We start from the raw sequence: 56,818 nt of genomic DNA, 5'->3' as shown, positions 1-56,818 counted from the left end.
CGCGAAGAGGGCGCTGGTCATCGGGGGCGGCGTCGCCGGCCCGGTGGCCGCGATGGCGCTGCGCAAGGCCGGCATCGAGGCAACGGTCTACGAGGCCTACCCCTCGGTGGCCGACGGCATCGGTGTCACGCTGACGCTCGCCCCCAACGGAGTGGAGGCGATGCGCCTGGTCGGCGCCGACGACGCCGTCCGGTCCATCGGCCTCCCGATGAACCGCACGGTGGTCAGCGACGGCTACGGGGTGCGCATCGGCGAGTTCCCGCACGTCTCGGTCCAGCCGACCACGCTCGGTCTGTGGCGGGACGAGCTCTCCCGGGTGCTGCACGACCGGGCGGAGGCCCAGGGCGTGCGCATCGAGTACGGCAAGCGCCTGGTCGACGCCCAGGAGACCGCGGACGGGGTCGTGGCCCACTTCGAGGACGGCACCACCGCCACCGGCGACGTGCTGGTCGGCTGCGACGGGGTGCGCTCCCGCGTGCGTACGCTGATCGACCCGAACGCGCCGCGCCCCGAGGTGATGCCGCTGCTCAACTTCGGCGCCGCCGCCGACTACGCGGTGCCGGACGCCGATCCGGACTCGATGTACTTCGTCTTCGGCAAGAAGGCGTTCTTCGGGTACTGGGTGCAGCCCGACGGCCGGACGGCCTGGTTCGCCAACGTGCCGGACAAGCGCCCGATGACGTACGCGAAGGCCAACGAGATCGCGGCGTCGCAGTGGCTGCGCGAGTTGCGTGCCACCTTCGCCGACGACGTGCCGGCCCGGCAGGTGGTCGAGCACACCAGCCCGGAGGCCCTGGTCTCGATCGGGTCGATCGAGAGCATGCCGTCGGTCCCGCACTGGTACCGGGGCCGCATGGTGCTGGTTGGTGACGCGGTGCACGCGCCGTCGCCGAGTTCCGGTCAGGGTGCCTCGATGGCCACCGAGAGCGCTGTCCAGGTGGCCCGCTGCCTGCGGGACTTCGACGACCTGCCGAGCGCCTTCGCCGCGTACGAGAAGCTGCGCCGCGAGCGGGTCGAGAAGATCATCCTGCGCGGCAAGCGCACCACGAACAGCAAGACGGTGGGCTCGTTCGCCAAGACCATGATGCGGATCATGATGCCGCTCGCGCTGAAGACCTTCCTCAACCCGGAGAAGACCCTCGGCCCCGAGCAGCGTTACCGCATCGACTGGGACGCCCCGGTGACGTCCGAGGTGCAGGTGCCCGTCCGGGCCTGAGCAGGGCGGGGCGGCGGGCGGTCGGTGGGCACCGGCCGCCCCGCTCATGTCCGGTCTGACGTCATCATGACGTCAGCAATCCTTGACTGACGTCGTCAATGACGTCATCATGGTGTCATGAACCTCGCACCGTACCTCGCCGACCTCGACGCCGCTCTCGCCCGCACGGGGGCCGCCGGGGACGACGAGACCCGCCGCACCGCCGCACTGCTGGCCGCCGCGCTCGAACCCGCGGCCCGGCTGGCGCTGCTCACCGCCCTGTCCGACCTCGCCGCCGAGGTCACCGACCGGCTGGCGGGGCCGGTCGTGGAGGTCCGGCTCGACGGCCGCGACGTCGCCGTCGTCGTCACCGACCGCCCGGAACCTGACGAGTCCGCCCCCGAGCCGGCGGCGCTGGAGGTATCGGGGGAGACCAGCCGGGTCACCCTGCGGCTGCCGGAGGAGCTGAAGATCCGGGCGGAGGAGGCCGCCGGCGCGCAGGGCGTCTCGCTCAACACCTGGCTCGTCCGGTCCGTGCAGGAGTCGCTGGAGCGGCGTGGCCGCCGCTCCGGCCTCGTCCGCAGCCGGATCAGCGGCTGGGTCGTCGGCTGACCCGCACGACCACCGTCCCACCGACCACGCGCCGCATCGCCGCCCAGACGAAGGAAAGGGTCCGCCATGGCCGACATCGACTCCACCGTCCGCATCGAATCGTTCAACTGCCCCGGGCCGGCCGACATCCAGGTCCACCTCGGCACCGGCGAGGTCCTGGTGGAGCTGATGGACACCGACGCCGTCACCGTCGCGGTGTCGCCGGCGTCCGGTGACACGCCGGCCGACGCGATCGCCGACGTGCTGCGTGGCACGACGGTCCACTTCACCCGCGGCCGGCTGGTCGTGCAGCCGCCCCGCCGGCGCCTGCGGCCGGTGCCGGTACGGGTCGTCGTCCGGGCCCGGCCGGGCTCGAAGATCCAGCTGACCGGCAGCGACGCCCAGTTCACCGTCAGCGGCCGGGCCGGTTCGCTCGAACTCCAGGCCAGCGGCGGCGGCCTCACCGCCGACCGGGTCGACGGCAAATGCAAGATCCGGAACGGGGACGGGTCGCTGCGGCTCGCCGAGAGCGGTGGCCAGCTCGACGCCCGCATCGGGCAGGGGCATGTCGAGATCGGCCACATCAGCGGCGGCGGCGCCCGGCTCACCACCGGCAGCGGCACCGTGAGCATCGGAACCGTCGAGGCCGACCTGTCCCTCACCACCGGGGCCAACCGCGTCGCCATCGCCGAGGCGGTCACCGGCCGGATCCAGGTCCGCACCGGGCCGGGCTCCATCCGGGTGGGTGTCCGCCCGGGCGTCACCGCCCGCGTCGACCTGTCCAGCCGCAGCGGTACGGCCCGCAGCGACCTGCCGGTCAGCCAGACCGCGAGCGGCAGCTCGGCCCTGCGGATCGAGGCGGCCAGCACCAGCGGCGATGTTCTCGTGACCACCGCATCCTGACCGCACCCGGGGACCCGGGCGCGCCGGCCACCGTCGCGGGTGGCCGGCGCGTCACGCGTGGCAGGGGGTCTGGCTCAGAGCGGCGGGGCGATGTCGCGGCGCTCCTCCACCCGCCGGTACTCGACCGGCTCCTCGCTGGTGCTGACGACCGTCCGCCGGCGGCGGCCCCACACTAGCGTCGTCATGATCAGGCCGAGCACGCCGGCGGCCATCAGGATCCAGCCGACCACGTCGAGGTCGATGCCGGCCAGCGTGGCGTCCAGGGCGAAGGTGAGGATCGCGCCGAGCGCGAGCAGGAAGATGCTGGTGCCGATACCCACGACAGCCTCCTTCTTCGGGATGTGGTGCGCTGTCGACCGTGCTCTGTACCCGGAGCGCGACCTGCGCAACCACGCCCGGAGCGGGGTGGCCGTCGGGCGATCTTGGCCATCGGGTAGAGTGAAGCCCGTTGCCGGGGTGATCCGGCGGCACGCGGACGTAGCGCAGCTGGTAGCGCATCACCTTGCCAAGGTGAGGGTCGCGGGTTCGAATCCCGTCGTCCGCTCGCGAACCGCCCGCCCGCTGAACCGGGTCGGGATGGGCGCCACGGGCGATTGGCGCAGTGGGAGCGCGCTTCCTTGACACGGAAGAGGTCACTGGTTCAAACCCAGTATCGCCCACCATAGGTAGCCTCGGGGTTATTGCACGGGGTGGACCCACCTCGAGCCGGGCATCTGCCCGGTTGTCATCGCGATCGATCCGCACCAGGCGTCCTGGACGCCGCAGCGGTCGACGCTCGGCTCCAGCCGCTGGCGTCACCGGTCCCGCACCGATATGGACCGTCAGTCGCGGTGCTCGGTCGATCCGGCGCTGTCCCCAGGATCCCGGGGGAGTCTGGTGCGTTCGCCCGCCGGCTCAATTCGCTGGCCTATACGATGGCGTCAATCATCCGTTTCCTCATGTTTGTCCATATGCGGGCCCTCTCGTGCCGTGTCCGGACCGAACCGAGCTTGTGCCCCCGGGTTCCACCAGGATCGGAAAAGCCTTAGGTGGTGTGGAGGTGAAACGACGACTGGCGCTGGCTCTGGCGGCGACGCTCGTCCCCGGAGCGGGTGGATGCGCCACCGTGCCACCCACGCCGCCGCCCGAGGTGGTCGAGGGTGACGTCGAGCGCGGTGCCCGACTGATCGAGTACTACGGCTGCGGAACCTGTCACGCCGTGCCGGGCGTGCCCGGTGCCGACGGCCGGGTGGGCCCGCCGCTGACGGGGATCGGCGCCCGCGCCTACGTCGGTGGGCGGCTGACCAACAACGCCATCAACATGCAGCGATGGATTCGGAACCCGCAGGAGGTGGACCCGGGCACGGCGATGCCGAACCTGGGCGTGACGGAGGCCGATGCCCTGGACCTCACGGCCTTCCTGTTCACGCTCGAATGACGTCTCTGTCCGTCCTGTACTCCGGAAGGAGGGTCCGGTGCCGGCCACCGCGTGGGGCAGGTCTCCGTTCCGGCGCGCAGCGCGGGTCGGCCGACTGGCCGCCGTCGCCGCCTGCCTGCTCCTCCTGCTCCCGGTGGTCCCGACCGCAGCGCCGACGGCTCCGTCACCGGGATCATCGATGGCGGCGGCCCACGCCGCGCCGTCGCCGCCGGACCTCGGCCGAGGCGCGTCCCTGTACTTCCGGGACTGCGCCGGCTGCCACGGGCAGCGGGGCGGCGGCACTCCGAAGGGGCCGGCGATCGCCGGGGCCGGTGCAGCATCGGTGGACTTCCAGGTCAGCACGGGCCGGATGCCGCCGGCGTCCCCACGGGACGTGGACCGCCGGGCAGACCCGGTCTACGGCCCGGAGGAGATCGACGCGCTCGTTCGCTACGTCGCCGGTTTCGGTGACGGACCACCGATCCCGGCGGTCGAGCCCGGCGACGTCTCCGTTGGCCAGGCGCTGTACCTGGCCAACTGCGCCACCTGCCACTCGGCTACCGGGGCGGGCGGGGCGCTCTCCGGCGGCCGCACGGCGCCGGCTCTGTTCGAGGCGACAGCCGTCCAGGTCGCGGAGGCGATCCGGGTGGGACCCGGTGCGATGCCGGCGTACCCCGAGTCCCTGCTCGACGATCGGGAACTGAACGCACTCGTCACCTACGTGGAGGTGCTGCAGAACAAGCGGCAGGACGTCGATCCCGGTGGGCTGGCTCTGGGCCGGATCGGCCCGCTGTACGAGGGTGCCGTCGGGCTCGTCGCCGCGGCGCTGCTCTTCGTGTTGCTGGCCCGCTGGCTGGCCCGGCGCGCGCCCCAGGGCAGCCGTCGATGAGCGCTGGTCGGGGTACCGGCCCGGTGGCCGTCATGTTCGGGCTCGCCGCCGTCGCGGCGGCCGGCTTCGCCGCGGCGTACGTTCTGGACGCCGGGACCCAGTGGCTGGGCGTCACACTGGGCCTGGCGATCGTCTCGCTGGCCCACGGGCTGGCGGTCTGGGCTCGCCGGCTCCTGCCCTCCGGCGGGTACGTCGAGACGAATCCCGAGCTGGCGACCCGGTCGCGCATCCTTCCGGTTCCGGTGATCCACGAGGAGTCCCCCGCGTCGCACCCCGGGCTGCGCCGCCTGCTTCTCCTCGCCGTCGGCACGCTGGGCCTCGCCGCGTTGTTTCCGCTCCGCTCGCTGGTGGGTCCACGCTTCAGCGGCCCCGTCGAGGAACTGCGGGCGACCCCGTGGCGAGCGGGGCGCCGGTTGGTAGACACCCGAAACGAGCCGGTACGGCCGGACGACGTGGGTCCCGACAGCATCGTCGTCACCTATCCGCAGGACCACCGGGAAGCGCCCGGAGCGCCGGTGTTCGTCGTCCGGCTCGACCCGGCGGCTCCCGCCACCGACCCGGCCGGCGTCGACGGGCTGGTGGCCTACTCCCTGTTGTGCACGCATGCCGGCTGCCCGGTGGGGCAGTACGAGCCGGACGTCGGCCGGGTGTTCTGCCCGTGCCATCAGTCGGCGTTCGACCTTCGGGCCGGGGCCCGTCCGGTCAGCGGGCCGGCCGCCCGTCCGTTGCCGTCGTTGCCGCTCAGGGTCGACGCCGACGGCTACCTGAGCGCCGCGGGCGAACTCAGCTCGCCGCCCGGCCCCGGGTACTGGAGCCGGCCGTGATCGCCCCCCGGCTGGTCCGCGCGGTGGATTCGCGCCTCGGCGCCCGGCCCCTGGCGCGCAAGGCACTGACCAAGGTGTTCCCGGACCACTGGTCGTTCATGCTCGGCGAGATCGCGCTGTACTCGTTCGCGGTGCTCGTGCTCACCGGTGTGTTCCTCACCCTCTTCTTCGTCCCCAGCAGCGCCGAGACGACGTACCGGGGCAACTACGCCCCGCTGGACGGCGAGCGGGTGCCCGCGGCCTTCGCGTCCACCGTGGCGCTCAGTTTTGACATACCGGCTGGGCTGCTCATGCGGCAGACCCATCACTGGGCCGCGCTGATCTTCGTGGCCGCGGTCGTCGCGCACCTGCTGCGCATCTTCTTCACCGGGGCGTTCCGCCGTCCCCGGGACGTGAACTGGCTCGTGGGGGTGACCCTGCTCGCGCTGGTTCTGCTCACCGCCTTCATCGGCTACTCGATGTCCGAGGACCTCCTCTCCGGCACCGGTGTGCGGATCGCCTACTCGGTCGTCCTGTCGATCCCGGTGGTCGGCGGGTGGCTGGCCTTCCTGCTGTTCGGCGGCGAGTACCCCAGTGATCTCCTGGTGCCGCGCTTCTTCATCGCGCACGTGCTGCTGATACCGGCGGCGCTGGTCGGCCTCATCTCCCTGCACATGGCGATCCTGGTGCGGCAGCGCCACACCCAGTTCCCGGGCCCCGGCCACACCGAGCGCAACACGGTCGGCTCCCGGCTGTGGCCCGGCTACGCCGCCCGGACGGTCGCCCTGTTCGGCTACGTGGCCGGCACCGCCGTCATCCTGGGTGGGCTGGTGCAGATCAACCCGATCTGGATCTACGGCCCGTACGACCCGGCCCAGGCCACCACCCCGGCCGCGGCCGACTGGTACCTCGCGTGGGCCGACGGGTTCCTCCGCCTGTCACCGCCGATGGAGTTCCGGATCTTCGGGCACCTGGTGCCGTCGCAGTTCCCGCCGGGCCTCGCCCTCGCGGTGGCGCTTGTCGGGCTGTACGCGTGGCCGCTGCTGGACGCACGGCTGACCCGTGACCGTGCGCCGCACCACCTGCTCGACCGGCCGCGCGACCACCCGGTGCGCGTCGGCGTCGGTGTGGCCGCGCTGACCGCCGTCGGCGTGTTGACGGCGGCCGGGAACAACGACGTCATCGCGTACATGCTGGACGCGTCCGTCACGACAGTCACGTCGGTCCTGCGGATTCTGCTGCTGACCCTGCCGTGGGTGATCGGCGCGGCGGCGTACTGGATCGCCAGGGGGTTGCGGGACCGGCCGGGCGAGAAACTCGGCTCGCTGAGCTGGGCCGAGGTGCGGTCGTCGGCGCACGTGGCGTCCCGGTCCGGCCGTCGCATGCCACCCGGTGCAGGTCCCGTTGTGCCCGATGACGCCCACGTGGAGCTGTGGCAGCGGGCCGAGGAAGGGTGGCGGTGGCGGTACGTCGAGCAGCGGGGCGCCGTCAGCCTGATCAGTACCGACTCCTTCCCCGACCGACAGTCCGCCGTCACCGCCGCCACCACCGCGTACCCGGGGGTGAGCGTCGAAGAGGTGTCCGCGCCCCCGGCTGTCGGGGCGGCTTCGCAGCGCCGAGGCCTGCTGGACGGTCTGGTGGGGACCGTCGGGCTGGTCGCTCTGTTCGTGATCGGGCGCCGGCGGCGCCACCGGGACGAACGGGAGGAGGTCCGGATTGACTGAGATCCCGACGGGCAGCCGACCGCTGTTCCGGCTCGGCGCGGTGCTCGCGGTGACGGCCCTCGCGCTCACGGCGTGCGGCCCCGACCAGTCGATGCTGTCCCCGGTTGGCGCCGACGCCGGTCGCGCCGCCGGGCTGTGGTGGTTGATGTTCTGGCTCGGCGCTGGCATCTGGGTCGTCGTGACCGCCGCGACGCTGTACGCGCTCTACCGCCGCCAGCCGGGCCGGCACGACCCGCTGGCCGGACGGCGCTGGGAGAACACGCCCCTGATCTGGGGCGGGATCGTGCTGCCCAGCATCGTGCTCGTCGTTCTCACCGGAGCGACCGTCGACGCGATGCGGCACGCCGATCCCCCTGCGGCGGCCGAGGCCACGGTCGTGCAGGTGATCGGACACCAGTGGTGGTGGGAGGTGCGGTACCCGGAGCGCAACGTGGTCACGGCCAACGAGGTGCACGTGCCGGCCGGCCGGCCGGTACGACTGGAACTCCGCACCGCCGACGTCATCCACAGCTTCTGGGTACCGGCGCTCGCCGGAAAGATCGACCTGATCCCGGGCCGGTCGAACACACTGTGGATCAACACGGACCGGCCGGGCGTCTACGAGGGCCAGTGCGCCGAGTTCTGCGGCCTGCAGCACGCCAAGATGCGGTTCCGGGTCGTGGTGGACGACGAGCCGAGATTCCAGGAGTGGCTCGCCGCGCAGGGCGAGTCGGCCGCAGAGCCGGCCGACGCGCTGGCCGCTCGGGGCCGGCAGGTGTTCCTGTCCGCGTCCTGCGTCTACTGCCACACCATCCGGGGGACCGCCACGGTCAGCGCGATCGGACCCGACCTGACCCACCTGGCCAGCCGGGACACCTTGGCCGCCGGCATCATCCCGAACACGAAGGGGCACCTGGGCGGCTGGATCATCGACCCGCAACAGGTCAAGCCGGGAGCGCGGATGCCGAACAACTACCTGCCGCCCGACGACCTCCAGGCGCTGCTCGCCTACCTCGGGTCTCTCGAGTAGGAGCCGACGTGTCCCTCACCCACGGCGTCCCGGGCGCCGCCACCGGCGGCCGGCCCGACTTCGTCGACAGGTGGCGTAACCCACGCGGCATCTGGGGCGGCCTGGCGGTGGTCAGCCACAAACCGGTGGGCAGCCGGTTCATGGTCACGGCGGGGGTGTTCTTCCTCGTCGGTGGCGTCGAGGCGCTGCTGATGCGCGTCCAGCTCGCCCGGCCCGAGAACGACTTCCTCGACGCCGAGACCTACAACGACCTGTTCACCATGCACGGCACCACGATGATGTTCCTGTTCGTGGTGCCGTTCATCGAGGGCCTGGCCAACTACCTGCTACCGGTCCAGCTCGGTGCCCGCGACCAGCCGTTTCCCCGGTTCAACGCGTTCAACTACTGGTGCTACCTGTTCGGCGGCGTGCTGCTGTACAGCAGCTTCGCCGCCGCGGCCGTACCGGATGCGGGATGGTTCGCCTACGTGCCGCTGAGCAGCGACCCCTACTCGCCGGGTCCGGCGATGGACTTCTGGTTGTGGGGGCTGGCGCTCGTCGAGGTGTCCGGCATCGGCGCCGCGGTGGAGATCCTGGTGCTGACGCTGCGGATGCGGGCACCCGGCATGTCGCTGGCCCGGATGCCGGTGTTCGCCTGGGCGATGCTGACGGCGTCCGCGCTGATCGTCCTCGCGTTCACGCCGCTGCTGGTCGCGACGGGGATGCTGGAGATGGACCGGCTGCTCGGTGCCACGATCTTCGTGGCCGAGAAGGACGGCAGCCCGCTGCTGTGGCAGCACCTGTTCTGGATCTTCGGTCATCCGGAGGTCTACATCATGTTCCTGCCCGCGGCCGGACTGGTGTCACAGGTGGTGCAGGTGCACGCCCGCCAGCGGCTGGTCGGCTACCCGTTCGTGGTGCTCGCCTTCGTGCTGACGGCGGTCATCAGTCTCGGCCTGTGGGTCCACCACATGTTCACCACCGGGCTGCCACCGCTGACCATGAGCTTCTTCACCGCCGCGAGCATGACGATCGCGATCGCCAGCGGAATCCAGGTCCTGGCCTGGGTGGCGACGATCTGGCTGGGCCGGCCGCGGTTCACGGTGGCGATGATGTTCGTCGTCGGGTTCATCGTGACCTTCGTCGCCGGCGGCATCACCGGTGTGATGGTCGCGTCGGTGCCGTTCGACCAGCAGGTGCACGACACCTACTTCGTCGTGGCCCACTTCCACTACGTACTCATCGGTGGTGTGCTGTTTCCGCTCTTCGCGGCCCTGTACCACTGGCTGCCGAAGATGACCGGCCGGCAACTGCACCACCGGCCGGGCGTGGTCGTGTTCGCGCTGGTGTTCGTCGGCTTCCATCTGACGTTCTTCCCGATGCACCTGTCCGGCATGTGGGGCATGGTCAGGCGGGTCTACACCTACGAGCCGGACCTGGGCATCGGAGGTCTCAACCTGCTGTCCACCGTGGGCGCGTTCCTGCTGGCGGCCGGCGTGCTGGTGTTCGTCGTCGACCTCGCCGTCGCCTGGCGTCGCGGCGACCCCGCGGGCAGCGACACCTGGGCGGGCGACGGCCTGGAGTGGTCCGTCCCGTCGCCGCCGCCGTCGGAGAACTTCCCCCGGATCCCGGTGGTCGGCAGCCGCTACCCGCTCTGGCAGCCGGAGCGCGACCGACCCGACCGGGACGACCGGATCCGCGCCTTCGACCGGGCGCCGGCGGAGTTCCGGGCCAGCCCGACGACCAGCGTTCTGCTGGCCGAGCCGGAGGCCGTCGTACACCTGCCGAGCCCCACCCGCTGGCCCCTCGTCCCGGCGCTGGGGCTGGCGGCGACCGCCGCCGCCCTGATCGCCCAGGCGTACCCGCTCGCGGTGGCAGCCCTGGTGGTCGTCGCCATCGGCGTCGCCGGCTGGTTGCGCCGCAACGAGGCCGAACGGTGGCCGGAACGGGCGGGGGTACGCGTCGGCGGCCTGGCCGTGGACGTGCACGGCGTTCAGGCGATCGGCTGGTGGGGGGCGATGGCCACGATCGCCGTGCTGGCCACCGCCGGTGGCACCATCCTGGCCTCGTACCACTTCCTCCAGGTCAACGCCGCCACCTGGCCGCCGGCGCCGACCCAGCGGCCGGCCGCGGTGCTGCCGGTCGGCCTGCTCGCGGCCCTCGTCCTGGCCGCCGGTGGTGCTCTCTGGCTGAGCACGCGCGCCCGGATACACCGCCGGGCGACGCTGGCCGGGCTCGCGGGCGTGACGGTGGTCGGTGTGGTGGCCGGGGCGTTGACTGTCGCGGTGTACGCCGCCGCGCCACCCGAGCCCTCCCGGCACGCCTACGACTCGATGGTGCTCCTCGTGCTGGTGTTCCAGGCGGCGCTGGTGGTCGTCGCGCTGGTGGCGACCGGGCTCGCGTACCTGCGGGCGGTGGCGGGTGGGCCTCCCGGGCGCCTCCGGTTGCTCCTGCAGGTGGCGGCCGGCTACTGGTCGCTCACCGCGGCATGGTGGGCGCTGGCTGCCGGATCCCTGTCCATCGCACTGGTCGGTTAGGAGGTGCCGTGCGGCAGGACCGGCGCGACGCGTGGGCCATCGCCTTCGTCCTGCTCGGACCGGCTGTGGCCTGGCTGGTCGCGCTGGCGGCGAGCTACGCCGTGGCGGATGTCAGCTGCTACCTGCGCAACGGCGGGCGGGGGGTGAGCGCGGCCGTTCCCGTCACGATCCTCGCTCTCAACGCCGTGCTGGCCGTGGTGCCCCTGGTCGCGGGGTGGGTGGCGGTGCGGCTCCGGCGAGGCGGCCGGCGCGGCGTCGCCGGCGCGGAGCTGGCCCGGTTCGCCGGGGCCGTGGGCCTGGGCCTCGCGGCGATCTTCCTGTTGGGTCTGGTCCTGCTCGCGGTCAACCCGCTGGTCTTCTGGAACTGCGGCTGAGCCCGGCGTGCTGGTGCGGGGTGTCGGCGGCGGCGACACCCCGTGGTGCCCACGGGTGAGGTTTGACGAAATGCCTCCTTTGTGGCTTCTGTTAAGCCATCCTGGACCGGATGCGTCCACTGGGGGAGAGGGAAGCCATGGTTGACCTGCACCGCGCTCTCGGCCTTGGCGCGGTCGGCGCGGCGGTGACCGCCGCCGTGCTGGTGGCCGTCGCCCCGGCGGACGCGGTGCAGGGCGAGTCGCAGAGGTTGATGTACGTCCACGTCCCGGCGGCCTGGACGGCGTACCTTGCCTTCACCGGCCTGCTGGTGACGAGCGTGGCGTACCTGTGGACCGGGCGGCGGCGGTGGGACCACTGGGCCGCCTCCTGCGCCGAACTCGGCGTCGGCATGATGGCGCTGGCTGTTGCGCTGGGCAGCATCTGGGGCCGGGTCACCTGGGGCGTCTGGTGGACCTGGGACGCCCGGCTCGTGTCAGCGGCGGCGCTCCTGCTCGTCTACATCGGCTACCTCGCCGTCCGCGAGCTGGGCGTCGACCGGGATCGCCGCGCCCGTCGCGCCGCCGTGCTCGGCGTACTCGCCTTCGTCATGCTGCCGCTGGTGCACTTCTCCGTGATCTGGTGGCGCACCCTGCACCAACCACCGACGCTGCTCGGGCCCGATCCGACGCCCCCGATCGCCGCGTCGATGGCGTTCGCCCTGGCCGGTGCGACGCTCGCCTTCACCCTCGCCGGTGCCTGGGTCGTCACCCGCCGCGTCTCCCGCCTCACCACGACCGCCGCCGGCACGACGCCACCGGCTCCCCGGCCGGCGCCGGTCGCCGCGACGCCGGCGGCCACGAGCGGGCCCGACGCTCCGAGCGCCGACCAGCGTACGCAGGTGCCGGCATGACCGCCGGGCTGGCCATCGGCCTGGGGTACGGCCTGACGGCCGCGGTGTGGGCCGGTCTCGTCTGGTGGTCGGGTCGCGGCCGGGAGCGGACATGAACCGGGTCAGCGTGCCGGCCCTGCTGGTGGCCGGCGCCGTGGCCGCCGGTCTGGCCGTGCTCGCCGGCAAGGGCCTCGACGAGAGTCTGGTGTACTACCGGACGCCGTCCGAGGTCGTCGCCGGCCAGGTCGCGGTCAACCAGGATCTGCGGATCGGGGGCACCGTGGTGCCCGGGTCCGTCCACCGCGCCGGGACGGCGACGCGACTGCGGCTGACCGACGGCTCCGCCGACGTCGAGGTCGTCCACGAGGGCGCGCTGCCCGACATGTTCGGCGAGGGACGCGACGCGGTCGTCGAGGGGCTCCTGGACGCCGACCGCGTCCTGCACGCCCAGCGGGTCATCGCCAGCCACGACAACGAGTACCGGCCCGCCACCGACCCGGCATGACCGTGTCGCTGCTCGGCACCGCCTGTCTCGGCCTCGGGACGGTCGCCGCGCTGGTGGCCACCGCCGGTTGGGTGGCCCGCTCCCGCGACGGGCGACGGAAGCCGCCACGCTCCGCCACGTACGCGCTCGCCGGCGCGGCCCTGGCTGCCTTCCTGCTCCTGGAGTGGGCCCTGCTGAGCAGGGACTTCAGCGTGCGGTACGTCGCCGAACACGGCGGCCGGGACGTGCCGCCGTACTACACGGTCACGAGCCTGTGGAGCGCGTTGGAGGGCTCCCTGCTGCTCTGGCTGCTGGCCCTGGGCGCCGTGGTGGTGCTGGCGTTGCGCCGTCCGCCGGCGGCCGAACCGCGTCTGCACCCGCCCGCCATGGCGGTACTCACCGCGACGGCCGCGTTCTTCTTCGGCCTCGCGCTGCTGGCCGGCAACCCCTTCGAAGCGGTGCCGGCGGCACCAGCGGACGGGCCCGGGCCGAACCCGCTGCTGCGCAGCCACCCCGCGATGGGCGTGCACCCGCCGCTGCTCTACGCCGGCTACGTCGGTCTGGCGGTGCCGTTCGCGTACGCGATCGCGGCCCTGGTGACCGGCCGGGCCGGCGCGGGGTGGGCGCGCGCCGTGCGCGGGTGGACGCTGCTCGGCTGGGCGGCCCTCACCGCCGGCATCGCGGTCGGTGCCTGGTGGTCGTACGCCGTCCTCGGCTGGGGCGGCTACTGGGCGTGGGACCCGGTGGAGAACGCCTCGCTGCTGCCCTGGCTGACCGCCACGGCCCTGCTGCACGCACTGCTGGCCGAACGGCGCGGCGGGGGCCGCACCGGGTGGGTGGTCTGCCTGGCCGCCCTGACGTTCACCCTGGTGATCCTCGGTACGTTCCTCACCCGGTCCGGCGTGGTCGGCAGCGTGCACACCTTCACGCAGTCCGGCATCGGACCCCCGTTGCTGGTCTTCCTCGCCGCCACGACGGTCGCCTGGCTGGCGCTGCTCGCCCTGCGGGGCGACCGGTTGGCCAGGTCGGAGCCGAACCGGACCCGTGATGCGGGCGCCGGGCGCGTGCGCCTGCTGTCCCTGCGGAGCGCCCTGGTCGGCAACAACCTGCTCCTCGCCGCGGTCGCGGCCACCGTCCTGGTCGGCACGCTGTTCCCCACCGTGCAGGAGATGCTCTCCGGTACCCGGCTCACCGTCGGTCCCGGGTACTACAACCAGGCACTGGCCCCGCTGGCGCTGGCCGTGCTGGCCCTGATGGCGATCGGCCCGTTGCTGGCCTGGCGCGGGGACCCGCCGGCGCGGTTGGCCCGTCGTGCCGCGACACCCGCGATCACCGCCGGCGTGGTCGCCGGCCTCGTCGGACTGAGCGGGAGCCAGCGGCCGAGCGTGGTGGTGGTGTGCGGGCTGGCCGCGTTCGTCGCCTCGACCCTGGTCAGCGCGATGGCCGCCCGGCTGGCCGGCGGTGGCCCGGCGGGCGCCCGGCGGGCCTTGCGCCGCCACCGGCGCGCCCTCGGCGCGCAGCTCGCACACCTGGCCCTCGCGATCGCGGCGTTGGCGGTCGTGGTGTCCGGCGCCGACCCGCCCGCCGAGCAGCGGGCGGTCGCCCTCGACGGCACGGTCACGTCGCGCGGGGTGACGATCCGGCTGATCGGGCTCGACTCGACGGTGACGGACGGGCAGGAGCGGGCCACCGCGCGGCTGGTGGTCCGCCCGGGGAACGGCGACGAACGCCGCATGTCGCCCACACTGGCGCTCTTTCCCGACCACGGCATGGTCGTCGCCACCCCGGCCATCGACCCGGGGCTGACGCGGGACCTGTACGTCACCCTCCTGTCCGCCGATGCCGAGACGAAGACCGCGCTGCTCCGGGTCTCCGTGAACAGCTTCATGGGGGTGCTGTGGGGTGCGGCCGGGCTGCTGCTGATCGGCATCGCCCTGGCCGCCTGGCCCCAGCGAGCCGCGTTGGCGTCCCGACGACGCGCCCCTGCACGGGCACCGCGCACGGCCGAGGAGGTGGGCCGGTGACTGGACGCCGTTCCCCGATCACCCGTCGAGCCGTACTCGTCGCGGCGGCCGCCGGCGCCGGGCTGGCCGTCACCGTCCCGCTCGCCCACGGTCTGCGGGTGGCTCCCGGTGTGCCGGCCGCGTCCCCCGGCGGACTGGCCGCCCCCCTGGCCGGCAACGGGCCGGACGGGACCTTCTTCGACCTCGCCACGCTGCGCGGCCACATCGTGGTCGTCACCGTCTGGGCGTCCTGGTGCGAGCCCTGCCGCCGGGAATTCCCGGTGCTGCTGGCCGCCCGGTCGCGGTGGTACCCGGCGGGGCTGCGCGTGGTCGGCCTCAACACCGCCGACCGGCCGGAGAGCGCGCGTCGGTTCCTGCGCGAGGCGGCTGCCGAGGCGTTGCCCGTGGTGTCCGACCCCGACGGCCGGCAGGCGGTCGCCTGGGCCGTACGGGGCATCCCCGAAACCGTCGTCGTCGACCGCGGCGGCCGGCTCGCCGCCCGGCATCAGGGAGAGGTGACGTGGGCATGGCTGGAAGCCTCCGTCGGACCCCTCCTGGGCTGAGGCGGTTCGGCCTGGGACTGCTGGCGGTCGCCGCGTTGCTGCTGTTCGCCGCCGGACTGTACCGGGCGTCCCGGGCCGCCTCGGCCCCCTCCGGCGAGGACGCGCGCGTGCGGGCGATCGCCGCCACCGTCCGGTGCCCCGAGTGCGTCGGGGAGTCGGCGGCCGACTCGCAGGCGCCGATGGCCCGGGGGATCCGCGAGACGATCCGCGAGCAGGTACGGGCCGGGCGGGAGCCGGACGAGATCCAGCGGTGGTTCGTCGACCGGTACGGGCCGGGCATCCTCCTCGAACCACCGGCCCGAGGGCTGGGGCTGCTGTTGTGGTGGCTGCCGGTGGCGTTCGTGCCGTCCGCGCTCGCCGGACTGGCCGTGGTCCGTTGGGCCCGACGGCGGGGAGCCGGTTCGGCGGTGCGGCCAACCGGCCGCACCGCGGAGGCGGAGGTGGTCCCCCCGGGCCGGTCCGGCCTGAGTGCGCTGGTGCTGGCCGCGGCCGTCGCCGTCGCCCTCGCCGTCGGGCTCGCCGCGGCCGGGCAGGGCACCGGTGACCAGCCGGCCGGTCCTCGCGCGGCGCCGGCCGGCGACGGGGAACTCGAGGTGCTGACCGCGGCCGCCCGGTCCACCCCCGACGACGGGAGCACCTGGTTCTCCCTGGGCCGGGCGTTGGAGCACCGTGGAAGGCTGGCGGAGGCCGCCGAGGCGTACGAACGGACGGTCCGGCTCGACCCGGAGGACACGGCCGCGCTGTTCCGCCTCGCCTTCGCCTACGCCCGTTCCGGTCAGGCGGAACGAGCCCGCCCGCTGCTGCAGGAGGTCCTCACGCGCGACGGGCAGCACGCCGAGGCGCTGCTGCTGCTCGGCATGCTGCAACGCGAGGCGGGCCAGCCCGAGGCCGGCGAGACCCTGCGTCGGTTCCTGGACGTGGCCGCCGACCATCCCGCCGCGCCGGGGGTCCGCCGGCTGCTGGACGGCGCCGGATGACTCAGGCCACCGCCACCGCCTCCTGGTGGCAGGGTGATCCCGCGACGGCGCTCGCCCTGGTGGCCACCATGCTGCTGTATCTCCAGGGGCGGCGCGAACTGGCGGCCTACCGGTCCGGGCCGGCCGTGCTGCCGCGCTGGCGGGTCCGGTGCTTCCACGCCGGGCTCCTGGTGATGGCGGTAGCCCTGGTCGGGCCCGTCGACGTGGTGGCCGAGGACCTGTTCTGGGTGCACATGGTGCAGCATCAGCTGCTCGCGCTGGCCGCGCCGCCGCTGCTGGTCCTGGGCCGGGCCGGCCTGGTGATCGGCAGGGCGCTGCCGCGGTCGGTCCGCCGGGTCGTCCATCCCCGGCGCTGGACGCCCCGCGCGCTGCGATCAGGTGCGGCGGTCGGTGTCGCGGCGGCCGGAGTACACGCCGGCACGTGGTGGCTGTGGCACCTTCCGGGCCCGTACGACCTGGCCCTGCGGTGGGACGCGGCCCACGTCGCCGAGCACGTGCTGTTCCTCGGCAGCGGCGTGGTGCTGTGGTCGGTGATCCTCCGCCGCCGTTCCCGGATCAGTCTTCCGGCCGCGCTGCTGTCGGTGCTGGCCGCGATGCTGCCAACCTCGGTGCTCGCCGGCCTGCTGACGTTCAGTGCGAGGTCGTGGTACGGCGGCCACCGCGCCGGCGCCTGGGGGCTGACGCCGTTGGAGGACCAGCAACTGGGCGCGGCGTTGATGTGGTTTCCCGGATCGTTGAGCTACCTGGCCGTCGCCGCTGTGGTCGTGTTCCGTGGTCTGACCCCACCGACGGCACCGCCCCCGACCGGACTCGGCGGCGCCGGCCCGGCCGGTGCGCTCGCGGCCGGCCGCAGCCCGGCGGTCCTCGGTGCCCGCCGGCACGACGTGGGGGAGCACCAGGACTCGTCAGCGGATCGGTCGGGAACCGATGAACGGTGATCAGTGCGGGCTGTGCCACCTGCCCCGCGACGAGTGGCTGCTGGCCTACGAGGGCTTCGACCCGGCGCGGGAGACCACGCGGGAGGCGTTGCTGGCGCTGGGCAACGGCTACCAGATGACGCGGGGCGCGGCGACCTACGCCACCGCCGACGGCGTGCACTACCCGGCCACCTACGTCGCCGGCCTCTACAACCGGTTGGTCTCCGACGTCGACGGCCGCCGCCGGGTCGACGAGAGCATCGTCAACCTGCCCAACTGGTTGCCGTTGACGTTCCGCCACCCGGGTGGGCCCTGGTTCTCCCGGGTCTCGTTCCACGTCGCGCACCGCCATGTCGCGCTCAACCTGCGACACGGCCTGGAGCGGCGGGAGTTTCTGGTCCGTGACCCGCACGGTCGCCGTACCCGGATCGTGCAGGAACGGATCGTCTCGATGGACCGTCCGCACCTGGCCAGCCTCCGTACGACGATCACGCCCGTGGACTGGTCGGGACCGCTGCACGTGCGAAGCCTCCTGGACGCCCGGGTCACCAACGACAACGTCGCCGAGTACGGCGCGTTCGCCCGGCACCACCTGGTCGACTGCGCCACGGGACAGCAGGGGGACGTCTGCTGGCTGACCGTACGCACCACACAGTCGTGGATCCGGATCGCCCAGGCCGCTCGGATCACCCTGCACCAGCACGAGGGGTCCGCCTCCCACCACCACATCGGTGGGCCCGGCTACGTCGGGCACGAGATCCACCTCACCATGGCCCCGGGCACGCCGGTCACCATCGACAAGACCGTCGCCACCTACACGTCGCGGGACCGGGCGATCTCCGAACCGCTGGACGCCGCCCGCGGCGAGATCAGCGACGCTCCTCACCACCCCGCCGTCCGGGATGCGCACCTGCTGGCGTGGGAACACCTCTGGCGACGTTTCCACCTCCGTCTCGGCGGGCACGACCTGGTTCGGGAGCAATTGGCACTCAACGTGCACCTGTTCCACGTCGCGCAGACCCTGTCCGGTTACACCGCCGACGCCGACGCGGGCGTCCCCGCTCGCGGTCTGCACGGTGAGGGTTACCGGGGACACGTCTTCTGGGACGAACTGTTCGTCTTCCCCCTGCTCAACCTGCGTACCCCCGAGCTGACCCGGGCCCTGCTGCTCTACCGGTACCGGCGCCTCGCCGAGGCTCGGCGGCTCGCCCGTGCACTGGGTCTGCCCGGTGCGCTGTTCCCGTGGCAGAGTGGCAGCGACGGCCGCGAGGAGACCCCGGAGTTCTTCCACAATCCGCTCTCGCAGCGCTGGGTGCCGGACAACTCCCGCCGGCAGTACCACGTCAACCTCGCCGTGGCCTACAACGTCTGGCAGTACTACGAGGTCACCGACGACATCGACTTCCTCGCCATGTACGGCGCCGAACTCCTCGTCGAGATCGCGAGGTTCTGGGCCGGGACCGCCGAGCACGACCCGCAGTCGGACCGGTACCACATCCGTGGCGTGATGGGTCCGGACGAGTTCCACGACGGCTATCCCGACCGCCCGGGGTCCGGGATCGACGACAACGCCTACGTCAACGTCATGACCGCGTGGGCCCTCGCCCGGACGATCGACGCCTTCCGGATCCTCGGCGGGTACCACAGCGACGACCTGTGGCGGCGTCTCGCGGTCGACGAGCAGGAGTTCGCCCGCTGGGACCGGATCAGCCGCCGACTGCATGTCCCTTTCCTGCCGAACGGGCTGCTCAGCCAGTTCGAGGGTTTCGCCGACCTCGCTGAACTCGACCTTCGGCCGTACCGCGAACGGTACGGCGACATCGGCCGGCTCGACCTCATCCTCGAGGCGGAGGGGGACCACCCGAGCCGCTACCAGACCTCGAAACAGGCTGACGTCCTGATGCTGTTCTACCTGTTCAGTGCCGAGGAGGTGACCGCGCTGCTGAACCGGCTCGGCTACGACTTCGACCCCGCGACCATCCCGGCCACGGTCCACCACTACCTGATCCGGACCACCCACGGATCGACCCTGAGCCGCGTCGTGCACTCCTGGGTGCTCGCCCGCACCCGCCGCTCCCAGTCCTGGTACCTGCTGCGCGACGCGCTCGCCGCCGACCTCGCCGACACCCAGGCCGGCACCACCCGTCAGGGAATCCATCTCGGCGCGATGGCGAGTACCGCGGACATCCTGCAACGGTGCTACACCGGGCTGGAAGTCCGCGGGGACGCGCTCCGCCTCCATCCGCAACTCCCGCACACCCTCACCCACCTCGACTTCGACGTGCGCTATCGCGGGCACTGGCTCCGCATCCACTGCAGCCACGACCTCATCTCGGTGCGTGCGCTGCCCACCGCCGCCCCGCCGGTCCTCGTGATCATCGAGGAGCGGGCACACCTCCTCAGCGGAGAGAGCGAGGTCCAGGAATCGCTCACCCGCAAGTTGCCGTCCCCCACCGGGACTGACGACCCATCTGGATCATGACGGGGCAGGGCGCGGCTCCGCGTCTTCGCCATCGGCGTCGCGAGGCTGTGGTTGTCATGATCGACGAGCGGTGCCCTCCGGACGTACCCACCGGCGGCCGGGTTACCGGTCGACAGTTCGGGTAACAACCGGCATGTTTCCGTCGCCGCGAACCGTCACCCGGAGCCGACGGTGACATCCGGGTGGTGGGTGCTCCTCGTGGCCGTGGTCTGGCTGACCATCGGTCTGCTCACCGCGGCCTGGTTCGTGATCCGGGCCGGCCATCGTCACCTGTCCTGGTACCTCGTGGGCGCACTACTCGGTCCGCTGTTCATTCCGATCGCTGTGGAACGGGGGCGCGCCGACCCGACGGTGACGGACGTGGCGCACCGGCCGCCGGCCAGGCAGGGGACGGGCCTCCGAGTGGCGATCGGTGTCGACGGATCACCCGAGTCCGACCTGGCCCTGCGGTCGACCGCCCGGATCCTCAGCCGTACCGCGAGCGTGCTGGTGCTGGTCACGGTGACGAACCCGGACCTGGTGGGTGAAGACGTCTCGATCGCGCAGCGGGCCGCCCGCCGCATGCTTGACGAACGCGCCAGAACCATTCCCGACGGGTTGCCGCCGCCGACCACCGAAATCGTTCGCGGTCACCCGGTGGACGCGCTGCTGGCTGCCGCCGAGGCGCATGATGTCGATCTGCTGGTGGTCGGCCGGCACGGCCATGGCATGCGGGACCGGCTGCTCGGCAGCGTGGCGGAGGAGCTGACCCGCCGTACCTCCCGCGCGCTACTGCTCGGCAGCCTGCCCGACCGGTGAGGTGCGGTCAGCGCACCGCCGACCGCAGGTGCTCGGCCCAGCCGGCCTCGAAGTCCGCGTACGACATGCCGAGCACGCTCCGCGTCACGTCACCGATCGGGGTGCCCCGGTAGTGCTCGGTGACGAGCTGGAAGACCTTCTGCTCGCCGTGGCGCTCCGCGATGTAGCTCATCGCCGAGTGACCCAGCCAGTAGTGGTAGCTCAACCGTCCCTCCATCTCCCAGGCCGCGTTGCCGGGCAGGTCCTGGCGGTAGCCGTACGAGCGGAGGATCCTCGTCGAATCGGCGGTGCGGTCGCTGGTGGTGAACGCCTTCCCGCCATGGGCCAGGTACTCGGCGAACCCCTCGACGACCCAGTTCTCCGGCCCGTCGAGCGCGGTCGCCCCCCGGCCACGCTTCAGCAGCACGTTGACGATGGCGTGGGCCAGCTCGTGTCGGAAGATCTCCAGCTCCCGGTCGCCCTTGGTGAAGTGGTACTCGTCCGTCACGTCGATCACCACGCGGCTGGTGCCCACCTCGGGCGCGGACGCGTCCGCGCCGTCGATCGCCCCGGCCGGCGGCACCGGGATCGCCACGCCGGACTCGGTGGGCGTCTCCTTCGTCGTGCGGTAGAGCGAACCCAACTCCTTCTTGCCCTTGACCAGGGAGATGACGAAGCCCTGCGGCACCGTGGCCGGGACGCCGCCGGCCTTCCACGCGGCCGCGTTCTCGGTCGCCGCGCGCTCGGCGACCGGCGCGTACCGCTGCGCCTCGGCCTTGAGTGACTCGTCGACGACGAGCACCGTGTGCGGGGTCCTCTCGACGTGGATGGGGCGGCCGGTGTCCCACGGTGCCGGGTAGTAGGTGGTCATGTCCCGGGCCGGGCCGTCGACCAGGGCGCCACCGACGGCGGTGACCTTCAGCGGGGCGTCCCCGTCAGTGCGGGTGACCGTCCATTTGTACAGTTCCTCGACCGGGGTCGGGTCCATGCCGTCGAACCGGTGCACGAACGACACCCGGACGTCGAAGGTGCCCTCGGTGGCCGTGCTCGCGCCGAACTCCTCGTACCGTGCCTCGGCCAGCGGCAGCTTGGTGAGGTTGTGGAACAGCGCGGTCTGCCGGGCGACCAGGTCCTTGTCGCCCGCGTCGAACGGCGCCAGGTACGCCGCGAGGTCCCGCTCCTTGAGCGCCCGGGTGTGCTCCGCCAGCAGCGTGTCGATCTCGTCCGAGCCCTCCGCCGTGGTGGAGGAGGAACGGTCCAGGTAGACCGAGACGGCGACCACCGAACCGACCAGCAGCACCAGCAGGGCCACCGCGATCGCGCCCAACGCGACCCACAGGCCGCGCCCCGACTTCCTCGGCGGCGGCGGGGCGGGTGGCTGGGCCCAGGGCGGGGCGGGCGGGCTCGGGACGGAGGGGTGGCCCTCGGTCATGGCAGATCCTCGCTCGGGTCAGTCGGGCCGGGGGAGGCTCCATGAGCGACCGTTCCCCCGGGACGGGCTCGCGTCATTATTCCTGCCGACGCCGTCACCGTCCGTCCCGACCCGGCGACGGAGGCCGCGGCGTGGTGTTCTGCCGTCGGCAGATCCGCTGACGGTGAACGCGGTGCCGGACCGGGCCCGCCGGCCGGCAGAGTGGAACGCATGAGACTGCTGGTGCTGGGTGGTACGGGATTCGTGGGCGGAGCGACGGTCACCGAGGCGGTACGCGGTGGCTGGTCGGTGACGGTGTTCAACCGCGGCCGGCACGGGACCGTTCCGTCCGGCGTGGAACGGTTGACCGGCGACCGGACCGCGCCCGGCGGCCTGGCCGCCCTCGCCGCCGGCGAGTGGGACGTGGCGGTCGACACCTGGGACGGGGCGCCACGGGCCGCCGGGGCGTCGGCGCGCGCCCTGGCCGGGCGCGTCGGGCGCTACGTCTACGTCTCCAGCGGCTCCGTCTACGCCGAGCCGGTGGCGCCCGGATCGGCCGAGGACGCCCCCGTCGTGGACGCCGCGCCGGACGCGGACGACGCCGACTACCCGTCCAACAAGGCCGGTGCGGAACGTGCCGTGCGGGCGGTGTACGGGCAGAGCGCGCTGATCGCCCGTGCCGGCCTGATCCTCGGCCCCGGCGAGGACATCGGGCGGCTGCCGTGGTGGCTCGATCGCGTCGCCCGGGGCGGGGACGTGCTGGCGCCCGGCCCGGCCGACCTGCCCCTGCAGTACGTCGACGCCCGCGACCTCGCCGCCTTCCTGCTCGACCCGGTCGTGCCCGGCGGGACGTACAACGTGATCAGCCGCACCGGGCACGCCACGATGGGTGCCCTGCTGGACGCCGCCGTCGCGGTGACCGGGGCCGGTGCGCGGCTGCGCTGGACCGATCCGGAGGCGATCCTGGCCGCCGGCGTGGAACCGTGGAACGACCTGCCGATCTGGATCCCGCCGGGGCACCCGTACCGCTGGTTGCAGGAGCGTGACGTCAGCCGCGCGTACGCGGCCGGGCTGACCTGCCGCCCGATCGCCGAGACCGTCGCCGACACGTGGGCCTGGCTGCGGTCGGTCGGCACCGTGCCGCCCCGGGCCGGCCGCCCGCAGCGCGCCCCGGTCGGCCTCGACCCGGCCCGGGAGGAGGCCGTCCTCGCCGCCGCACACTGACCGGGCCGCGGCGCTCCGCCCGGGCGGCCGGGTGCTGCGCGGCCTCGGCTGGATCCGGTAGCGCGCCCCGGTGGTGGATCAGGCCCGCGGCACCGGCAGGTCGAGCACCTCGTCGACCGGCCGGCGGGAAGTCGGCCAGCCGGGCTGGCCGTAGCCGATGCGCAGCACCATCTGCGGGGTGCCGAACCGCCCCAGCGACAGCCGCAGCTGCTCGCGGGCGGTCGGCACCTCGATCGGCTGGGACAGCAGCGACGCCGCCAGCCCCGCGTCGGTGGCGGTGAGCAGCACCCGCTGCAACGCCTGCCCGGCCACCACCTGGTCGACGGCGGTGTTGCCGGTCGAGCCGAGCACCGCGACGAGGGGCTCCGGCTCGAAGTCGCGCCCGGGGGCGCGGTTCCGGCCGCCGAAGCCGCGCGACGGCAGCAGGTCCTGCGGCTCGGCCTGCGGGCCGCCGGCCGACCTCGGCACGCCGTCGGGGGCGGGCTCGGCACGGACCCACTCCGCCCGCTCGGCCCGGTAGGCCGGATCCCGCTCCAGCACCCGGTGCGCGCCGCGGGCGATCTCGGCGAACGCGTTCACCGCGCTCACCCCGACCAGCAGCTCCAGCCAGCACCCTTCGGCCCGGGCCGCCTCGGTGAGGCGCCACCGCGCGTCCGCCGGGACCGGGTCGGGCCAGAACGGGGCGCGGTTGCTGAACCGGCGGGGGAGGGCCGCGTACAGCGCCTGCTCGGCGGGGGTGGGGCGGCGCGGCACGTCCGGCACCAGCCGGGCGACCACGTCGGGCTCGGCCGGGTACGGGCGCAGCCGCACCGTCGCCGGCGTACCGGCCACCGTCAGGGCGAGCCGCAGGTTGAACAGCGCCGCCCCGCAGGCGACGCGGACACCCCACCCGCTCGGGTCGGTGGCCGGCAGGCGCCGGGACGGGTCGACCAGGATCTCGATCCCGCCGTCGCGCAGGCGGAACCGCCACGGCTGGGTGTTGTGCAGGGAGGGCGCCCGCACGGCGTCGGTCGCGGCGGCGCGTAGCTGCTCGACGGTGTAGCCGGCGTCCATGGTGTCGCTCCTTCCGTGACGGCTGGTGCCGCCCTCGGTGGGTTCCTCCCCACGGTGCGTCACGCCGGGGCCGCCCGAGCAGGGCCGGACGTCCCGTCCCGCCAGGACCCACCGCCCCGCCGCACCGCAGGCCACGCCCCGGAGCGTGCCGTTCGGGCCGGTCACGGTCGGGACCTTCGGCCCGTGCGGGTGACGGCTGCGGCGGGTAGAAACGAGAGATGATCCGCGTGTTCCTGCTCGACGACCACGAGGTCGTCCGTCGTGGCCTGGCCGACCTGCTCACCAGCAGTGGTGACATCGAGGTGGTCGGCGAGTCCGGCCTGGCCCAGGAGGCGGCGCGACGGATTCCGGCGCTGCGCCCCGACGTGGCGATCCTCGACGCACGGCTCCCGGACGGCAGCGGCATCGACGTGTGCCGTGACATCCGGGCCGTGGACTCGTCGATCAAGGGCCTGATCCTCACCTCGTACGAGGACGACGAGGCCTTGTTCGCGGCGATCATGGCCGGCGCCGCCGGGTACGTGCTCAAGCAGATCCGCGGCACCGACCTGGTCGACGCGGTCCGGCGGGTGGCGGCGGGGCAGTCGCTGCTCGACCCGGCGATCACCACCCGCGTGCTGGAGCGTATCCGCAGCGGCGTCGAGCAGCCCCGCGAGCTGAAGTCGCTGACCGAGCAGGAGCGGCGGATCCTGGAGTACGTGGCCGAGGGCCTCACCAACCGGGAGATCGCCGGCAAGATGTTCCTCGCCGAGAAGACGGTGAAGAACTACGTCTCCAGCGTGCTGGCCAAGCTGGGCCTGGAGCGGCGGACCCAGGCCGCCGTGCTGGCCACCCGCCTCCTCGGCAAGACCCCCTGACCACCCGGCGGCACCGCTGACCGGCGGGGCGTCAGCCGTGCAACGGCACGCACCAGTGCAGGCGGGTGCCGTGCGGGGCGACCGGTTGCACCTCGAAGGTGCCGCCGTGCCGCTCGGCGCGTTCACGCAGGTTGACGAGGCCGCTCCGCGCGGCGGCCGGGTCGCAGCCGACCCCGTCGTCGGTGACGGTCACCGTGACCTGGCCGGCGTCCACGCGGACGGCGACGGTGACGTGGTGGGCCTGCGCGTGGCGTACCGCGTTGGACAACGCCTCCCGCAGCACGGCCGTGAGGTCGGGGCGGACGTCGTCGGGGACGGCGCTGTCGATCGGGCCGGCCAGGTCCAGGGCAGGCCGGAAGCCGAGCGACTCCGCCGCCACGTCGACCGCCTCCCGGATCTCGGTGCGCAGCGCCGCGCTCATCGGCGTACGCAGCTCGAAGATGGTGCGGCGGATGTCCTTGATGGTGGCGTCCAGGTCGTCGACCGCCGCGTTGATCCGCTTGGCGACCTCCGGGCGTGCGCTCATCGGTACCGCGCTCTGCAACTGGAGGCCGGTCGCGAACAACCGCTGGATCACCACGTCGTGCAGGTCGCGGGCGATGCGCTCGCGGTCCTCCAGGACGACCAGCAGCTCGCGCTCCTCCTGCCCCCGCGCCCGTTCCATGGCCAGCGCCGCCTGCCCGGCGAAGCTGCCGAGCAGGGCCAGGTCGTCGTCGCTGGTGCCGCCGTGATCCGGGTGGTGCGCCACCACCAGTACGCCGTGCAGGGTGTCGGCGGTGGCCAGCGGGGACACCACGGCCGGCCCGGTGTGCAGCAGCGCCGGCCACGGCGCGGCGTGCGCCAGGTCGCCCACCTGGTCGTGCCGGCCCTCGGCGACGGCGGCGGCGAAGCTGGTCTCGGCGGCGGGCACGACCGTGCCGACCAGCGCGCCGGCCTGCTCGCCGGCACCGTCGACCACCTCGACGGTGAACCGGTCGGCGTCGGGGTCGTACAGCAGCACCAGCGCCAGCTCCGCCTCGGCGACCTCCCGGGCGCGCCGCGCCACCAGGCTCAGCGCGTCGGTGCGGCGGACCTCGCCGAGCAGCAGCGAGGTGATCTCGGCGGTGGCCGCGAGCCAGCGCTCCCGCCGGTGGGCCAGCGCGTACAGGCGGGCGTTCTCGATCGCGACGCCGGCCGCGGCGGCCAACGCCACCACGATCTCCTCGTCGTCCTCGGTGAACTCGGCGGCACCCTGCTTCTCGGCCAGGTAGAGGTTGCCGAAGACGTGGTCGCGGATGCGTACCGGCACGCCGAGGAAGCTGTGCATCGGCGGGTGGTTCGGCGGGAAGCCGTACGACTTCGGGTGCCGGGTGATGTCGGGCATCCGGACCGGACGCGGGTCGTCGATGAGCAGGCCGAGCACCCCCCGGCCGTGCGGCAGATCCCCGATCTTCGCGTGCAGCTCGGCGTCGATGCCGTGGGTGATGAAGTCGTGCAGCATCCGGTCGCGGCCGACGATGCCGAGCGCGCCGTAACGGGCGCCGGCCAGCCCGCAGGCCGACTCCACGATGCGCTGGAGGGTGCTGCGCAGGTCGAGGTCGGTGCCGATGCCGACCACCGCGTCGAGCAGCGCGCGCAGCCGCTCCCGGCTGGTGACCACCTCGCCGACCCGGTCCAGCATCTCCTGGAGCAGCTCGTCGAGGCGTACCCGCGACAGCGGGGTCAGCCCGAGCGAGGGGGTCGCGGGGGGTTCGCTCCGGGGCGTCGGTGCGCTGGCCACCGCCCGATGCTATCGCCGGCCGGTCGTGCCGGGATACCCCGTCAGGCGCTCCGGACGGCGGAGGTGTCGACCACCTGCTCGACGGCGAGCCGCGGGGTGTGCGGCGGGCCGGCGTGCGCCGGGTCCGCGATCCCCAGGCGCAGCACCAGGTACGGGTGACCCATGCCGGCCAGCAGTCCGCGCAGCGTCTGACGGGTGCCGGGCACCTCCACCACACCGCTCAGCGGCACGACCGAGACACCGAGCCGGGTCGCGGTCAGCCAACCGGCCGAGAGCGCCTCGCCGGCGCGCAGCCAGTCGATCGGCTCGTCCTCGTCGCCGTAGAGCAGCCCGTACCCGGCCGCGCGGTCGTGGCCGGGGCCGACCGGCAGGGTGCCGGGGCGGCCGAAGTCGCGGGCCGGCACCGTCGTCTCCGGGGCCGCCTCCGGCAGCACCTCGGGCGGCAGGCCGGCGCCGCCGGCGCGGCTCGTCCAGTACGCGAGCTCCTCGTGCAGCTGCGGGTCCTCCGCCTCGACGGTGGCGGCGTGCGAGGCCGCGGCCGCCAGTTCCAGGACCTGGTCGCGGTCGAGCAGGTGGAGCTGGACGCCCTCGGCCACGACGGCCTTGGTGATGTCGCCGACCGCGGCGCTCGGCACGGGCTCCTCGCTGACCGGCCGCCGGTCGGTGTGGCGGACCTGCATGCACTGCACGAGGCGCATCGCTTCCGGGTCGGCCCCGACCCGGGTCAGCCCGGTCAGGCGGGCCAGCAGGTCCGGTTCGGCGGGGTCGGGCATCCGCTCCACGGCGGCCCGCCAGCCCTCGGCGGTCAGCGCGACCCGCGCGTGGTGCAGCGCCGCGCCGCAGCTCAGCGTCGACAGCCGGCCCTCCGGGTCGGTGGCCGCGAGCTGGCGGTCCCGGACGGTGTGCAGCTCCAGCGCGTCCGGCAGCACCCGCCAACGCCACGGCTGCGTGTTGTGCACCGAGGGGGCGTGACCGGCGGTCGCGGCGGCCTCCGCGAGCGCGGTGGTCAGCGGGCCGTCCGTCGCCGGCGTGTCCTGGCTCATCCTCACGACCTTTCCGTCTCGAGCACATCGTCCCCCACCCCGACGGCGTCCCGGGCGGGGTTGCGGCTCCATCCTGCGACACCCCGCGGACCGGCGCAGGGTGCGCAGGTCCCCACCGGCCGGGCCCTTTGGCCCGCCCCATCGCCGTCGGCCGCGGGCCGGACGGGCACCGACCGGCCGTCGGCCGGTCGGGTGGTCAGCGTTCCCGGACGACCGCGACCGGGCAGTGCGCGTGGTGCAGGAGCTGCTGGCTGACCGAGCCGAGGAGCATCCCCGCCAGACCACCCCGGCCCCGGGTGCCGACCACGACGAGCTGCGCGTCCCGGCTCGCCGCCACCAGCAGGGCGGCGGCGCTGCCCTCCGCCATGCGCACCGTCACGTCGACGTCCGGGAACGCCCGCTCGCAGCGGCCCAGCGGCTCGTCCAGCTCGGCGCGGTCGGCCCGGACCGCCGCCTGGTTCTCCGGATCCGACGGCGGGCGCTGACCCGGTGGCACGTGCCAGGCGCGGAGCACGCGCAGCGCCACGTTCCGGGCGGCGGCCTGCTCGAACGCGAAGCCCAACGCCAGCAGCGAGTGCTCCGACCCGTCCACGCCGACGGTGACGTGCCGGGTGCGCCCGCCGGTGTTGCCGCGCACCACGACGACCGGGCAGTGCGCGTGCGCGGTGACCGACACCGCCGTGGAGCCGGCGAGAAGACCGCCGAACCCGCCGTGCCCCCGGGTGCCGAGCACCAGCAGACCGGCCCGCGCCGACCGCTCCTGGAGCACCAGGGCGGGCGGGCCGTCGAACACCTCGCCGGTGACCGTGAGCCCCGGGCGGGCGGTGTCGGCCGCAGCCCGCTGGACCAACTCCTCCACCTGCCGCCGGGCCGCCTCGTCGGGCCAGACGCCCGGTGCCACGCCGGGGCCGATCCACCCGGCGACGGTGAGCCATTCGAAGACGTACGCGAGCCGCACCGGCCGCCCGCTCCGTCCGGCCTCGTCCAGGGCCCACTCCAGGGCCAGCGCGGCGTCCGGCGAGCCGTCGTAGCCGACCAGGATCTCGTCGCCGCTCACCGCGCCAACCTTCCGTTCGCGACTGCGGGGCTCGCCGGCGCACTCCTCGCGCTCACTGGTCACCCCTGACCTTGGGGTCGCTCTCCCGGATCCACCGCCACTCGGACACCCGCGGGTCGTCCTCGCCGTGCCGGCGGGTGTAGTCGCGGCACGACTGGCGGGCGTCGACCATCTCCTGCCGCAGGTGGGCCGCCCGGGCGGCCAGCCCGGGCACCCGGTCGATCACGTCGATGACCAGGTGGAAGCGGTCCAGGTCGTTGAGCATCACCATGTCGAACGGCGTGGTGGTGGTGCCCTCCTCCTTGTAGCCGCGTACGTGCAGGTTCTCGTGGTTGGTCCGACGGTACGTCAGCCGGTGGATCAGCCACGGGTAGCCGTGGTACGCGAAGATGACCGGCTTGTCCGCCGTGAAGATCGTGTCGAACTCCTTGTCCGACAGCCCGTGCGGGTGTTCCGTGGGCGGCTGGAGGCGCATCAGGTCGACCACGTTGACCACCCGCACCTTCAGCTCGGGCAGGTGCCGGCGCAGCAGGTCGGCCGCGGCGAGGGTCTCCAGGGTCGGCACGTCGCCGGCGCAGGCGAGCACCACGTCCGGCTCCTCACCGCCGTCGCTGCTGGCCCAGTCCCAGATGCCGAGGCCACGGCGGCAGTGCATGATCGCGTCGTCCATCGACAGCCAGTTCGGCGCCGGCTGCTTCCCGGCGACCACCACGTTGATGTAGTGCCGGCTGCGCAGGCAGTGGTCCATGGTGGAGAGCAGGGTGTTGGCGTCCGGCGGCAGGTAGACCCGGACCACCTCCGCCTTCTTGTTCATGACGTGGTCGATGAAGCCCGGGTCCTGGTGCGAGAAGCCGTTGTGGTCCTGCCGCCACACGTGACTGGAGAGCAGGTAGTTCAGCGAGGCCAGCGGCTGCCGCCAGGGGATGGCCCGGGTCACCTTCAGCCACTTCGCGTGCTGGTTGACCATCGAGTCGACGATGTGGATGAACGCCTCGTAGCTGGTGAAGATCCCGTGCCGGCCGGTCAGCAGGTACCCCTCCAGCCAGCCCTGACACAGGGTCTCCGACAGCACCTCCATGACCCGGCCGTCGGGGGACAGGTGGTCGTCGTCGGGCACCGTCGCCGCCACCCAGGCCCGGCCGGTGACCTCGAGCGCGGCACCGAGCCGGTTGGACTCGACCTCGTCCGGGCCGAACAGCCGGAACGTCTGCGGATTCGCCGCGATCACGTCCCGGACCCACCGCCCCAACGCCCCGGTGGCACCGCCGATCGTCGCGCCGGGACTCGCCACCTCCACCGCGTAGTCGCGGAAGTCCGGCAGGTTCAGGTCCCGCAACACCAGCCCGCCGTTCGTGACCGGGTTGGCGCTCATCCGGCGGTCCCCCCGCGGGGGCAGCGCCGCCAGGTCGGCCACCGGGGCGCCGGTCGCGTCGAACAGCTCCTCCGGCCGGTAGCTGCGCAGCCACCGCTCCAGCTCGGCCAGGTGCGCCGGGTTGGTGCGCACCTCCGACAGCGGCACCTGGTGCGACCGGTACGTGCCCTCCACGTGCTTGCCGTCGACGTCTCGGGGGCCGGTCCAGCCCTTCGGCGTCCGGAGGATGACCATCGGCCAGCGCGGACGCTCGACCGCGCCACCCGACCGGGCCTTCCGCTGGATCGCGGCGATCTCGTCCAGCGCCCGGTCCAGGGCCGCGGCGAGCGCCTGGTGCACGGTCGCCGGGTCGTCGCCGGCGACCACGTACGGCTGGTAGCCGTTCCCGCGCATCAGGTCCAGCAGGTCGGACTCGGGGATGCGGTCGAGCACCGTCGGGCTGGCGATCTTGTACCCGTTGAGGTGCAGGATGGGCAGCACCGCGCCGTCCCGGGCCGGGTTGAGGAACACGTTCGACAGCCAACTGCCGGCGAGCGGCCCGGTCTCCGCCTCGCCGTCACCGATGACGCAGGCGACCAGCAGGTCCGGGTTGTCGAACGCCGCGCCGTAGGCGTGGCTGAGCGCGTACCCCAGCTCGCCGCCCTCGTGGATCGAACCCGGCACCTCGGACGCGACGTGACTCGGGACGCCGCCCGGGAAGGAGAACTGGCGGAACAGCCGGGCCATGCCGGCCTCGTCGCGGCCGGTGCCGTGGTAGCGCTCGCTCCACGTGCCCTCCAGCCAGGTGTTCGCGACCAGGGCCGGGCCGCCGTGGCCCGGGCCGGTGATGAAGATGGCGGAGAGGTCACGGGCGACGACGACGCGGTTGAGGTGGGCGTAGATCAGGTTCAGGCCGGGGCTCGTGCCCCAGTGACCGAGCAGCCGCGGCTTCACGTGCTCGGCTGTGAGCGGTTCCCGGAGCAGCGGATTGTCGAGCAGGTAGATCTGCCCGACGGTGAGGTAGTTCGCCGCCCGCCAGTACGCGTCCAGCCGGCGCAGCTCGTCTTCGGTCAGGGGGCCGTGCAGGTCGGTTGCGGTGTCCATACTGCCTGAGCCTCTCGCGGGTCGGGGAGTGGCGCATCCGGAAGGAAGGGTTCCGTCATCAGCCTCGCCGGATCGGCTGCGGTGGATCAGGGTCGTTGGTCCTGTGCGTCCGGGCCGTCCGTCGCGGCGAATCCGCGTACCACGATCACCGGCGCCGGGGAGTGGTAGAGCAGCGTCTGGCTCACGGACCCGAGCATGCCCCGGCCGGGCTGGTCCGCCCGCGCAGCCACCACCGCGAGCTGGGCCGACCGCGTCTGCTCGACGAGGACGGAACGCGGGTCGCCGCGGATGGTGTGACACTCGACGGATACGGCGGGCCACCGTTCGCCGACCCGGGCGACGGTGCCGGTGAGCACCTCCGGGTCGTCGTCGGCGCACCCCGGCTCCGCCACCCGGACGGCCACCAGCCGGGCCTCGCGACGCGCGGCGCAGTCGAACGCCCACGCCAGCGCCTTCCGGGAGTCGGGTGAGCCGTCCACGCCGACCAGCACCGGGCCCTCCGGCGGAGGATCCCGGCGTCCGACCAGCACCGGACACCCGGCCCGGGCGGCGACCTGTACGGCGGGCGCCTCGGCGGGCACGCAGCAGCCGGGGTGTGCGCTCATGCCACTGTCGCCGACCGCGACCAGGAACGCCGTCTCCGACCGGCGGACCAGCGTGTCCACCGCTGGTTCCTCGGAGATCTCGCCGCTGACCGGCAGGTCCTCGTCGACCTCCTTGGCGACCTCGGTGGCGCGGGCGAGAAGTTCCTCCGCCGCGTCGTGCGGCCCCGCGATCGACGGTGCCGCCAGCGCCGCTCCCCAGTCGAACGCGTGCACCAGGTGCAGCGGCCGCCCGTGCCCGACGGCCTCGCGCGCGGCCAGCCGGACCAGCGGCAGGTTCCGCTCCGAGCCGACACCGGCCAGCACCGGCGCCTCGGTGACTGCGGTCATCCGGCATCACCTCCGCAGGCGTCGCACCCGGCCCCCGTCCCGAGGCTAGTCCGGGTGGTACGGCGGCGGGGCGGGATCGGCGTACCGCCGTGCTGTCCGCCGCACCCCCGGCGGCCTTCGCGCCTGGGGCCCGGCGGCGGACGCCGTCACCGGGTGGCGCGGCTCAGCGGAACTGGAGGCGGTTGATCGCGTCGAAGACGCGGGCGCCGAAGAGCCGCCGCGTGTGCACCATCGCCCACGCCGCCGCCGTGACCAGGTAGCGGGTGCGCGGGCGACGGGCGGTCACCGCCCGTTCGATCACCCGGGCGACCGCGTCGGGCGCGGCCGCGAGCAGGCGATTCTCGTACGACCGCGCCATCGTCTCGTCCACCGCCGCCACCATCCTCCGGTACGGCCCGGCCGGGTCCGCCCCCGCGCCGAGCGACCCGGCCGCGACGGCGCCGAAGCCGGTACGGATCAGGCCCGGCTCGACGATCGCCACGTCGATGCCGAACGGCCGCACCTCCTGGCGCAGCGCGTCGGAGATGGCCTCCACCGCGTACTTGCTCGCGTGGTAGTAGCCCCCACCGGGGAACACGATCCGGCCGCCCATCGAGCTGACGTTGACGATCCGGCCCCGGCCGGCCCGACGCATGCCGGGCAGCACCAGCTGGGTGAGCCGGCTCAGCCCGAACACGTTCGTCTCGAACTGCGCCCGCACCCGATCCATCGGGGTCTCCTCGATCGGGCCGTACTCTCCGTAGCCGGCGTTGTTCACCAGGACGTCGACCTGGCCGTGCTCGGCCTCGATCGCGGCGACGGCGGCGGTCATCGACGCCTCGTCGGTGACGTCGAGGGGAAGCAGCCGGGCGCCGGCCTCCGCCAGGTCGGCGATCGCCTCGACCTTGCGGGCGGTGGCGTAGACGGTCAACCCGGGGTGCCGGGCCAGCCGCGCGACGGTGGCCCGGCCGATGCCGGACGAGGTGCCGGTGACGAGGACGGTGGTCATGCGAGGTCTCCAGGGGTGTCCAGGCCGGCGACGATCAACGCGACCCCGTCGCGCAGCCGCCGCCGGGGCAGGTCGGGGTCGGTGAGGTCGGCCTCCAGGCCGCGGGTGAGCGCGACCAGCACGTCGGCCACCGCGCGGGCGCGGGGCCCGGCACGGTCGGCGAGCGCGGCGGCCACCAGATCGGTCAGCTCCCGGGTGTACGCCTCGACGAGGTCCCCGGTCAGCTTGGTGCTCTCGTCGAGCAACTCGGCGGCGTGCCGGCTCTCCCGGTGCAGGGTCAGGGTGAGGTCCAGCTTCGCCCCGAGCACGGTGAGCAACCGCTCGGCCGTGGACGCCGCGGGGTCGGCGGCCGCCCGGCGCGCCTCGGCGAGCGAGTCGGCGAACAGCCGCTCGGCAAGCCGTCGGTACGCGTCGTCCTTGTTGCGGACGTACTGGTAGACGGCCGGACGCGACATCCCGGCGGCGGCCGCGATGTCGTCCATCGTCGTCCGACGCACCCCGTGTCGGGTGAAGCACTCGTACGCCGCCGCGAGGATCGTCTCCAGCCGGTCGCTCGACATGCTGACAATCCTTGCACATTTTGTCAGCACGTCAAGGGCGGACTGGTGGCGATGGCGCCTCCCTGGGCTGAATGTCGGGTTTCGGGGGTGTGATGGGCGGCATCGTGGGGGTGGAATGGGGGCGGGGGCCGGGTCGTTACATCACCTGGACGATCGAGCAGGGCCGCCCACCCGAGCGGGTGGGGCATGGGTCCTCGGGCCCGGCCGGAATGATGGCGGGCCGGCGGTCGTTACATCTGGATCCGGCACCACGAGGGCCCCGGCCCCGGTTCGCCGGTCTTTCGGTCACCATCTGCCCGCCCCCCTTGGGCCTGGTGGTCATCCCTCGAATGTCTGTGAGCGCCGGACGGTGCTTGCGTCACCACACCCCTTGTCCCCCCTTTGCGGGTGGGTGGCGTCTTCCCCCGAATGGAGCTTGTCATGAACTCGAAGCTGCTGCGTAAGAGCGTTCTGGGTGTTGCTGGTCTGGCCTTCGCCGGTGGCGTGGTCGCCGGCCCCGCCACCGCCGCCCCGTCGGTGGAGTCCAAGCCGGTCGCCGCCACGGTGCTGGCCGACAAGCCCGACACCGGCAAGCTGATTCCGCACGGTGTGCAGGGCAAGCAGTCCCGCATCGACCTGGACGACGAGCAGACCGCGAATGTGAAGGCGATCATCGCGGCGACGAAGAAGGCCGACATGGACGAGCGGGCCGCCGTGGTGGCCATCGCCACCGCGTTGCAGGAGTCGAAGCTGGTCAACCTGGGTCACCTGGGTGAGCGCAACGACCACGACTCGCAGGGCCTGTTCCAGCAGCGCCCGTCCAGCGGGTGGGGCACGGTCGAGCAGATCACCGACCCCGAATACTCCACGCTGGCGTTCCTCAAGGGTCTCAAGCAGGTCGACGGCTGGCAGGACATGCCGCTGACCAAGGCCGCCCAGACCGTACAGGTGTCGGCCTACCCGTTCCACTACGCCCAGTGGGAGACCCAGGCCGCCGACCTCGTCGCCAAGTACTGGAACAGCTGACAACCACAGTCTTTCCTCGACAGGGGGAACCAAGCCGCTGGCCGGCACCCGAACCCGGGTGCCGGCCAGCGGCGTTTCGCACGCCTGGCCGACCGATTCTCAGCGCACGTGGACGATGATGGCTGTGGCGTTGTCGGCGCCGCCGGCGGTGAGAGTGGCGTCGAGGAGGGCGCTGACGGCCTGATCCGGATCGGGGTCGGCCAGAAGTTCCCGCAGGCGGTGGTAGTCGACCTGGTCGCTCACCCCGTCGGTGCAGAGCAGCCAGGTGTCACCGGGTCGCAGCGTCACCGCGTGCAGGTCCGCCTCCGGTTCGCCGGGGTGCCCGGCGTACCGGGTGAGCTGGTAGCGGGCCCGGGCGGCGGCGGGGGAGTCGGCCGCGTACCAGCCGTGGACGACGCCCAGCCAGGCCGCGGTGTGGTCGACGGTCAGCAGTTCCAGGAGGCCGTCGCGCAGCCGGTACGCCCGGGAGTCACCGAGCTGCACCAGCCAGCCCTGTCCGCCGTCCGGTTCGACGAGCAGGGCGGTGAGGGTGCACCCGGTCAGGTCGGCGAGGTCGGCGCCGGCGGCGCGTACCGCCGACTGGACCTCGTTCACGGCGGTGCGCAACCGCCGGGCGTCGATGTGGGGCCAGGCGGCTCGGAGCTGCGTGACGAGCGTCCGCACGGCGGTGCTGCCGGCCCGCCGGCTTCCCTCGCCGGCTCCCATCCCGTCGGCGACCACGGCGAGGGGACGGTCGGGGTCGACGTGGAGGACGTCGAAGTTGGCCGGGTACCGGTGGCCGACGACGGTGTCGCCCGCGAGGTTCAGGTCCAGGTCGCCGGCGCGCAGGCGGACGGACGCTGGGTCGGGCCGGGGCGATCGGGCGGGAGCGGGCACGGCCGGACCCTAGCAGGACGTCAACCGGGGTTGACGTTTCCGCGTCGTCAACGTAAGTTGACGCCATGAGTCAGGCGACGGAACTCGCGGCGGCCGCCAGCAGCACCGACCCCCGGGTCGGGCTGCGCGCCGTCCGCGCGCTGCGCCGGCTTCTCGAGCGGCTCGAGGTGGTCCAGGTCGACAACGCCCGGCGGCAGGGCTGGTCCTGGCAGGAGATCGCCGACGCGCTCGAGGTCAGCCGGCAGGCGGTCCACAAGAAGCACGCCGGGCGGCCGGCGGTCGATCGATCCTGGGAGGCGTGATGTTCGAGCGGTTCACCGACCGGGCGCGCAGCGTGGTCAAGGGGGCGCGCGCCGAGGCCCGCGCCGAGGGGCAACGCCCGGTCGGCACCGAGCACCTGCTGCTCGCGATGCTCGACGACGGCGACAGCCTCGCGGTGCGGGTGCTGCGCGAGGCGGGCGTCAGCGCCGACGACCTGCGGGCTCGGATCCGGCGGCACACCGCGTACACCAGCACCGGGCTCGCCGACGCCGACGCCGCCGCGCTGCGCGAGATCGGCATCGACCTGGCGGCCATCGTCGCGCGCATCGAGAAGACGTTCGGCCCGGACGCGCTCCGCGAGGCGGAGCCGGCGCCGCGCCGCCGCTGGGGCCGGCGACGGTACGCGGGCGGCCCGTTCTCGACGCGGGCGAAGAAGGCGCTGGAACTGTCGCTGCGGGAGGCGCTGCGGCTGCGCCACTCACACATCGGCACCGAGCACATCCTGCTCGGCCTGCTCCGCGAGGGCGACGGCCTCGCCGCGCTGGTGCTCACCGAGGCGGGCGTGAACCTGGACGACCTCCGCCGCCGCGTCGAGGCCGCCCTCCGCACGGCCGCCTGACCCGGGCGCGTGGCGTGGGGCGGCGGGCTGCACCGGTGGCGGCGGCGCCGAAACCTCCTTGTGGCGCTGCCGACCCCGCTCGCGCCGCAACTCGCTGAACCCGCGGCTGTGCTGCACACTGACGCCGTGGATGCTGGAGAGGACAAGGGCGGGCTGCGGTCGGCCGTGGTGGTGAACCCGGTCAAGGTGGCCGATCCGGACGAGTTGCGCCGTACCGTCGACGACGTCCTCGCCGCCGCCGGCTGGCCCGAACCGCTCTGGTACGAGACCACCGTCGACGACCCGGGGCGGGGCCAGGCCGCAGAGGCCGTACGGGCCGGCGTGGACGTGGTCTTCGTCTGCGGCGGCGACGGCACCGTCATGTCCTGCGTCAGCGCCCTCGTCGGCACCGAGGTGGCGCTGGCCGTCCTGCCGCAGGGCACCGGCAACCTGCTCGCGGCCAACCTGGGCCTCTCCAACGACCTCGTCGCCGGCCTCGAGGTGGCCCTCGAGCGCGGCCGGCGCCTGCTCGACGTCGGGCAGGTCGAGGAGCACTACTTCACCGTGATGGCCGGCATGGGCTTCGACGCCCAGATGCTGGCCGCCACCTCGGAGACCACCAAGAAGCGGATCGGCTGGCCGGCGTACGTGGTGGGGGCCGCGCGGCACCTGCGGGACCGGCCGATGCGGGTCTCCATCCGCATCGACGACCAGCAGCCGTTCCGGCGCCGGGTCCGGTCCGTCCTGGTCGCCAACGTCGGCCGGCTCCAGGGCGGCCTGCGCCTGCTCACCGGCGCCGAGCCGGACGACGGCTACCTCGACGTCGCGGTGCTCACCCCGCGCACGTTGCGGCACTGGGTGGCGCTCGGCTGGGCGGTCGTCCGCCGGCAGGAACGGGTGCCCCGGATGGAGGTGTTCCGCGGGCGGCGGGTGGAGATCACCAGCAACCGCCCGCAGCCGCGGGAGCTCGACGGTGACCTGATCGAGCCGGGCCGGACGCTGCGGGCGGAGATCCGGCGGCGGGCGCTGTGGCTGTGCGTACCGCAGCCGGAGGAGGCGCCGGACCTGGCGGTGGACGTCGACGCGGCCGCGGAGCGGGGCGAGCAGCGGGTCGAGGAGGCGCGCCGTGAGTAGCACCCGCATCGTGCCGGAGACCCGGCTGATGGCCGACGAGGAGCTGTCCGCCGACGACGCCTGGCACACCCTGCGCCGCGAGGGCGGCTGGCACCTGCTGCGGGACGCGTTCATCCGGTTCCGCTACGGCGACGGGTTCAGTCACTCCCGGGCGTTCGCGTTGCAGCTCTGCCTGGCCGTGGTGCCGTTCCTGATCGCGCTGACCGGTCTGATCTCCGAGCTGGGCGTCGAGGAGGGCGGTGAGGTCGTCGCCGACACCGTGCTGGCGCTCTCTCCGGGCGCCAGCGACGAGGTGGTGGGCGAGCTGCTCGGCGAGGGCGAACGCACCGAGGAGGTGGGCGAGCTGGCCCTGACCCTCGGTCTGCTCACCGGCCTCGTCGCGCTGACCATGACGATGGCGCAGATCGAGCGGGGCGCCAACCGGATCTACGGCGTCGAGCGGGACCGCCCGGCGCTGTGGAAGTACGTACGCGCCGCCGTCCTGGCACTCACCGCCGGCCTGCCCGCGCTGACCGGGTTCCTCATCCTGGTCGCCGGCGGTGCGATCGGCGACTCGGTGCAGCGGCACTACGCGTGGGGGGAGGGCGCCCACGCCGTGTGGGACGTGGCGCGGTGGCCGCTCAGCCTGGGGCTGACCGTGCTGGCCGTCGCGGTGCTCTTCCGGCACGCGCCCCGGCGCAACCAGCCCAGCCTCTCCTGGCTCTACTTCGGGGCGGGGCTCGCCACCGCGCTGTGGTGGCTGACCAGTCTCCTGCTGGCGGGGTACGTCGCCTGGAGCGACGGCTTCAACCAGACCTACGGTGCGCTGACCGGCATGATGGCGCTGCTGCTGTGGGCGAACTTCACCGGCATGGCGCTCTTCGGCGGGCTGGCCTTCGCCGCGCAGTTGGAGGCGGTGCGGATCGGCGCCCACGAGCCGGCCCAGCCGGACCTGTGGGAGCCCGAGGCCGACCGGATGGAGCCGCACGACACCGGTGAGATGACCTCGCTGTAGGTCCGGCCCGGTGTACGCGAAGCACCGATCGGGTAAAGCGCCACGCCAGGAGCTGAGAGGGAGGCTGCCGTGGGCGTGGTCACCGACGTGTTGCGTCGACCACTGGGTCACTTCACCGAGCGGACGCTCGCCGGGCTGGCGCTCGTGCTCGGCACCGGGGTCGGCTTCGGCCTGCTGCTGGTCCTGGTCCGGGTGAAGTGGACCCCGCTGTACGACGTCGACCACGGTGTCGCCGCCTGGCTCAACGACCTCGTGTCGCCGTACGGGCCGCTGGTCACCGTGCTCAACGCGCTCACGGACCTGGGCGGCCGGGCGGTGCTCATCTGGCTGATCTCGGTCGCCGTGGTCGGTCTGCTGATCCGCCGGCAGGGGCGGCTGGCGGTGTTCCTCATCGTCACCGGCGTCGGCGCGTTGATCCTGGACCCGGCGCTCAAGACGCTCGTCGACCGGCTGCGCCCCGAGGTGGAGGTGCCGATCGGGACGTACGCGGGGCAGAGCTTCCCCTCCGGCCACGCGCTCGGGTCGTTCGTCGCGTACGGTGCGCTGCTGCTGGTCTTCCTCCCGGCCATGTCGCCCCGCTGGCGGAAGCCGGCGATCGGCCTGGTCGCCACGCTCGTGGTGCTCATCGGGCTGACCCGGATCGCGCTGGGCGTGCACTTCGTCTCCGACGTGCTGGGCGCCTGGCTGCTGGGCGCGGCGTGGCTGGGCATCGCCGCGTACGCCTTCCGCCTGTGGCGGCTGGAGCGCGGCCGGCCGGTGCCGGCGCTGACCGAGGGGTTGGAGCCGGAGGCCGCGCACGACGTGGCGCCCGCCCCCGACGAGGCGCACCTGCTGCCGCACCCGCGGGCAGCCGTCTTCGAGCTGATCGTCGGCTGGGTGCTGGTGCTCGGCGCCCTCTACGGCTTCGGGATGTTCGTCAGCTACCACGCCGGTGGGACGTTCCTCGCCACCCTCGACACCGACGTGCCGCGCTGGTTCGCCGAACACCGGACCCCGGCCCGCGACGAGCTCTCCTGGTGGTGGAGCAAGTTCGGCGACACCCACGCGATCCTGCTGATCTCGCTGGTCTTCTGCCCGCTGGTGCTGGCGGTCTGGCGGCGCTGGCGCCCGGTGCTGTTCGTCGCGCTGACCATGTTCGGCGAACTGACCCTCTTCCTCGCCTCCGCCGCCGCGGTGGACCGGCCCCGCCCGCCGGTCGGGAACCTGGACGGGCCGATGCCGACGTCGTCCTTCCCGTCCGGCCACATCGCGGCCACCCTGTGCGTCTGGGTCGCCATCGCGATCATCGCCTTCCCGCGCACCGACCGCTGGTGGCGCTGGGTGTTCGTGGCGCTGGCGGTGATCATGCCGGTCGGCGTGGCGGTGTCGCGGATGTACCGGGGGATGCACCACCCGACCGACTTCATGGGCGCGATCATCCTGTGCACCCTCTGGGTGGGGCTGCTCTACTGGGTGGTCCGGCCGAACGAGGACCTGCGTGAGGGCAACCGGCCGGCCATCGAGTCGGAGGACGTGCACACCCTCGACGACGAGCTGGCCCGGGCCGGCCGGGTGGACTGACCGGCCGCATGCTGCGCGTGGCGACGTGGAACATCCGTACCGGCGGTCGGGACGCCGGCGGCGGGGACCGGCGGGATCTGATCGTCCGGGTCGTCACCGACCTGCGGCCGGACATCCTGGCGCTGCAGGAGCTGCGCGGCTTCGACGACGGCACCCTGGCGGCCTTCGCCGGGCGGATGGGGATGGTGGCACGCCTGGCCCGGTCGTGGTTCGCCCAGCCGGTGGCGGTGCTGGTCCGCCCGCCGCTGCGGATCCTCACCGCCGGCCGGGTACGCCGGCCGTTCCACCACGCCGCCGAGCGGGTCACGGTGGCCACCGACGCGGGGCCGCTGACCGTGTTCGGTACGCATCTCAACCCGTACTCCGGCGGGCGGCGACGGATGGAGGCCGACTGGCTGGCGGCGGCCGTGCGCCGGACCGGCGGGCCGGCCCTGGTCGCCGGTGACCTGAACACCCTCGATCCGGCCGTCGACCACACCGCGCGCCTGGCCGGGCTGCCGGAGCTGTACCGGCGCCGGCACCTGCGCCGGGACGGCCGGACCGTGGACACCCGCGCGGTCGCCCGGCTGCTGGACGCCGGCCTGGTCGACCTCTGGGCACGCGACGGTTCACCGGAACCGGACGGGTGGACCGTGCCGACGCGGCACGGCGGGGCGGAGTTCGCGCCGATGCGCCTGGACTACCTTCTGGCCACGCCCGCGGTCGCCGAGCTGACCCGGCAGGTGCGGGTGGTCCGGGGCGGCGACGCCGACCGCGCCTCCGACCACTACCCGCTGATCGCCGACCTCGACGTCGCGCCGGCGTAGCTGGCACCGCTGCTCAACCTGGTGCTACAGCACCAGGTTGAGCAGCACGGTCAGGACGATCGACGCGACGACCGAGAAGAGGATCATCAGCAGGCAGCCGAGGCCGCCGCCGGCCGGGCGGATCTCCGTGTTTCCGATGCGCATCAGCGAATCACCTGTTCGTCAGGGTCGGAGCCAGCAGCAGCCGGACCGCGTCGGCGACCTGGGCGGGGGCGGTGGTGGCGACGTTGTGCGCGGCGCCGGGCACCACGACGTCCCGGGCGTGGGGTACCAGCCGCGCCGCCTGTGACCGCCACCCGCCGGGGACCACCGGGTCGCGGGAGCCGGTCACCACCACGGTCGGCGCGGCGATCCGCACCAGGTCCGCCTCGATCGCGTTGCGCACCGAGTGGGTGAGGGTCGCGGACACCCGCCAGGGGCGGGCGTCCCACACGTCGCGGAGCAGGATGGGCGCCTGCAACGGCGCCTCGCGCAGCGTGTCGACCAGCCACCGTCCGACCTGGCCGCGCCGTGACCGCGCGGCCGGGTCGCTGGTGGGGCCGGCCAGCACCACCGCGCGGACCGCCTCGGGGTGCCGGGCGGCCAGGGCCGCGGCGACCTCCGCGCCGAACGAGTGGCCGAGCACGCAGACCGGCGGCATCCGGTACGCGGCCAGCCAGGCGGCGAGGTGGTCGGCGTGCCGGGGCACGTCGTACGCGGTGCCGGGGCGTTCGGTCAGGCCGAAGCCGGGCAGGTCCGGCACGTACACGGGGTGGGTGTCGGCGAGCGCCACGGCCAGGGGGGTGAGGTACCGGTGTGAGACGGCGAGGCCGTGCACGAGCACGACCGGCGGGGCGTCGGTGCCCGGGTCGGCGCCGCGGCGGGTGTGCGTCCGGAGGCCGTCGACCAGTCGCCACTCACTGGTGAGACCGGCGGCGGGCCGGGGCGCGGCGAGGGCGAGGCGCAGCTCGGCGGGGCCGAAGCGCCCGGCCGCGGTCAGCCGGGGCCGCCGCAGCGGCGAGACCCTCACAGCTCCCGCAGGCGCGGCAGCAACTGCTCCTGCGCCCACTCCAGGAACATCGGCTGGCTCTCCCCGCCGACCTGTACGAGCGCGACGTGGCTGAAGCCGGCGTCGACGAACTTCTTGAACGCCTCGACGTGCCGGTCGACGTCCGGGCCGCAGGGGACGCCCTCGGCGACGTCCTCCTCCCGCACGAACTGGGTGGCGGCGGCGAAGGCGTCCGGCCCGGGCAGGTCCGCGTTGACCTTCCAGCCCAACCCGAACCAGCGGAACTGGTCGTGCACGATCTTGCGGCACTCGGCTTCGTCCGGGCCGTAGCAGATGGCGACCTGCCCGAAGCGTGGCTTGCCGGCGCCGCCGGCGTCGTCGTACATCTCGACCAGCTCGGCGAGCGGGTCGGTGGCGATCATCCCGTCGGCGTACTCGGCGGCGAGGGTGGCCGACTGCCGGCCGGAGGCGGCGATCGCCATCGGCACCGGCTGCTCCGGCCGGTCCCAGACGTACGCGTCGGGCACGTCGTAGTGGTTGCCGGAGAAGGTGAGCGTCTCCCCGTTGAGCAGGGGCCGGATGATCTGGAGGGCCTCCTCGAACATCTCGTGCCGCTGCTGCACGTGCGGCCAGCCGCCCACGACGTGCTCGTTGAGGTTCTCGCCCGCGCCCAGGCCCAGGGTGAACCGCCCGTCCGACAGCACGCCGACGGTGCTCGCCTTCTGCGCCACGACGGCCGGGTGGTAGCGGGCGATCGGGCAGGTCACGAACGACATCAGCCGCGCCCGCGAGGTGGCGTGGGCGACCGCGCCGAGCACCGACCAGGCGTACGGGGCGTGGCCCTGCGAATCGAGCCAGGGGTAGTAGTGGTCGGACATGACGAGGTGGTCGAAGCCGGCCGCCTCGGCGCGTACGGCGTAGTCGACCAGTTCCTTCGGACCGGCCTGCTCGCACAGGAGGGTGTAGCCGACGTTGACCATGGTGCCTCCTCGTTCCGACCGGGCGGATCATCCCCGGATACCCCGGTCGGCGTCGGTCAACCCTGGCGGACCGCGTTCCTTAACCGGTTCATTGCGCTCCGGCAGCCATCGCTCTACGCTGATTCCTGCCGCCGGGAGCCAGGTGGCGGTTGTCGGGCTGCAACCGCCGTCCCCTGTGACGTCCCACCCCTGCGCGGGCAGCGGGGGCCCTCGGTGAGGAAGGCCATGACAAGACGACTCTCCGCCGCCGGTGCGGCGCTTCTCGCGCTGCTCGTCGCGGTCCTGATGATCGGGCAGCCGGCGCGGGCCGCGACCGGCTTCACGGTCGCGAACGGCAAGCTGTACGACGCGAACGGCAACGAGTTCATCATGCGTGGGGTCAACCACGCGCACACCTGGTACACGCACCAGACCCGTTCGTTCGCCGACATCAAGGCGCTCGGGGCGAACACCGTCCGCGTGGTGTTGTCGAGCGGCGACCGGTGGACCCGCAACAGCGCCACCGACGTCGCCAACGTCATCTCCCTGTGCCGGACCAACCGCCTCATCTGCGTCCTGGAGGTGCACGACACCACCGGGTACGGCGAGCAGAGCGGCGCGATCACGCTCGACCGGGCCGTGGACTACTGGCTGAGCATCGCCGATGTCCTGCGTGGGCAGGAGGCGTACGTGATCGTCAACATCGGCAACGAGCCGTACGGCAACCAGAACTACGGCACCTGGGCCGGCGACACATCCAACGCGATCACGCGGCTGCGCGCCGCCGACCTCGACCACACGATCATGGTGGACGCCCCCAACTGGGGGCAGGACTGGACGTTCACCATGCGCGATAACGCGTCGACGGTGTTCGCCGCCGACCCGGACCGCAACACCGTCTTCTCGATCCACATGTACGGCGTCTTCGACACCGCCGCCGAGATCAGCGACTACCTCGGCCGGTTCCGCGCCGCCCGGCTGCCGATCGTGGTGGGCGAGTTCGGCCACAACCACTCCGACGGGAACCCGGACGAGGACACCATCCTCAGCTACAGCCAGGCCAACGGCATCGGCTGGCTGGGCTGGTCGTGGAGCGGCAACGGCGGTGGCGTCGAGTACCTGGACCTGGCGGTCAACTTCGACCCGAACAACCTGAGCACGTGGGGCCAGCGGCTGTTCAACGGCGCCAACGGCATCAAGGCCACCGCGAAGGAGGCCACGGTGTTCGGCAACCCGCCGACCAGCCCGCCGCCGACCACGCCGCCGCCGACCACCCCGCCGCCCACGACGCCACCGCCGGGCGGCTGCACGGCCACGTACACGATCACCAACCAGTGGCCCGGCGGTTTCCAGGGTGACGTCCGGGTGACCGCCGGCGGGTCGGCGATCACGGGCTGGACGGTGCGCTGGACGTTCGCCAACGGCCAGACCGTCAACCAGTCCTGGAACGTGTCGCTGACCAGCAGCGGGTCGGCGGTCACCGCCCGCAACGTGGACTGGAACGGCCGGCTGGGCGTCGGCGCCAGCACCAGCTTCGGCTTCCTCGGCAGCTGGAACGGCACCAACGCCGCACCCGCGGTGACCTGCACCGCGAGCTGATCCGTCCACCGGTGGCCGGGCCCGGACCAGGACCCGGCCACCGCGCCGGCCGCGCCTGACGTCGGCCGCGCCTGACGTCGGCCGCGCCTGACGTCGGCTGCCCAGCTCGTCGCGCACCCTCGTCTCAAGCACCCGTCGCCGGGAGCGGCATACCTGCTCTGGTCCCTTTGCTCTGCTTCAACGGACGCACAGATTCTGACGGCAAACCCGTGCGCCGGTTGAAGCAGAGCAAAGGCCGCGAGGCGGGTGGTCGGTCCGGCCAAGGGGTGCGGCGGCGGTGCGGGCGCGGCGTGCTCAGCCCTGGTGCCGGGTCGCGGTGAGCCGGGCGGCGCGCATGCGCAGGTACCGCTGCTCCGGCAGGCTCGTCGTCAGGTCGGCCGCGGCGCCGTAGTCGGCAACCGCGCGCTTCCGGTCGCCGGCCATCTCGTACAGGTGGGCGCGGGCGGCGGGCAACCGGTGGTGTCCGGCGAGCCGGGGATCGGCGGCGAGGGCGTCGAGGGCGGCCAGCCCGGCGGCCGGACCGTGCACCATGGCGGTCGCGACCGCCCGGTTGAGCGACACCACCGGCCCGGGTGCCAGCCGCTCCAGCACCTCGTACAGCGCCAGGATCTGCGGCCAGTCGGTCTCCTCGGCGCTCGCCGCCTCGTCGTGCAGGGCGGCGATGGCCGCCTGCACCTGGTACGGGCCGACCGGCCCCCGGGGCAGCGCCCAGGTGACCAGCGCGACGCCCTCCGCGATGGCCACCGCGTCCCACCGCGAGCGGTCCTGGTCGGCCAGCGAGATCAGCTCCCCGCCGGGGCCGGTGCGCGCGGCGGCGCGCGCGTCGGTGAGCAGCATGAGCGCGAGCAGCCCGGCGACCTCGCTCTCGTCGGGCAGCGCCGCGTGCAGCGTCCGGGTCAGCCGGACCGCCTCCTCGGCCAGGTCGACCCGCCGCAGGTCCGGGCCGACGCTGGCGGTGTGTCCCTCCGTGAAGATCAGGTACAGCACGTGCAGCACCGCCGCCAGGCGGGCCGGACGCTCCTCGACGTCCGGCATCCGGAACGGCACCCCGGAGGCGCGGATTCGCTGCTTGGCGCGGCTGATCCGCTGCGCCATCGTGGCCTCGGGCACGAGGAACGCCCGGGCGATCTCCGCCGTGGTCAGGCCGCCGACCGCCCGCAGGGTGAGCGCGATCGCCGAGGCGGGGGAGAGCGCCGGGTGGGTGCAGAGGAGGAGCAGCACCAGGGTGTCGTCGCGGTCCGCGCCCAGTTCCTTGTCCGCCGCCGGAGCGGCCCGGCGGTCGTCCGGCTCGCGGGTGGCGGCCAGGTTCTCCCGACGCCGCCGGGCCGCCTCGGAGCGGACCAGCTCGACCATCCGGCGGTACGCGACCTGGACCAGCCAGCCCCGGGGGTTGTCCGGCAGTCCCTCGACCGGCCACTGGGTCACCGCCGCGAGCAGCGCCTCCTGGACCGCGTCCTCGGCGGTGGCGAAGTCACCGAAGCGGCGGGCGAGCACACCGAGGACCTGCGGCGCCAGGTCGCGCAGCAGGTCCTCGACGTCACGGTCGACCGTGTCCAGCTGTCACAGCTCCTCGGGCGGGGCCGACATGACCGGGTGCACCTCGATCGGCATGTTCAGCGGCCGGCCGCCGGGGCCCGGCGCGGTGGAGATGTGCGCGGCGATCGCGACCGCCCGCTCCGGGGCGTCGACGTCCACGATCCACCAGCCGGCGAGGAACTCCTTCGTCTCGGCGAACGGCCCCTCGGTGACGACGGGCTCGCCGCCGCTGCCGGCCCGGACGATCTTCGCCTGCGCCGGCCCGCCGAGGCCCTCACCCTGGACCCACTCGCCGTCGGCGACCAGCTTCGCGTTGACCTCTCCCATGAACCCGATGTGCGCCCGGATCTCCTCCGGCGTCCAGGTGTGGATCGGCGGGAAGTCGGTGCCGGCGGCGCTGAACTGCATGAGCAACATGTACTTCACGTCTGGCTCCTCAGGTCTCGGGCACCATCGTCGGTGCTCTCACCCGTAGGTAGAAGCAGGCGCACCGCCGCTCGACATCCGGCGCGGAAAAATCTCCGGGAATCTCAGTCGAGCACGGTGACCTCCAGCAGCAGGGCCTGCTCCGGGTGCAGCGCCGGCGCCGGGAGCCCGACCGAGGCGAGGACGGCACCGGTCAGCGTGGCGCCACCGGCGGCCACCCAGCCGGGCTCGGTCATCTGGAGCGTCGCCGGTTCCGGCACGCCCGCCGCCGGTCGGACCGCGTACCGCCGGTGCCGGTCCAGGCCGGGGAGCCGGACCGGCCCGGGCACCTGGGCGACCGAGGTGGCCAGGCGCGCCACCGCGTACACCGCGCGGGAACCGTCGTGTGCGACCACGCCGTGCGCCCAGACGGCCGGGTCCGGGTGGTCGACCCGGACCACCCGCCCGGCGTGCAGCAGCGGGCGGAGCCGCTTGTGCAGGGCCACCCAGGCGGTCAGCTCCCGGCGTTCGTCGGCACTGATCGCGCCGATGTCCCACTCGATGCCGTGGTGGCCGAAGAGCGCGGCCGCCGCCCGGAAGCCCAGGTCGTGGACGCGGTGGGTGGTGTGCGACCGCTCCGGCCCGATGTGCGTGCCGACCAGTTCGGGCGGCAGCAGCAGCCCGGTCCAGCGCTGGATGGCCAGCCGTTCGAGGGCGTCGTTGCAGTCGCTGGCCCAGACCCGGTCGGTGCGCCGGAGGATCTCCAGGTCGACCCGGGCGCCGCCGGAGGCGCAGCTCTCGATCTCGACGTCCGGGTGCCGGGCACGCAGCTCGTCGAGGAGCCGGTAGACCGCGACGGTCTGCTCGTGTACGCCCGGCCGGCCGTGGTGGCCGGCCTCGGTGAGGTCCCGGTTGTGGTCCCACTTGAGGTAGCTGATGCCGGGGTGCTCGGTGAGCAGCGCGTCGAGCCGGCCGAGCAGGTACCCGTACGCCTCCGGGTGGGCGACGTCGAGCACCTGTTGGTGCCGCCACTCGGGCGGCAGCCGGCCGGGCACCGAGAGCACCCACTCGGGGTGGGTGCGGAACACGTCCGAGTCGGGGTTGACCATCTCCGGCTCGACCCACAGCCCGAACGCCATTCCGTGGCCGGTCACGTGGTCGACGAGCGGCGTCAGACCGTCCGGCCAGACCTTCTCGTCGACGTACCAGTCGCCGAGGCCGGCGCGGTCGTGCCGCCGGCCCCGGAACCAACCGTCGTCGAGGACGAACCGTTCCACGCCGACCTCGGCGGCCCGGTCGGCGAGGGCGCGCAACCGGTCCAGGTCGTGGTCGAAGTAGACCGCCTCCCAGACGTTGAGGGTGACCGGCCGGGGCGTCCGCGGGTGGGTCGGCCGGGCGCGCAGGTGCCGGTGCAGGGCGTCGCTGAGGCCGTCCAGCCCGGTGTCGGACCACACCGCGTACAGCAGCGGGGTGGCGTACTCGGCGCCCGGGGCGAGCAGCACCTCGCCGGGGGCCAGCAACTCGCCGCCGCCGAGGATCGAGTCGCCGGTGGGCCGGCGCTCCGCGAAGGTCACGTGGTCCCCGCTCCACGCGGTGTGCACCGCCCACACCTCGCCGTGCCCGAACCCGAACCCGGCCGTGCCGGCCACCAGCAGCAGCGTGGCGTCGTGGCCGGTGCGGCCGTGCCGGCCCTCCCGTACCCAGGTGCCCATCGACCACGGGTGCCGCTGCGGCGACCGTTCCCGGCACCACCGGCCGGTGAGGTCGAGCAGTTCGGTGGCGACCGCCGGCACCGGCAGCACCGGGGTCAGCTCCCGCAGTTCGTAACCGGTCGTGCCGTCGTTGCGCAGCCGGTGCCGCACGGTCAGCACACCGTGCGGGTCCAGCGTCAGCTCCACGGCGAGGGACAGGCCGGCGGCCGGGTCCGACGCCCGCACGGTCACCCGCGCCGTGCCGGCCCCGTCGTGGTCCCGCTCCCCGTCGGGTACGCGCACCGCCTCCCCGCCCGCGGCCACGCGGCTCGGTTCCGGCCCGTCGTCGTCGACGTCGACGCCGGCCAGGCGGAACGCGGTGCACCAGGCCGCGCCGTCGCGGTGCCCGGCCAGTGCCGGCCGGCCGCTCCACCCGGCGCCGGGCTCGGGCAGCAGGGACAGCACGGTCGGCGCGTCGAAGCTGCTCGGCACCACCGGCGGGACGGTCGCGGCGACCAGGGTGGCCAGGTCCCCGTCGGTGAGCGGGCCCAGGTCGGCGCCCCAGTGGACGACGCGCGGCAGCCCGGGCCCGCGCGCGTCGAGCACCAGGCTGGTCCGGGCGCGGCGCAGGTGCAGGATCGTCATCCCTTGCTGGCTCCCAGGGTGAGGCCCCGGACGAACTGCTTCTGCAACAGGAAGAAGATCACCAGGGTGGGGATCGCGACCAGCACGGAGCCGGCCGACACGAGGTTGTTGTCGGTGAAGAACTCGCCGCGCAGGTTGTTGAGCGAACTGGTGACCGGGAACTTGTCGCCGGTCCGCATGAGCACGGTGGCCCAGAAGAACTCGTTGTAGATCCAGGTCACCTCCAGCGTCGCCAGGGCCGCCAGGGCGGGCCGGCACAGCGGCATGGTCACCTGCCAGTACTGCCGCCACACGCTCGCCCCGTCGACCATCGCCGCCTCGTACAGGTCGCGGGGGAGCGCCTTCATGTAGTTGCTCAGCACGAACACGCAGAAGCCGCACTGGAAGGCGACGTTGACCAGGATCAGCCCCCAGTAGCTGTCGTACAGCAGCTCCGAGTCGCTCATGAACTCCGGCAGCGGCACCTGGGTGAAGAGGCGGAACAGCGGGATCAGCAGAGCCTGCTGGGGCAGCAGGTTCGCCGCGGTGAACAGGCCGAGCAGGATCAGGTTGGTCCGCCAGCTGAACCGCGCGATGACGAACGCGACGCACGAGGCGAGGAAGAGGGTCAGCAGCACCGCCGGCACGGTGATGTACACGGAGTTGAGGAAGTGCTGCCCGAACTCGGCGGTCCGCCACGCGGTGACGTAGTTGTCGAAGGTCCAGCCGCCGAGCGAGACGTAGCCGTTGGCGGCGGTGTACTCGTACGACCGCAGCGAGGTGAGCACGGCCCACAGGATCGGGAACAGCCAGCTCACCGCCACGGCGGCGAGGAAGACGTGCAGCAGCACCCGGGCCGGGCGCAGCGGCCGGCGGGCCGGGGCCGGAGCGGTGGCCTCGCTCATCGCCGGTCCTCCCTCATGACGGTGGCCAGGTAGACGGTGATGAAGACCAGCGAGACGACCAGCATGATGGTCGCCAGCGCGGAGCCGAAGCCGATCCGGCTGGCCTCGCCGACGACGTTCGCGGTGACCAGCGCGGAGATCAGCTCCAGGCCGTTGCGACCCTTGTTGATCACCCAGACCAGGTCGAACGCGCGCAGCGACTCGATCACCGTCACGACCAGCACGATGATGTTGATCGGTCGCATGACCGGGAAGACCACCTTGAAGAAGGTGCTGGGTTCCGAGGCGCCGTCGACGGCGGCGGCCTCCCGCAGCGACGGGTCCACACCCTTCAGCCCGGCCAGGTACAGCAGCATGATGTAGCCGACGTGTCGCCACCCGGCCGCGACGAGCACCGCCCAGATGTTGACGTCCGGGTCGCCGTACCAGTCGACGTCGGTGCCGAAGACGCCGTTGAGCAGCCCCTGGTCGCGCGAGTAGATGAGCTGCCAGACGAAGCCGATCAGCGCGAGGGAGAGCACGACCGGCAGGTAGAGCGCGGTCTGGTAGAACCGGGTGCCGCGCAGTTCCTTGTCGAGCAGGACGGCCAGGAACATCCCGATCGGGGTGGCTACCACGAAGAGCGCGGCCAGCCAGAGCAGGTTGTTCTGCACGGCCGGGACGAACGGCGGGTAGATGTTCACCACGTCGGAGTAGTTGCGGGCACCGACGAACTCGATCTCGCTGACCGGGCCGATGCCGTCCCAGTCGGTGGTCGACAGCGCCACCGTGGCCAGCGCCGGCAGCCAGACGAGGGCGACGACGAGCAGCAGCGGTACGAGCACCATCAGCGCGATGACCACGCGGTCGGTGCGGGACAGGAGCCGTAGCCGGCGGCCGCGCCCACCGGTGGTGGTGGTCGCGGCCGGCGGCGGTACGGCGCGGTCCGCTTGGACCAGGGGCAGGTCGGACACGATGTCCTCCCCCTTCCGCCGTCAGTCGGTGAAGATCGACTTCTTCTGGTTCTCGATGCTGGTGGTGAGTCCGTCGATGTCGGCCGGGTCCTTGATGAACTGCTGGAGCGCCGGGATGATCACCGTCGACGCGAAGTCCGGGCGGGTGTCCCGGTCGAGGAACTGGGCGATCTCGGTGGCCGAGCCGACCAGTTCGGCGGCCTTCTTCTGCAGCGCGGTGTAGCCGCTGGTGTCCGCCTCGGTGTTGGCGACCAGGGTGCTCGGGTCGTTCTTCACGGTGATGTCCGCGGCGGCCTTGGAGCCGACGTACTCCAGCAGCTTCTTGGCGTTCTCCTCCTCCTTCGGCCGGCGGGCCATCATGTAGCCGTCGATCGGCGCGTCCAGGGCCTTCGCCCCGATCGCCGGGTCGATCTCGGGGAACGTGAAGAAGTCCAGGTCGTCCTGCTCGTCGTTGTTGAACTGCTGGGCGACGAAGAGACCGAGCAGGTACATGCCGCTCTTCTTCTGCTGGAGCGACTGGGCCGCCTCCTGCCAGGTGCGGCCGAGGCTGTCCGGCTGGTGCAGGGGCAGCAGGCCGCGCCAGGCGTCGAAGACCTTTTTCACCTTGTCGGAGGTCCACGACTCCTTGCCGGCCATCAGGTCGACGTGGAACTGGTAGCCGTTGATCCGCAGGTTGAGGATGTCGAAGGTGCCCATCGCCGGCCAGCCGTCCTTGTCGGCGAAGGCGATCGGGACCAGGCCGTCCTTCTTCATCTCGGCGGCGAGGGTGGTCAGCTCGTCGAGCGTCTTCGGCACCTGGTAGCCGTTCTGTTGCCACACCGACTTCCGGTAGAACATCGCCCACGGGTAGTACGACGAGGGGACGAAGTACTGCTTGCCGTCGTCGCCGGTGGACGCCTTCTTGAACGCGTCCGACATCCCGGAGAGCTTGCCCCAGATGTCGCTGAGGTCGCCGGCGAGGCCGCGCGCGGCGAAGAACCGCATCCGGTAGCCGGCGAACCACATGAAGACGTCGTCCGGCTTGCCCTGGAGGTAGTTGTTGATGTTCTCCTGGTAGGTGTTGTGGTCGACGGTGTTGATCGCGACCTGGAGGCCGGACGAGGTCTGGAAGCCGTCCACGACCTTCGCGATCACGTCCTTGGGCTTCGGGTCGGACTGGTTGGAGCCGAGCGACACCGTCTTGGAGCCCGAGCCGCCCGAGTCGTCGCCGCCGCAGCCGGCGAGCAGGCCGGTGCCGAGCAGCGCGCCGGTGCCGGCGGCGCCCGCGAGCAGCGAGCGGCGGCGGAGGCCGGCGACCGAGGGGGGTACGAGCCGGGCGAGGTACTCGGCTTGGGATCGGGGACGGGACATGGTGCCTCCTGCGGATGAGAAGGTGCTGCGCCCGAGGGCCGTCGGCTGGCAGTACCACCCGTCGTGATCCCACATGCCGATCCACCGAGAACCCACATTGGCGAACACGAACTGCCAGTGGCCGCTCAAGCTACTCGTTCGACCGCTTCTGTCAAGAGGGGTGTGCCGGGTGGATAACCCAGTCGTGACAAGCCTGTTACGAGGTAAACGTTGGAAAGAATGTCGATGTTGGAAAGTGTTGACTTGCGCCTCTCCCGGGGGCACCCTCTGCTGTCATGCGGCGGTGGCAGGGTGAGCGGATCTTCTTCGGCGGCGACTACAACCCGGAGCAGTGGCCCGAGGAGACCTGGGCCGAGGACGTCGCGCTGATGCGCCGGGCCGGCGTCAACCTGGTCTCCGTCGGCATCTTCTCCTGGGCTCTCCTCGAACCCGGGCCGGGCCGGTACGAATTCGGCTGGCTCGACCGGGTGCTGGACCTGCTGCACGACGGCGGCGTCGCGGTCGACCTGGCCACCGCCACCGCCAGCCCGCCACCGTGGCTGGCCCGCCGGCACCCGGAGACGCTGCCCCGCCGCGCCGACGGCGGGATCCTCTGGCCCGGCGGCCGGCAGGCCTACTGCCCCAGCTCGCCGGTGTTCCGGGAGCGCTCGCTCGCCCTGGTCGAGGCCGTCGCGAGCCGGTACGCCCACCACCCGGCCGTGGTCATGTGGCACGTCTCCAACGAGCTGGGCTGCCACAACGTGCACTGCTACTGCGACGTCAGCGCCGAGGCGTTCCGCGGCTGGCTGCGGGACCGCTACGGCACGCTGGACGCGCTCAACGACGCCTGGGGGACCGCGTTCTGGAGCCAGCGCTACGGCGACTGGGCGGAGGTCAACCCGCCCCGCCTCGCACCGACCTTCGCCAACCCCACCCAGCAGCTCGACTTCCTGCGGTTCTCCTCCGACGAGCAGCGCGCCCAGCTCCGGGCCGAGCGGGCGGTGCTGGCCCGCCTGGTGACCCGGCCGGTTACCACGAACTTCATGATCGGCACCGGCATCAAGTACCTGGACTACCACTCCTGGGCGTCCGACGTGGACGTCGTCGCCAACGACCACTACCTGACCGCGGCCGACCCGGAGTCACACGTCGGACTGGCCCTCGCCGCCGACCACACCCGCGGCGTGGCCGGCGGTGAGCCGTGGCTGCTGATGGAACACTCCACCAGTGCGGTCAACTGGCAGCCGCGCAACGTCGCCAAGACCCCCGGGCAGCTGCGGCGCAACAGTCTCGCCCACGTCGCGCGCGGCGCCGACGGCGTGCTGTTCTTCCAGTGGCGGGCCTCGCGGGCCGGCGCGGAGAAGTTCCACTCCGCGCTGGTGCCGCACGCCGGCCCGGACACCAAGGTGTTCCGCGAGGTGTGCCGGCTCGGCGCCGACCTCGCGGCGCTGTCGGAGGTGATCGGCAGCCGGGTGGACGCCGACGTGGCGATCCTGTTCGACTACGAGGCATGGTGGGGCGTCGAGTTGGATTCCCACCCCAGCGTCGACGTCACGTACGCCGACCGGCTCGAAGCGCTCTACGGGGCGCTGTGGCGGGCCGGCGTCACCGCGGACGTCGTGCACCCGTCCGCCGACCTGTCCGGCTACCGCCTGGTGCTGGTCCCCACCCTGTACCTGGTGCGGGACGCGCACGTCGCCGCGCTGCGCGCCTTCGTCGAGGCCGGTGGGACGGCCCTGGTCACCTACTTCAGCGGAATCGTCGACGAGCACGACCACATCCGGCTCGGCGGGTACCCGGGTGCGTTCCGGGACCTGCTCGGCGTCCGCGCGGAGGAGTTCTTCCCGCTGCGGGCGGGGGAGCGGGTCAACCTGGACGACGGGTCGGTAGCCGACGTGTGGACCGAGTGGCTGCACGTCGAGGGCGCCGAGGTGCTGTCCGCGTACGCCGACGGGCCGCTGCCGGGCGTACCGGCGGTGACCCGGCACCCGGTCGGCGCGGGCGCCGCCTGGTACGTCGGCACCCGCCTGGACGGCGCGGCGACGGACCGCCTCGTGGCCCGGCTGATCGCCGAGGCCGGGGTGCGGCCGCCGGCCGACGCGCCGCCCGGCGTCGAGGTGGTCCGGCGGCGGGACGGGGAGCGGAGCTGGTTGTTCGTCCTCAACCACACCGGCGAGGAGGTCCGGCTCGCCGCCAGCGGCACCGAACTGCTCGGCGGGGCGTCCTGCGCCGGCGAGCTGACCGTCCCGCCCGGCGAGGTGGCCGTCGTACGGGAGGACGTACCCGTGGCGTCGACGGCCGTGGCCGCCGCGGACCCGCTGGCCCCCGCCGCGGACGCCGCCTGAGCTGGTTGTCCTTGCCCACGACGCGCGAAGGAGGTTCGATGCTCGCCCAGCAGCGGCAGACCGCCATCCTCGACCTGATCCGGCAGCGGGGCGGCGTGCGCGTCAGTCACCTGGTGAGCCGGTTCGGCGTCTCCGACATGACCATCCGGCGGGACCTGGAGGTGCTGGCCGAGCGTGGGCTGGTCGACAAGGTGCACGGCGGCGCGACGCTGGCCGGCCCCGGGTCCGCCGAGGAGCCCGGCTTCGCCGCCAAGTCGGTGCGCCAGCAGGCCGAGAAGCGGGCCATCGCCGAACGGGCCGCGACGCTCGTCGAGCCCGGCATGGCGATCGCGCTCTCCGCCGGCACCACCACCGCCGCGCTGGCCGGCCTCCTCGCCGACGTCCGTGGGCTGACCGTGGTGACCAATTCGATCCCGGTCGCCGACGCCCTCTACCAGAACCCGCGCGCCGACCAGACGGTCGTGCTGACCGGTGGCATCCGCACGCCGTCGGACGCGCTGACCGGGCCGGTCGCCGAGGCCGCCATCGGATCGCTCAACGTGGACCTGCTCTTCCTCGGCGTACACGGGATGAGCCCGCGCACCGGCTTCACCACCCCGAACCTCCTGGAGGCGGGCGTGAACCGGGCCCTGATCGCCGCGTCCCGGCGGCTGGTCGTGCTCGCCGACCACACCAAGTGGGAGACGATCGGCATCGCCACCATCGCCCCGCTGGAGGACGCGGACGTGCTGGTCACCGACGCCGGCCTGCCGGCCGAGGCGCGCGGCCAGATCGGCGACCAGGTCGGTGAGCTGATGATCGTGGACCCCGTCCCGCTCTGACCTCACAGGGACGGTAGGTTCCACCGCTTCGGCTGAGTCACGACGTCCAAATCGTCGGGGCCGCCGACCAATGCCCTACCCGCGAGTGCGATTGCCCTACCCGCGAGTGCGATCGTGCACCGGCGCAGCTGGCGATGGTCCAGTACTGCCTTTGGAGCTGACGTCGTCCATGGATCAGGCCTTTCTGCGGGGGCAGGGACGGGCCAGTGTGGTAAACGAGTCAGTTCCAAAGGCGCTCCTCCGGTACGACTCCGCGCGCCGACCACCGGGCACTCGGCCACGCTGAACCAGCGCATCCGCGCCAGTCGACCCACCACGGGAGACGCTGGACGCGGTCCGACCGCCGTTGCGCGGACCGGTCACCATGGCGGCGAGCGCCGACCAGCCTTCTGTGCCGGTCACCGAAGGAGGCCACCCAATGCAGATCGGCTCCCGACTCGCCGCCGTCACCGTCCTCCTGACTGTCGCGGCGGTGCTGGTGCCGGCGGCTCCGGCCGCCGCCGACCTGAACGGCTGCTACGACTCGACCACGCCACGGTTCCAGGATCCGGCCCCCTGGTCGGCGCCCGGCAACGTCCACACCGGTTGGAGCACGCCGGCCGGCGTCGTCCGGGGCGACGCGTTCCGGATCACGGCGACCGGCAACGTGCGGATCGACTTCTGGGGCACCACCAAGAACGTCGCCGGTGAGCTGCCGCTGCCGCCGGACAACGGTGACTGGCCGGCTCCCGACGCGCCCCGCTACGCGTTGATCGCGCGGGCGGGCGTGATCCACTCGATGCCGGCGGCGTCGAGTTGACCTTGCGGTTTTCCAACACGGCGTTGCGGCTGGTCCCGGGACCGCCAGCGGTGGGAGACTTTCAGCGACCTCACAGCGCCGCCCGATACCGTGCCCCCGTCAACCGTCCCGCTCCGGCAGAGCGTGGGCACCAGACCCAGCGGGAGTTCCGATGGTCTTCAAGAAGATGTTGAGCGCGTTCGGCGTCGGCGGCCCCAGCGTGGACACCGTCCTGACGAACCCGAACACTCGGCCCGGCCTGACCCTCGAGGGGCAGGTCAACCTGCTCGGCGGGGACGCGCCGGCGGCCATCGAGCAGATCGTCGTCGGCCTGGTCACCCGGGTCGAGATGGAGGGCCACGACACCGAGTACGCGGGCATCATGGAGTTCCACCGGATGCCCGTCTCCGGGCCGCTCCAGCTCGCCGCGAAGCAGCAGCTGTCCATCCCGTTCCAGCTGCCGGTGCCGTGGGAGACCCCGATCACCGACGTGTACGGCCAGCGCCTGCACGGCATGACGATGGGTCTGCGCACCGAGCTGGCGATCGCCCGGGCCGTCGACAAGAGCGACCTGGACCAGGTCAACGTGCACCCGCTGCCGGTGCACGAGCGGATCCTGGAGGCGTTCCAGCGGCTCGGCTTCCGGTTCAAGCACGCCGACCTGGAGCGCGGCCACATCCGGGGGACGCAGCAGACGCTGCCGTTCTACCAGGAGATCGAGTTCTTCGCCGCTCCGCAGTACGCGCAGACCATCAACGAGGTCGAGCTGACGTTCGTCACCAGCCCGCACGGGGTGGACGTGATCCTGGAGTGCGACAAGCGCGGCGGCTTCTTCAGCTC

General features: G+C 73.0%; 51 protein-coding genes and 2 tRNA genes (2 of these 53 running past the window's edge). 34 read left to right on the top strand and 19 right to left on the bottom strand.

The features are described 5' to 3' along the window. From ACN26Y_RS29225 to ACN26Y_RS29215, 3 genes are all read left to right on the top strand, one after another. Window positions 1-1,216, top strand: the 3' portion of a protein-coding gene (locus tag ACN26Y_RS29225; protein WP_155333295.1) for an FAD-dependent monooxygenase. 8 nt of this gene lie to the left of the window's left edge; only the last 1,216 of its 1,224 coding nucleotides appear in the window; its start codon lies beyond the left edge, outside the window; its stop codon occupies window positions 1,214-1,216. Between the two features lie 117 nt (window positions 1,217-1,333). Next, the gene (locus ACN26Y_RS29220) at window positions 1,334-1,807 is read left to right on the top strand and encodes a toxin-antitoxin system HicB family antitoxin (RefSeq protein WP_155333294.1); all 474 of its coding nucleotides are present in this window, start codon (window positions 1,334-1,336) and stop codon (window positions 1,805-1,807) included. Window positions 1,808-1,873: 66 nt separating this feature from the next. Further along, window positions 1,874-2,689, top strand: a complete 816-nt coding sequence (locus ACN26Y_RS29215; RefSeq protein ID WP_155333293.1) for a DUF4097 family beta strand repeat-containing protein — start codon at window positions 1,874-1,876, stop codon at window positions 2,687-2,689. A 74-nt stretch (window positions 2,690-2,763) separates the two neighbouring features. On the opposite strand, the gene ACN26Y_RS29210 is transcribed toward ACN26Y_RS29215, so the two are convergent. After that, entirely contained in the window at window positions 2,764-3,009 is a 246-nt protein-coding gene (locus tag ACN26Y_RS29210) for a DUF6458 family protein (RefSeq protein WP_155333292.1), read from the bottom strand. A 151-nt stretch (window positions 3,010-3,160) separates the two neighbouring features. Here ACN26Y_RS29210 and ACN26Y_RS29205 point away from each other — a divergent pair. From ACN26Y_RS29205 to ACN26Y_RS29125, 17 genes are all read left to right on the top strand, one after another. Continuing rightward, window positions 3,161-3,233, top strand: a tRNA-Gly gene (locus ACN26Y_RS29205). A gap of 43 nt (window positions 3,234-3,276) precedes the next feature. Continuing rightward, window positions 3,277-3,351: transfer RNA gene (locus ACN26Y_RS29200), tRNA-Val, on the top strand. Window positions 3,352-3,728: 377 nt separating this feature from the next. Beyond that, window positions 3,729-4,106 carry a c-type cytochrome gene (locus ACN26Y_RS29195; protein ID WP_196255737.1) on the top strand — a complete coding sequence of 126 codons (378 nt, stop codon included), beginning with the start codon at window positions 3,729-3,731 and terminating at the stop codon, window positions 4,104-4,106. 37 nt (window positions 4,107-4,143) lie between these two features. Beyond that, entirely contained in the window at window positions 4,144-4,974 is an 831-nt protein-coding gene (locus ACN26Y_RS29190) for a c-type cytochrome (protein ID WP_196255736.1), read from the top strand. Beyond that, a complete protein-coding gene (locus ACN26Y_RS29185; protein ID WP_155333290.1) occupies window positions 4,971-5,798 on the top strand; it encodes a ubiquinol-cytochrome c reductase iron-sulfur subunit in 828 nt (275 codons plus the stop codon). Before ACN26Y_RS29190 ends, ACN26Y_RS29185 begins: the two co-directional genes overlap by 4 nt. Then, entirely contained in the window at window positions 5,795-7,501 is a 1,707-nt protein-coding gene (locus tag ACN26Y_RS29180) for a cytochrome b (RefSeq protein WP_155333289.1), read from the top strand. The genes ACN26Y_RS29185 and ACN26Y_RS29180 overlap by 4 nt, the downstream gene beginning before the upstream one ends. Continuing rightward, window positions 7,494-8,510 carry a cytochrome c oxidase subunit II gene (coxB, locus tag ACN26Y_RS29175; protein WP_155333288.1) on the top strand — a complete coding sequence of 339 codons (1,017 nt, stop codon included), beginning with the start codon at window positions 7,494-7,496 and terminating at the stop codon, window positions 8,508-8,510. Before ACN26Y_RS29180 ends, coxB begins: the two co-directional genes overlap by 8 nt. Before the next feature lie 8 nt (window positions 8,511-8,518). After that, window positions 8,519-11,026: a cytochrome c oxidase subunit I gene (locus tag ACN26Y_RS29170; RefSeq protein WP_230688819.1), complete on the top strand. Its 2,508-nt coding sequence runs from the start codon at window positions 8,519-8,521 to the stop codon at window positions 11,024-11,026. Window positions 11,027-11,034: 8 nt separating this feature from the next. Next, window positions 11,035-11,400: a hypothetical protein gene (locus tag ACN26Y_RS29165; protein ID WP_155333287.1), complete on the top strand. Its 366-nt coding sequence runs from the start codon at window positions 11,035-11,037 to the stop codon at window positions 11,398-11,400. 137 nt (window positions 11,401-11,537) lie between these two features. Continuing rightward, on the top strand, window positions 11,538-12,290 hold the full coding sequence (ccsA, locus tag ACN26Y_RS29160) for a cytochrome c biogenesis protein CcsA (protein WP_422733954.1): 753 nt from the start codon (window positions 11,538-11,540) through the stop codon (window positions 12,288-12,290). Window positions 12,291-12,381: 91 nt separating this feature from the next. Next, on the top strand, window positions 12,382-12,774 hold the full coding sequence (locus tag ACN26Y_RS29155) for a cytochrome c maturation protein CcmE (RefSeq protein WP_155333285.1): 393 nt from the start codon (window positions 12,382-12,384) through the stop codon (window positions 12,772-12,774). Continuing rightward, entirely contained in the window at window positions 12,771-14,777 is a 2,007-nt protein-coding gene (locus ACN26Y_RS29150) for a heme lyase CcmF/NrfE family subunit (protein WP_155333284.1), read from the top strand. Before ACN26Y_RS29155 ends, ACN26Y_RS29150 begins: the two co-directional genes overlap by 4 nt. Continuing rightward, entirely contained in the window at window positions 14,774-15,319 is a 546-nt protein-coding gene (locus tag ACN26Y_RS29145) for a TlpA family protein disulfide reductase (RefSeq protein WP_196255735.1), read from the top strand. Before ACN26Y_RS29150 ends, ACN26Y_RS29145 begins: the two co-directional genes overlap by 4 nt. Then, window positions 15,283-16,296 (top strand): cytochrome c-type biogenesis protein CcmH, encoded by a 1,014-nt coding sequence (locus ACN26Y_RS29140; RefSeq protein WP_155333282.1) that lies wholly within the window; start codon window positions 15,283-15,285, stop codon window positions 16,294-16,296. Before ACN26Y_RS29145 ends, ACN26Y_RS29140 begins: the two co-directional genes overlap by 37 nt. Further along, a complete protein-coding gene (locus ACN26Y_RS29135; protein ID WP_155333281.1) occupies window positions 16,293-17,234 on the top strand; it encodes a cytochrome c oxidase assembly protein in 942 nt (313 codons plus the stop codon). Before ACN26Y_RS29140 ends, ACN26Y_RS29135 begins: the two co-directional genes overlap by 4 nt. Further along, window positions 17,224-19,695: a glycoside hydrolase family 65 protein gene (locus tag ACN26Y_RS29130; protein WP_422733953.1), complete on the top strand. Its 2,472-nt coding sequence runs from the start codon at window positions 17,224-17,226 to the stop codon at window positions 19,693-19,695. The genes ACN26Y_RS29135 and ACN26Y_RS29130 overlap by 11 nt, the downstream gene beginning before the upstream one ends. Window positions 19,696-19,866: 171 nt before the next feature. Beyond that, window positions 19,867-20,493 carry a universal stress protein gene (locus tag ACN26Y_RS29125; protein ID WP_155333280.1) on the top strand — a complete coding sequence of 209 codons (627 nt, stop codon included), beginning with the start codon at window positions 19,867-19,869 and terminating at the stop codon, window positions 20,491-20,493. 7 nt (window positions 20,494-20,500) lie between these two features. On the opposite strand, the gene ACN26Y_RS29120 is transcribed toward ACN26Y_RS29125, so the two are convergent. Beyond that, window positions 20,501-21,904 (bottom strand): hypothetical protein, encoded by a 1,404-nt coding sequence (locus ACN26Y_RS29120; protein ID WP_422733951.1) that lies wholly within the window; start codon window positions 21,902-21,904, stop codon window positions 20,501-20,503. Window positions 21,905-22,114: 210 nt separating this feature from the next. Here ACN26Y_RS29120 and ACN26Y_RS29115 point away from each other — a divergent pair, with 210 nt between their 5' ends. Next, the gene (locus ACN26Y_RS29115) at window positions 22,115-23,107 is read left to right on the top strand and encodes an NAD-dependent epimerase/dehydratase family protein (RefSeq protein ID WP_155333278.1); all 993 of its coding nucleotides are present in this window, start codon (window positions 22,115-22,117) and stop codon (window positions 23,105-23,107) included. 78 nt (window positions 23,108-23,185) lie between these two features. Here the strand turns inward: ACN26Y_RS29115 and ACN26Y_RS29110 are convergent, their stop codons facing one another. Next, on the bottom strand, window positions 23,186-24,160 hold the full coding sequence (locus ACN26Y_RS29110; protein WP_155333277.1) for an Acg family FMN-binding oxidoreductase: 975 nt from the start codon (window positions 24,158-24,160) through the stop codon (window positions 23,186-23,188). A 218-nt stretch (window positions 24,161-24,378) separates the two neighbouring features. On the opposite strand from ACN26Y_RS29110, the gene ACN26Y_RS29105 reads away from it, so the two are divergent. Continuing rightward, window positions 24,379-25,017 (top strand): response regulator, encoded by a 639-nt coding sequence (locus tag ACN26Y_RS29105; RefSeq protein ID WP_155333276.1) that lies wholly within the window; start codon window positions 24,379-24,381, stop codon window positions 25,015-25,017. A 31-nt stretch (window positions 25,018-25,048) separates the two neighbouring features. Here ACN26Y_RS29105 and ACN26Y_RS29100 read toward each other — a convergent pair whose 3' ends face one another. The 7 genes from ACN26Y_RS29100 to ACN26Y_RS29070 all read right to left on the bottom strand — a co-directional run bounded on the left by ACN26Y_RS29100 (window position 25,049) and on the right by ACN26Y_RS29070 (window position 33,811). Beyond that, entirely contained in the window at window positions 25,049-26,722 is a 1,674-nt protein-coding gene (locus ACN26Y_RS29100; RefSeq protein ID WP_366598039.1) for a GAF domain-containing protein, read from the bottom strand. A 95-nt stretch (window positions 26,723-26,817) separates the two neighbouring features. Beyond that, window positions 26,818-27,819 carry an Acg family FMN-binding oxidoreductase gene (locus tag ACN26Y_RS29095; protein WP_230688817.1) on the bottom strand — a complete coding sequence of 334 codons (1,002 nt, stop codon included), beginning with the start codon at window positions 27,817-27,819 and terminating at the stop codon, window positions 26,818-26,820. A gap of 196 nt (window positions 27,820-28,015) precedes the next feature. Beyond that, complete coding sequence (locus ACN26Y_RS29090) at window positions 28,016-28,876, bottom strand: universal stress protein (RefSeq protein ID WP_422733950.1); 861 nt, start codon at window positions 28,874-28,876, stop codon at window positions 28,016-28,018. A 52-nt stretch (window positions 28,877-28,928) separates the two neighbouring features. After that, window positions 28,929-31,331 carry a phosphoketolase family protein gene (locus ACN26Y_RS29085; protein WP_422733948.1) on the bottom strand — a complete coding sequence of 801 codons (2,403 nt, stop codon included), beginning with the start codon at window positions 31,329-31,331 and terminating at the stop codon, window positions 28,929-28,931. Window positions 31,332-31,417: 86 nt separating this feature from the next. Beyond that, window positions 31,418-32,263: a universal stress protein gene (locus ACN26Y_RS29080; RefSeq protein ID WP_155333273.1), complete on the bottom strand. Its 846-nt coding sequence runs from the start codon at window positions 32,261-32,263 to the stop codon at window positions 31,418-31,420. A 163-nt stretch (window positions 32,264-32,426) separates the two neighbouring features. Further along, window positions 32,427-33,251 carry an oxidoreductase gene (locus ACN26Y_RS29075; protein ID WP_422733947.1) on the bottom strand — a complete coding sequence of 275 codons (825 nt, stop codon included), beginning with the start codon at window positions 33,249-33,251 and terminating at the stop codon, window positions 32,427-32,429. Next, entirely contained in the window at window positions 33,248-33,811 is a 564-nt protein-coding gene (locus ACN26Y_RS29070; protein ID WP_155333271.1) for a TetR/AcrR family transcriptional regulator, read from the bottom strand. The genes ACN26Y_RS29075 and ACN26Y_RS29070 overlap by 4 nt, the downstream gene beginning before the upstream one ends. A gap of 420 nt (window positions 33,812-34,231) precedes the next feature. On the opposite strand from ACN26Y_RS29070, the gene ACN26Y_RS29065 reads away from it, so the two are divergent. After that, on the top strand, window positions 34,232-34,816 hold the full coding sequence (locus tag ACN26Y_RS29065) for a hypothetical protein (RefSeq protein WP_422733946.1): 585 nt from the start codon (window positions 34,232-34,234) through the stop codon (window positions 34,814-34,816). Between the two features lie 99 nt (window positions 34,817-34,915). On the opposite strand, the gene ACN26Y_RS29060 is transcribed toward ACN26Y_RS29065, so the two are convergent. Continuing rightward, window positions 34,916-35,692, bottom strand: a complete 777-nt coding sequence (locus ACN26Y_RS29060) for a PP2C family protein-serine/threonine phosphatase (protein ID WP_155333269.1) — start codon at window positions 35,690-35,692, stop codon at window positions 34,916-34,918. A 65-nt stretch (window positions 35,693-35,757) separates the two neighbouring features. On the opposite strand from ACN26Y_RS29060, the gene ACN26Y_RS29055 reads away from it, so the two are divergent. From ACN26Y_RS29055 to ACN26Y_RS29030, 6 genes are all read left to right on the top strand, one after another. Further along, entirely contained in the window at window positions 35,758-35,994 is a 237-nt protein-coding gene (locus tag ACN26Y_RS29055; RefSeq protein WP_155333268.1) for an HTH domain-containing protein, read from the top strand. After that, on the top strand, window positions 35,994-36,572 hold the full coding sequence (locus ACN26Y_RS29050; RefSeq protein WP_155333267.1) for a Clp protease N-terminal domain-containing protein: 579 nt from the start codon (window positions 35,994-35,996) through the stop codon (window positions 36,570-36,572). The genes ACN26Y_RS29055 and ACN26Y_RS29050 overlap by 1 nt, the downstream gene beginning before the upstream one ends. A 126-nt stretch (window positions 36,573-36,698) precedes the next feature. Then, window positions 36,699-37,685 carry a diacylglycerol/lipid kinase family protein gene (locus tag ACN26Y_RS29045; protein ID WP_422733945.1) on the top strand — a complete coding sequence of 329 codons (987 nt, stop codon included), beginning with the start codon at window positions 36,699-36,701 and terminating at the stop codon, window positions 37,683-37,685. Then, window positions 37,678-38,679 carry a YihY/virulence factor BrkB family protein gene (locus tag ACN26Y_RS29040; protein ID WP_155333265.1) on the top strand — a complete coding sequence of 334 codons (1,002 nt, stop codon included), beginning with the start codon at window positions 37,678-37,680 and terminating at the stop codon, window positions 38,677-38,679. Before ACN26Y_RS29045 ends, ACN26Y_RS29040 begins: the two co-directional genes overlap by 8 nt. A gap of 69 nt (window positions 38,680-38,748) precedes the next feature. Then, window positions 38,749-40,239, top strand: coding sequence for a phosphatase PAP2 family protein (locus ACN26Y_RS29035; RefSeq protein WP_155333264.1), 1,491 nt, complete (start codon window positions 38,749-38,751; stop codon window positions 40,237-40,239). Window positions 40,240-40,247: 8 nt separating this feature from the next. Continuing rightward, window positions 40,248-41,045, top strand: a complete 798-nt coding sequence (locus tag ACN26Y_RS29030) for an endonuclease/exonuclease/phosphatase family protein (RefSeq protein WP_155333263.1) — start codon at window positions 40,248-40,250, stop codon at window positions 41,043-41,045. 151 nt (window positions 41,046-41,196) lie between these two features. On the opposite strand, the gene ACN26Y_RS29025 is transcribed toward ACN26Y_RS29030, so the two are convergent. Continuing rightward, the gene (locus tag ACN26Y_RS29025) at window positions 41,197-42,054 is read right to left on the bottom strand and encodes an alpha/beta fold hydrolase (protein ID WP_422733944.1); all 858 of its coding nucleotides are present in this window, start codon (window positions 42,052-42,054) and stop codon (window positions 41,197-41,199) included. Next, window positions 42,051-43,013 carry a TIGR03557 family F420-dependent LLM class oxidoreductase gene (locus tag ACN26Y_RS29020; protein ID WP_155333262.1) on the bottom strand — a complete coding sequence of 321 codons (963 nt, stop codon included), beginning with the start codon at window positions 43,011-43,013 and terminating at the stop codon, window positions 42,051-42,053. The genes ACN26Y_RS29025 and ACN26Y_RS29020 overlap by 4 nt, the downstream gene beginning before the upstream one ends. A 225-nt stretch (window positions 43,014-43,238) precedes the next feature. On the opposite strand from ACN26Y_RS29020, the gene ACN26Y_RS29015 reads away from it, so the two are divergent. Next, window positions 43,239-44,591 carry a cellulase family glycosylhydrolase gene (locus ACN26Y_RS29015; protein WP_155333261.1) on the top strand — a complete coding sequence of 451 codons (1,353 nt, stop codon included), beginning with the start codon at window positions 43,239-43,241 and terminating at the stop codon, window positions 44,589-44,591. Between the two features lie 294 nt (window positions 44,592-44,885). Here ACN26Y_RS29015 and ACN26Y_RS29010 read toward each other — a convergent pair whose 3' ends face one another. From ACN26Y_RS29010 to ACN26Y_RS28985, 6 genes are all read right to left on the bottom strand, one after another. After that, window positions 44,886-46,148: an RNA polymerase sigma factor gene (locus ACN26Y_RS29010; protein ID WP_422734986.1), complete on the bottom strand. Its 1,263-nt coding sequence runs from the start codon at window positions 46,146-46,148 to the stop codon at window positions 44,886-44,888. 3 nt (window positions 46,149-46,151) lie between these two features. Next, complete coding sequence (locus ACN26Y_RS29005; protein WP_230689114.1) at window positions 46,152-46,544, bottom strand: YciI family protein; 393 nt, start codon at window positions 46,542-46,544, stop codon at window positions 46,152-46,154. A 113-nt stretch (window positions 46,545-46,657) separates the two neighbouring features. Next, entirely contained in the window at window positions 46,658-48,868 is a 2,211-nt protein-coding gene (locus ACN26Y_RS29000) for an alpha-galactosidase (protein ID WP_422733943.1), read from the bottom strand. Next, on the bottom strand, window positions 48,865-49,752 hold the full coding sequence (locus tag ACN26Y_RS28995) for a carbohydrate ABC transporter permease (RefSeq protein WP_155333257.1): 888 nt from the start codon (window positions 49,750-49,752) through the stop codon (window positions 48,865-48,867). The genes ACN26Y_RS29000 and ACN26Y_RS28995 overlap by 4 nt, the downstream gene beginning before the upstream one ends. After that, window positions 49,749-50,705: a carbohydrate ABC transporter permease gene (locus ACN26Y_RS28990; protein WP_155333256.1), complete on the bottom strand. Its 957-nt coding sequence runs from the start codon at window positions 50,703-50,705 to the stop codon at window positions 49,749-49,751. The genes ACN26Y_RS28995 and ACN26Y_RS28990 overlap by 4 nt, the downstream gene beginning before the upstream one ends. Before the next feature lie 21 nt (window positions 50,706-50,726). Next, a complete protein-coding gene (locus ACN26Y_RS28985) occupies window positions 50,727-52,055 on the bottom strand; it encodes an ABC transporter substrate-binding protein (protein WP_155333255.1) in 1,329 nt (442 codons plus the stop codon). Between the two features lie 275 nt (window positions 52,056-52,330). Here ACN26Y_RS28985 and ACN26Y_RS28980 point away from each other — a divergent pair, with 275 nt between their 5' ends. The 4 genes from ACN26Y_RS28980 to ACN26Y_RS28965 all read left to right on the top strand — a co-directional run. Beyond that, window positions 52,331-54,379 carry a beta-galactosidase gene (locus tag ACN26Y_RS28980; protein ID WP_422733941.1) on the top strand — a complete coding sequence of 683 codons (2,049 nt, stop codon included), beginning with the start codon at window positions 52,331-52,333 and terminating at the stop codon, window positions 54,377-54,379. Window positions 54,380-54,417: 38 nt separating this feature from the next. Continuing rightward, window positions 54,418-55,200, top strand: a complete 783-nt coding sequence (locus tag ACN26Y_RS28975; protein WP_155333253.1) for a DeoR/GlpR family DNA-binding transcription regulator — start codon at window positions 54,418-54,420, stop codon at window positions 55,198-55,200. 418 nt (window positions 55,201-55,618) lie between these two features. Continuing rightward, window positions 55,619-55,999, top strand: a complete 381-nt coding sequence (locus ACN26Y_RS28970; RefSeq protein ID WP_422733940.1) for a hypothetical protein — start codon at window positions 55,619-55,621, stop codon at window positions 55,997-55,999. Between the two features lie 199 nt (window positions 56,000-56,198). Then, window positions 56,199-56,818 carry the 5' portion of a sporulation protein gene (locus tag ACN26Y_RS28965; RefSeq protein WP_230689113.1) on the top strand. It continues 298 nt past the right edge of the window, so only the first 620 of its 918 coding nucleotides appear in the window; the start codon lies at window positions 56,199-56,201; the stop codon falls past the right edge of the window.

It is taken from the genome of Micromonospora sp. WMMD558 (assembly GCF_049315255.1).
In the GTDB taxonomy this organism is placed as follows: domain Bacteria; phylum Actinomycetota; class Actinomycetes; order Mycobacteriales; family Micromonosporaceae; genus Micromonospora.
The sequence above is the reverse complement of the archived record's forward strand: the minus strand, read 5'-3'. Positions and strand labels throughout refer to the sequence as shown.

Bases quoted from the DNA above. Each gene is read 5' to 3' on its own strand.
- ACN26Y_RS29150 (WP_155333284.1), top strand. From the start codon at position 12,771: ATGACCGTGTCGCTGCTCGGCACCGCCTGTCTCGGCCTCGGGACGGTC.
- ACN26Y_RS29120 (WP_422733951.1), bottom strand. From the start codon at position 21,904: ATGACCGAGGGCCACCCCTCCGTCCCGAGCCCGCCCGCCCCGCCCTGG.
- ACN26Y_RS29000 (WP_422733943.1), bottom strand. From the start codon at position 48,868: ATGACGATCCTGCACCTGCGCCGCGCCCGGACCAGCCTGGTGCTCGAC.
- ACN26Y_RS29005 (WP_230689114.1), bottom strand. From the start codon at position 46,544: ATGTTGCTCATGCAGTTCAGCGCCGCCGGCACCGACTTCCCGCCGATC.
- ACN26Y_RS29140 (WP_155333282.1), top strand. From the start codon at position 15,283: ATGGCTGGAAGCCTCCGTCGGACCCCTCCTGGGCTGAGGCGGTTCGGC.
- ACN26Y_RS28975 (WP_155333253.1), top strand. From the start codon at position 54,418: ATGCTCGCCCAGCAGCGGCAGACCGCCATCCTCGACCTGATCCGGCAG.
- ACN26Y_RS28995 (WP_155333257.1), bottom strand. From the start codon at position 49,752: ATGAGCGAGGCCACCGCTCCGGCCCCGGCCCGCCGGCCGCTGCGCCCG.
- ACN26Y_RS29155 (WP_155333285.1), top strand. From the start codon at position 12,382: ATGAACCGGGTCAGCGTGCCGGCCCTGCTGGTGGCCGGCGCCGTGGCC.
- ACN26Y_RS29030 (WP_155333263.1), top strand. From the start codon at position 40,248: ATGCTGCGCGTGGCGACGTGGAACATCCGTACCGGCGGTCGGGACGCC.
- ACN26Y_RS29105 (WP_155333276.1), top strand. From the start codon at position 24,379: ATGATCCGCGTGTTCCTGCTCGACGACCACGAGGTCGTCCGTCGTGGC.
- ACN26Y_RS29050 (WP_155333267.1), top strand. From the start codon at position 35,994: ATGTTCGAGCGGTTCACCGACCGGGCGCGCAGCGTGGTCAAGGGGGCG.
- ACN26Y_RS29130 (WP_422733953.1), top strand. From the start codon at position 17,224: ATGAACGGTGATCAGTGCGGGCTGTGCCACCTGCCCCGCGACGAGTGG.
- ACN26Y_RS29065 (WP_422733946.1), top strand. From the start codon at position 34,232: ATGAACTCGAAGCTGCTGCGTAAGAGCGTTCTGGGTGTTGCTGGTCTG.
- ACN26Y_RS29220 (WP_155333294.1), top strand. From the start codon at position 1,334: ATGAACCTCGCACCGTACCTCGCCGACCTCGACGCCGCTCTCGCCCGC.
- ACN26Y_RS29080 (WP_155333273.1), bottom strand. From the start codon at position 32,263: ATGACCGCAGTCACCGAGGCGCCGGTGCTGGCCGGTGTCGGCTCGGAG.
- ACN26Y_RS29070 (WP_155333271.1), bottom strand. From the start codon at position 33,811: ATGTCGAGCGACCGGCTGGAGACGATCCTCGCGGCGGCGTACGAGTGC.
- ACN26Y_RS29185 (WP_155333290.1), top strand. From the start codon at position 4,971: ATGAGCGCTGGTCGGGGTACCGGCCCGGTGGCCGTCATGTTCGGGCTC.
- ACN26Y_RS29085 (WP_422733948.1), bottom strand. From the start codon at position 31,331: ATGGACACCGCAACCGACCTGCACGGCCCCCTGACCGAAGACGAGCTG.
- ACN26Y_RS29095 (WP_230688817.1), bottom strand. From the start codon at position 27,819: ATGAGCCAGGACACGCCGGCGACGGACGGCCCGCTGACCACCGCGCTC.
- ACN26Y_RS29135 (WP_155333281.1), top strand. From the start codon at position 16,293: ATGACTCAGGCCACCGCCACCGCCTCCTGGTGGCAGGGTGATCCCGCG.
- ACN26Y_RS29115 (WP_155333278.1), top strand. From the start codon at position 22,115: ATGAGACTGCTGGTGCTGGGTGGTACGGGATTCGTGGGCGGAGCGACG.
- ACN26Y_RS29055 (WP_155333268.1), top strand. From the start codon at position 35,758: ATGAGTCAGGCGACGGAACTCGCGGCGGCCGCCAGCAGCACCGACCCC.
- ACN26Y_RS29015 (WP_155333261.1), top strand. From the start codon at position 43,239: ATGACAAGACGACTCTCCGCCGCCGGTGCGGCGCTTCTCGCGCTGCTC.
- ACN26Y_RS28985 (WP_155333255.1), bottom strand. From the start codon at position 52,055: ATGTCCCGTCCCCGATCCCAAGCCGAGTACCTCGCCCGGCTCGTACCC.
- ccsA (WP_422733954.1), top strand. From the start codon at position 11,538: ATGGTTGACCTGCACCGCGCTCTCGGCCTTGGCGCGGTCGGCGCGGCG.
- ACN26Y_RS29110 (WP_155333277.1), bottom strand. From the start codon at position 24,160: ATGGACGCCGGCTACACCGTCGAGCAGCTACGCGCCGCCGCGACCGAC.
- ACN26Y_RS29215 (WP_155333293.1), top strand. From the start codon at position 1,874: ATGGCCGACATCGACTCCACCGTCCGCATCGAATCGTTCAACTGCCCC.
- ACN26Y_RS28980 (WP_422733941.1), top strand. From the start codon at position 52,331: ATGCGGCGGTGGCAGGGTGAGCGGATCTTCTTCGGCGGCGACTACAAC.
- ACN26Y_RS29020 (WP_155333262.1), bottom strand. From the start codon at position 43,013: ATGGTCAACGTCGGCTACACCCTCCTGTGCGAGCAGGCCGGTCCGAAG.
- ACN26Y_RS28970 (WP_422733940.1), top strand. From the start codon at position 55,619: ATGCAGATCGGCTCCCGACTCGCCGCCGTCACCGTCCTCCTGACTGTC.
- ACN26Y_RS29075 (WP_422733947.1), bottom strand. From the start codon at position 33,251: ATGACCACCGTCCTCGTCACCGGCACCTCGTCCGGCATCGGCCGGGCC.